Annotated in this window: 47 protein-coding genes and 1 pseudogene; 26 read left to right on the plus strand and 22 right to left on the minus strand. The window is 71.8% G+C overall.

The genetic code is table 11. The features are described from left to right. Positions 1 to 366 precede the first annotated feature (366 nt). On the minus strand, positions 367 to 2952 hold the full coding sequence (gene leuS, locus H288_RS0119630; RefSeq protein WP_020094279.1) for a leucine--tRNA ligase: 2586 nt from the start codon (positions 2950 to 2952) through the stop codon (positions 367 to 369). A gap of 268 nt (positions 2953 to 3220) precedes the next feature. Here leuS and H288_RS0119635 point away from each other — a divergent pair, with 268 nt between their 5' ends. Continuing rightward, positions 3221 to 3928, plus strand: coding sequence for a YggS family pyridoxal phosphate-dependent enzyme (locus tag H288_RS0119635; protein WP_199778775.1), 708 nt, complete (start codon positions 3221 to 3223; stop codon positions 3926 to 3928). Between the two features lie 51 nt (positions 3929 to 3979). Here H288_RS0119635 and H288_RS0119640 read toward each other — a convergent pair whose 3' ends face one another. Beyond that, positions 3980 to 4537: a L,D-transpeptidase family protein gene (locus H288_RS0119640; RefSeq protein ID WP_020094281.1), complete on the minus strand. Its 558-nt coding sequence runs from the start codon at positions 4535 to 4537 to the stop codon at positions 3980 to 3982. Between the two features lie 377 nt (positions 4538 to 4914). On the opposite strand from H288_RS0119640, the gene H288_RS0119645 reads away from it, so the two are divergent. The 4 genes from H288_RS0119645 (at position 4915) to H288_RS0119660 (ending at position 7951) form a co-directional block, all read left to right on the plus strand. Beyond that, positions 4915 to 5601: a response regulator transcription factor gene (locus H288_RS0119645; RefSeq protein WP_020094282.1), complete on the plus strand. Its 687-nt coding sequence runs from the start codon at positions 4915 to 4917 to the stop codon at positions 5599 to 5601. A gap of 65 nt (positions 5602 to 5666) precedes the next feature. Then, positions 5667 to 6158, plus strand: coding sequence for a Crp/Fnr family transcriptional regulator (locus H288_RS0119650; RefSeq protein ID WP_020094283.1), 492 nt, complete (start codon positions 5667 to 5669; stop codon positions 6156 to 6158). A 36-nt stretch (positions 6159 to 6194) separates the two neighbouring features. After that, complete coding sequence (gene dapD / locus H288_RS0119655) at positions 6195 to 7070, plus strand: 2,3,4,5-tetrahydropyridine-2,6-dicarboxylate N-succinyltransferase (protein WP_020094284.1); 876 nt, start codon at positions 6195 to 6197, stop codon at positions 7068 to 7070. Between the two features lie 26 nt (positions 7071 to 7096). Continuing rightward, positions 7097 to 7951 carry an alpha/beta hydrolase gene (locus H288_RS0119660; RefSeq protein ID WP_020094285.1) on the plus strand — a complete coding sequence of 285 codons (855 nt, stop codon included), beginning with the start codon at positions 7097 to 7099 and terminating at the stop codon, positions 7949 to 7951. 35 nt (positions 7952 to 7986) lie between these two features. On the opposite strand, the gene H288_RS0119665 is transcribed toward H288_RS0119660, so the two are convergent. Beyond that, the gene (locus H288_RS0119665; RefSeq protein ID WP_020094286.1) at positions 7987 to 8850 is read right to left on the minus strand and encodes a hypothetical protein; all 864 of its coding nucleotides are present in this window, start codon (positions 8848 to 8850) and stop codon (positions 7987 to 7989) included. Between the two features lie 307 nt (positions 8851 to 9157). On the opposite strand from H288_RS0119665, the gene H288_RS0119675 reads away from it, so the two are divergent. The 5 genes from H288_RS0119675 to holA all read left to right on the plus strand — a co-directional run bounded on the left by H288_RS0119675 (position 9158) and on the right by holA (position 15233). Continuing rightward, positions 9158 to 10045: a phosphatase PAP2 family protein gene (locus tag H288_RS0119675; RefSeq protein WP_020094287.1), complete on the plus strand. Its 888-nt coding sequence runs from the start codon at positions 9158 to 9160 to the stop codon at positions 10043 to 10045. A 130-nt stretch (positions 10046 to 10175) separates the two neighbouring features. After that, positions 10176 to 12407 (plus strand): TonB-dependent siderophore receptor, encoded by a 2232-nt coding sequence (locus H288_RS0119680; protein WP_020094288.1) that lies wholly within the window; start codon positions 10176 to 10178, stop codon positions 12405 to 12407. 107 nt (positions 12408 to 12514) lie between these two features. Further along, positions 12515 to 13474 (plus strand): AEC family transporter, encoded by a 960-nt coding sequence (locus H288_RS0119685; protein ID WP_020094289.1) that lies wholly within the window; start codon positions 12515 to 12517, stop codon positions 13472 to 13474. A 169-nt stretch (positions 13475 to 13643) separates the two neighbouring features. Further along, positions 13644 to 14189 carry an LPS assembly lipoprotein LptE gene (gene lptE, locus H288_RS0119690; protein WP_020094290.1) on the plus strand — a complete coding sequence of 182 codons (546 nt, stop codon included), beginning with the start codon at positions 13644 to 13646 and terminating at the stop codon, positions 14187 to 14189. Positions 14190 to 14195: 6 nt separating this feature from the next. Next, positions 14196 to 15233 carry a DNA polymerase III subunit delta gene (gene holA / locus H288_RS0119695; protein WP_020094291.1) on the plus strand — a complete coding sequence of 346 codons (1038 nt, stop codon included), beginning with the start codon at positions 14196 to 14198 and terminating at the stop codon, positions 15231 to 15233. 280 nt (positions 15234 to 15513) lie between these two features. Here holA and H288_RS0119700 read toward each other — a convergent pair whose 3' ends face one another. The 4 genes from H288_RS0119700 to mnmG form a co-directional block, all read right to left on the minus strand. Continuing rightward, entirely contained in the window at positions 15514 to 16407 is an 894-nt protein-coding gene (locus H288_RS0119700) for a ParB/RepB/Spo0J family partition protein (protein WP_026605106.1), read from the minus strand. A gap of 61 nt (positions 16408 to 16468) precedes the next feature. Next, the gene (locus H288_RS0119705) at positions 16469 to 17326 is read right to left on the minus strand and encodes an AAA family ATPase (protein WP_020094293.1); all 858 of its coding nucleotides are present in this window, start codon (positions 17324 to 17326) and stop codon (positions 16469 to 16471) included. After that, positions 17323 to 17958 (minus strand): 16S rRNA (guanine(527)-N(7))-methyltransferase RsmG, encoded by a 636-nt coding sequence (gene rsmG / locus H288_RS0119710; RefSeq protein WP_020094294.1) that lies wholly within the window; start codon positions 17956 to 17958, stop codon positions 17323 to 17325. The genes H288_RS0119705 and rsmG overlap by 4 nt, the downstream gene beginning before the upstream one ends. Continuing rightward, positions 17955 to 19856: a tRNA uridine-5-carboxymethylaminomethyl(34) synthesis enzyme MnmG gene (gene mnmG, locus H288_RS0119715; RefSeq protein ID WP_020094295.1), complete on the minus strand. Its 1902-nt coding sequence runs from the start codon at positions 19854 to 19856 to the stop codon at positions 17955 to 17957. Before mnmG ends, rsmG begins: the two co-directional genes overlap by 4 nt. Positions 19857 to 20262: 406 nt before the next feature. Between mnmG and H288_RS35685 the strand changes: the two genes are divergently transcribed. Further along, on the plus strand, positions 20263 to 20412 hold the full coding sequence (locus H288_RS35685; RefSeq protein WP_020094296.1) for a hypothetical protein: 150 nt from the start codon (positions 20263 to 20265) through the stop codon (positions 20410 to 20412). Positions 20413 to 20545: 133 nt separating this feature from the next. On the opposite strand, the gene H288_RS0119725 is transcribed toward H288_RS35685, so the two are convergent. Further along, a complete protein-coding gene (locus H288_RS0119725) occupies positions 20546 to 20767 on the minus strand; it encodes a heavy-metal-associated domain-containing protein (protein WP_026605107.1) in 222 nt (73 codons plus the stop codon). Positions 20768 to 20835: 68 nt separating this feature from the next. Next, positions 20836 to 21708 (minus strand): MipA/OmpV family protein, encoded by an 873-nt coding sequence (locus H288_RS0119730; protein WP_020094298.1) that lies wholly within the window; start codon positions 21706 to 21708, stop codon positions 20836 to 20838. A 240-nt stretch (positions 21709 to 21948) separates the two neighbouring features. On the opposite strand from H288_RS0119730, the gene H288_RS0119735 reads away from it, so the two are divergent. Then, on the plus strand, positions 21949 to 23484 hold the full coding sequence (locus H288_RS0119735) for an EAL domain-containing protein (RefSeq protein WP_020094299.1): 1536 nt from the start codon (positions 21949 to 21951) through the stop codon (positions 23482 to 23484). 52 nt (positions 23485 to 23536) lie between these two features. On the opposite strand, the gene H288_RS32515 is transcribed toward H288_RS0119735, so the two are convergent. The 5 genes from H288_RS32515 to bla form a co-directional block, all read right to left on the minus strand. Further along, entirely contained in the window at positions 23537 to 24826 is a 1290-nt protein-coding gene (locus H288_RS32515) for a porin (protein ID WP_020094300.1), read from the minus strand. A gap of 117 nt (positions 24827 to 24943) precedes the next feature. Next, positions 24944 to 25792 carry a pantoate--beta-alanine ligase gene (gene panC, locus H288_RS0119745; protein WP_020094301.1) on the minus strand — a complete coding sequence of 283 codons (849 nt, stop codon included), beginning with the start codon at positions 25790 to 25792 and terminating at the stop codon, positions 24944 to 24946. A gap of 96 nt (positions 25793 to 25888) precedes the next feature. Then, positions 25889 to 26245 carry a hypothetical protein gene (locus H288_RS0119750; RefSeq protein WP_020094302.1) on the minus strand — a complete coding sequence of 119 codons (357 nt, stop codon included), beginning with the start codon at positions 26243 to 26245 and terminating at the stop codon, positions 25889 to 25891. A gap of 78 nt (positions 26246 to 26323) precedes the next feature. Further along, entirely contained in the window at positions 26324 to 26833 is a 510-nt protein-coding gene (locus tag H288_RS0119755) for an aminoacyl-tRNA deacylase (RefSeq protein WP_020094303.1), read from the minus strand. An 11-nt stretch (positions 26834 to 26844) separates the two neighbouring features. After that, positions 26845 to 27747, minus strand: coding sequence for a class A beta-lactamase (gene bla, locus H288_RS0119760; RefSeq protein WP_020094304.1), 903 nt, complete (start codon positions 27745 to 27747; stop codon positions 26845 to 26847). Between the two features lie 122 nt (positions 27748 to 27869). On the opposite strand from bla, the gene mnmE reads away from it, so the two are divergent. Continuing rightward, entirely contained in the window at positions 27870 to 29195 is a 1326-nt protein-coding gene (gene mnmE / locus H288_RS0119765) for a tRNA uridine-5-carboxymethylaminomethyl(34) synthesis GTPase MnmE (protein ID WP_020094305.1), read from the plus strand. Positions 29196 to 29245: 50 nt separating this feature from the next. Here mnmE and H288_RS0119770 read toward each other — a convergent pair whose 3' ends face one another. Then, positions 29246 to 29725 (minus strand): hypothetical protein, encoded by a 480-nt coding sequence (locus H288_RS0119770; protein WP_026605110.1) that lies wholly within the window; start codon positions 29723 to 29725, stop codon positions 29246 to 29248. A 197-nt stretch (positions 29726 to 29922) separates the two neighbouring features. Further along, positions 29923 to 31545 (minus strand): ABC-F family ATP-binding cassette domain-containing protein, encoded by a 1623-nt coding sequence (locus H288_RS0119775; RefSeq protein ID WP_020094307.1) that lies wholly within the window; start codon positions 31543 to 31545, stop codon positions 29923 to 29925. Positions 31546 to 31740: 195 nt separating this feature from the next. Here H288_RS0119775 and H288_RS0119780 point away from each other — a divergent pair, with 195 nt between their 5' ends. Continuing rightward, on the plus strand, positions 31741 to 32001 hold the full coding sequence (locus H288_RS0119780; RefSeq protein WP_020094308.1) for a hypothetical protein: 261 nt from the start codon (positions 31741 to 31743) through the stop codon (positions 31999 to 32001). A 147-nt stretch (positions 32002 to 32148) separates the two neighbouring features. Here H288_RS0119780 and H288_RS0119785 read toward each other — a convergent pair whose 3' ends face one another. Further along, positions 32149 to 33060: a neutral zinc metallopeptidase gene (locus H288_RS0119785; RefSeq protein ID WP_020094309.1), complete on the minus strand. Its 912-nt coding sequence runs from the start codon at positions 33058 to 33060 to the stop codon at positions 32149 to 32151. A gap of 155 nt (positions 33061 to 33215) precedes the next feature. Beyond that, a complete protein-coding gene (locus tag H288_RS0119790) occupies positions 33216 to 34121 on the minus strand; it encodes a uracil-DNA glycosylase (protein WP_020094310.1) in 906 nt (301 codons plus the stop codon). A 237-nt stretch (positions 34122 to 34358) separates the two neighbouring features. Between H288_RS0119790 and H288_RS0119795 the strand changes: the two genes are divergently transcribed. From H288_RS0119795 to H288_RS0119810, 4 genes are all read left to right on the plus strand, one after another. Beyond that, positions 34359 to 36032: an electron transfer flavoprotein-ubiquinone oxidoreductase gene (locus H288_RS0119795; protein ID WP_020094311.1), complete on the plus strand. Its 1674-nt coding sequence runs from the start codon at positions 34359 to 34361 to the stop codon at positions 36030 to 36032. Positions 36033 to 36310: 278 nt separating this feature from the next. After that, the gene (locus H288_RS0119800; RefSeq protein ID WP_020094312.1) at positions 36311 to 38179 is read left to right on the plus strand and encodes a tetratricopeptide repeat protein; all 1869 of its coding nucleotides are present in this window, start codon (positions 36311 to 36313) and stop codon (positions 38177 to 38179) included. A gap of 223 nt (positions 38180 to 38402) precedes the next feature. After that, on the plus strand, positions 38403 to 39362 hold the full coding sequence (locus H288_RS0119805; protein WP_020094313.1) for an OmpA family protein: 960 nt from the start codon (positions 38403 to 38405) through the stop codon (positions 39360 to 39362). A 260-nt stretch (positions 39363 to 39622) separates the two neighbouring features. Continuing rightward, positions 39623 to 41296 (plus strand): formate--tetrahydrofolate ligase, encoded by a 1674-nt coding sequence (locus tag H288_RS0119810; RefSeq protein ID WP_020094314.1) that lies wholly within the window; start codon positions 39623 to 39625, stop codon positions 41294 to 41296. Between the two features lie 153 nt (positions 41297 to 41449). Here H288_RS0119810 and H288_RS32520 read toward each other — a convergent pair. Beyond that, positions 41450 to 42817: pseudogene (locus H288_RS32520) on the minus strand (8-oxoguanine deaminase). A 215-nt stretch (positions 42818 to 43032) separates the two neighbouring features. Here H288_RS32520 and H288_RS32525 point away from each other — a divergent pair. Together H288_RS32525 and H288_RS0119825 are read left to right on the plus strand one after the other, a co-directional pair. Next, positions 43033 to 43560 (plus strand): MarR family transcriptional regulator, encoded by a 528-nt coding sequence (locus H288_RS32525; protein ID WP_020094317.1) that lies wholly within the window; start codon positions 43033 to 43035, stop codon positions 43558 to 43560. Then, entirely contained in the window at positions 43557 to 44264 is a 708-nt protein-coding gene (locus H288_RS0119825) for a response regulator (RefSeq protein ID WP_020094318.1), read from the plus strand. The genes H288_RS32525 and H288_RS0119825 overlap by 4 nt, the downstream gene beginning before the upstream one ends. A gap of 24 nt (positions 44265 to 44288) precedes the next feature. Here the strand turns inward: H288_RS0119825 and H288_RS0119830 are convergent, their stop codons facing one another. Both H288_RS0119830 and H288_RS0119835 read right to left on the minus strand, forming a co-directional pair. Next, complete coding sequence (locus tag H288_RS0119830) at positions 44289 to 44525, minus strand: hypothetical protein (protein ID WP_020094319.1); 237 nt, start codon at positions 44523 to 44525, stop codon at positions 44289 to 44291. Between the two features lie 101 nt (positions 44526 to 44626). Next, a complete protein-coding gene (locus H288_RS0119835; RefSeq protein WP_020094320.1) occupies positions 44627 to 45451 on the minus strand; it encodes a hydratase in 825 nt (274 codons plus the stop codon). Between the two features lie 324 nt (positions 45452 to 45775). Between H288_RS0119835 and H288_RS0119840 the strand changes: the two genes are divergently transcribed. The 4 genes from H288_RS0119840 to H288_RS0119855 all read left to right on the plus strand — a co-directional run bounded on the left by H288_RS0119840 (position 45776) and on the right by H288_RS0119855 (position 52906). Further along, positions 45776 to 48118 carry a TonB-dependent siderophore receptor gene (locus tag H288_RS0119840; protein WP_026605112.1) on the plus strand — a complete coding sequence of 781 codons (2343 nt, stop codon included), beginning with the start codon at positions 45776 to 45778 and terminating at the stop codon, positions 48116 to 48118. Positions 48119 to 48128: 10 nt separating this feature from the next. Continuing rightward, complete coding sequence (locus tag H288_RS0119845; protein ID WP_020094322.1) at positions 48129 to 49748, plus strand: PepSY-associated TM helix domain-containing protein; 1620 nt, start codon at positions 48129 to 48131, stop codon at positions 49746 to 49748. 350 nt (positions 49749 to 50098) lie between these two features. Beyond that, positions 50099 to 50545, plus strand: coding sequence for a nickel-responsive transcriptional regulator NikR (nikR, locus tag H288_RS0119850; protein ID WP_020094323.1), 447 nt, complete (start codon positions 50099 to 50101; stop codon positions 50543 to 50545). A 336-nt stretch (positions 50546 to 50881) separates the two neighbouring features. Further along, entirely contained in the window at positions 50882 to 52906 is a 2025-nt protein-coding gene (locus tag H288_RS0119855; RefSeq protein ID WP_043712855.1) for a TonB-dependent receptor, read from the plus strand. Positions 52907 to 52993: 87 nt separating this feature from the next. On the opposite strand, the gene H288_RS0119860 is transcribed toward H288_RS0119855, so the two are convergent. Continuing rightward, entirely contained in the window at positions 52994 to 53929 is a 936-nt protein-coding gene (locus tag H288_RS0119860; RefSeq protein ID WP_020094325.1) for a helix-turn-helix domain-containing protein, read from the minus strand. Positions 53930 to 54155: 226 nt separating this feature from the next. Between H288_RS0119860 and H288_RS0119865 the strand changes: the two genes are divergently transcribed. Beyond that, positions 54156 to 55127, plus strand: a complete 972-nt coding sequence (locus H288_RS0119865) for a bifunctional helix-turn-helix transcriptional regulator/GNAT family N-acetyltransferase (RefSeq protein ID WP_020094326.1) — start codon at positions 54156 to 54158, stop codon at positions 55125 to 55127. Between the two features lie 322 nt (positions 55128 to 55449). After that, positions 55450 to 57141 (plus strand): methyl-accepting chemotaxis protein, encoded by a 1692-nt coding sequence (locus H288_RS0119870; protein ID WP_020094327.1) that lies wholly within the window; start codon positions 55450 to 55452, stop codon positions 57139 to 57141. The last annotated feature ends 95 nt before the right edge of the window (positions 57142 to 57236 follow it).

Raw genomic sequence — 57236 nt, forward strand, 5'->3', positions numbered from 1 at the left:
GAAGGAGCCTCGAAGGAGCCTCGAAGGAGCCTCGAAGGAGCCTCGAAGGAGCCTCGAAGGAGCCTCGAAGGAGCCTCGAAGGAGCCCTTTCAGGGCTCGTGCGGCCGACTGGATCCCTCATTCGAGGCCTGCCGGGGCAGGCACCTCACGATCGGATCTACGGACGGACAGAGGATCGAGCGGAACGTCACGATCCGGGGTTCTCTCCATGTCCCGAGGAGGCTCTCGGCCGGCGTCACGCGCTCCGTCATCACGAGCGAAGCGAAGTGACCCAGGGTAGCGCGACCTCGGTGGGCGTCGTGCCGCTGGGTTGCTTCGCTCCGCTCGCAAAGACGGTCAGATCGATGCCATCAACCGGACGCCGGATCACACCACCAGGTTCACGATCCGCCCCGGCACCACGATCACCTTCCGCGGCGCCTTGCCCTCCAGCACCTTCTGGACGGCCTCCAGCGCCAGGGTCGCGGCCTCCACGGCCTTGGCGTCGGCGTCCCGCGGCACGGTCACGTCCGCGCGCTTCTTGCCGTTGATCTGGACCGGCAGGGTGATCTCGTCCTCGACCAGGAGCCCCGCCTCGGTCTCGGGCCAGGGCGCCTGGGCGACGAGGCCACCGCGGCCGAGGACGGACCAGCACTCCTCGGCGAGGTGCGGCATCATCGGGGCGATGAGCTGCACCAGGATGCCGGCCGCCTCCTGGGCGGCACCGGCCGAGACCGGCCCGCGCAGGCCGTCCTCCAGGGCGTTGGCCAGGGTGTAGATGTGGGCGACGCAGCGGTTGAAGCGCAGGCGCTCGATATCGTCCTGCACGGAGGCGAGCGCCCGGTGGGCGGCCTTGCGCAGGGTCAGGTCCGCGGCGCCGTCGCCCGCCGCCTGCCCGGCCGCGTTCACCAGCCGCCAGACCTTCTGGACGAACCGGGCCGCGCCCTGCACGCCCTCCTCGGTCCAGATCACGTCGCGCTCGGGCGGCGAGTCGGACAGCATGAACCAGCGCGCCGTGTCGGCCCCGTAGCTCGCGATGATGTCGTCGGGGTCGACCACGTTCTTCTTCGACTTCGACATCTTCTCGATCGGGCCGATCGCGATCGGCGCCTGAGTTTTCACGTGAAACGCGCGGCGCTCGCCCTCCTCGGTGGCGAAGCGGATCTCGGCCGGCGGCACCCAGGCGCCGGCCGCGTCCTTGTAGGTCTCGTGGACGACCATGCCCTGCGTGAACAGGCCGGCGAACGGCTCGGCCACGCCGGCCCAGCCGGTCTCGCGCATCGCCCGCATGAAGAACCGGGCGTAGAGCAGGTGCAGGATCGCGTGCTCGATGCCGCCGATATACTGGTCCACCGCCAGCCAGCGGTCGACCACGGCCCGGTCGGTGGGCGCGTCCGCCAGCCAGGGCGCGGTGAAGCGCGCGTAGTACCAGGACGAGTCGACGAACGTGTCCATCGTGTCGGTCTCGCGCCGGGCCGGCGCGCCGCAATGCGGGCAGGGCACGTTCCGCCACGCCGCGTCGCGCTCCAGCGGGTTGCCGGGCTGATCGAACGACACCTCCTCGGGGAGCTTCACCGGCAGGTCGGCCACCGGCACCGGGACCGGGCCGCAGCTGTCGCAGTGGATGATCGGGATCGGGCAGCCCCAGTAGCGCTGCCGGGAGACGCCCCAGTCGCGCAGGCGGAACTGGACCTTGCGCCGGGCGACCCCCTCCCCTTCGAGGCGCCGGGCCACGGCCTCGAAGGCCTCGTCCGTGCGCATCCCGTCGAGGAAGCGCGAGTTGATCATCCGCCCGTCCTCGACATAGGCGGTGTCGGTGATCACGAAGCTCGCCGGATCCTGCCCTTCCGGGCAGACCACGGGCGTGTTGCCGAGCCCGTACTTGTTGGCGAAATCGAGGTCGCGCTGGTCGTGCGCCGGGCAGCCGAACACCGCGCCGGTGCCGTACTCCATGAGCACGAAGTTCGCCACGTAGACCGGCAGCTCCCAGGACGGGTCCAGGGGATGGCGGACGGTCAGGCCGGTGTCGAAGCCGTGCTTCTCGGCGGTGTCGATGGCGGCCTGGGCGGTGCCGGTGCGACGGCACTCCTCGATGAAGGTCTGCAGCTCCGGCCGTCCCTCGGCCAGCGCGGCGGCCAGGGGATGGTCGGCGGCGATCGCCAGGAACTTGGCGCCGAACAGGGTGTCGGGCCGGGTCGTGTAGACGGTCACCGGATCGGCCGCGCCGGCCACCGGCCGGGCCAGGGCGAACTGAACCTCCAGGCCCTCCGAGCGGCCGATCCAGTTCTTCTGCATCAGCCGGACCTTCTCGGGCCAGCGGTCCAGCCCGTCCAGGGCGGTCAGCAGGTCCTCGGCGAAGTCGGTGATCTTGAAGAACCACTGGGTCAGCTCGCGCTGCTCCACCAGCGCGCCGGAGCGCCAGCCGCGGCCGTCGATCACCTGCTCGTTGGCCAGCACCGTGTGGTCCACCGGGTCCCAGTTCACCTTCGCGGTGCGGCGGGTGACGAGGCCCTTGGCCAGGAAGTCCAGGAACATGCGCTGCTGGTGCTTGTAGTAGTCGGGATCGCAGGTCGCGATCTCCCGGCTCCAGTCGAGCGACAGGCCCATGGCCTTCAGCTGGTCGCGCATCGACGCGATGTTGGCGTAGGTCCAGTCCCGTGGGTTGACCTTGCGCTCCATGGCGGCGTTCTCGGCCGGCAGGCCGAAGGCGTCCCAGCCCATCGGGTGCAGCACGTTGAAGCCGCGGGCGCGCTTGTAGCGGGCGACCACGTCGCCCATCGCGTAGTTGCGGACGTGGCCCATGTGGATGCGCCCCGACGGGTAGGGGAACATCTCGAGCACGTAGTATTTCGGGCGGCCGTCGGCATTGTCGGTCTCGAACAGCCGCTTCTCGGCCCAGGCCTCCTGCCAGCGCGGCTCGGCATCCTTGGCGTTGTAGCGCTCGACGGGCTGGGGGGCGGTGCTGGCGGTCATGGATCCGGCTGCGTCAGGGGCTCGTCGGTCATTCCGAAGGATGACCACGGCACGGTCGCGCCGCGATAGCATATCTGCGCCGCAGCCGGTCAACGCGGCGCGCGATTCGGGCTTGCGCGGGGCGCGCGAACGCATAGGTCGGCGGGGATCAGGCGCGACGACGACGCGCGCCGAGGCTCATACCACGCAGACCGACGCCCGGCAGCGACAGGACAGGCACGCCATGGACGACGCGACGACCGGCACGAACGCCCCTCCGACCGACGGGATGGGACAGAGGACCGACAAGCTCCCCGTCGGTCAGGCCGATGTCGCGGCCGGGCTCGCCGAGGTGCGCGCCGCCATCGCCCGCGCGGCCGAGGATTCGGAGCGCGACCCGGCCGAAGTGCAACTCGTGGCGGTCTCCAAGACCGTACCGGCCGAGGGCATCCTGCCGGCGCTGAAGGCCGGCCATCGCGTCTTCGGCGAGAACTACGTCCAGGAATCCACCGCGAAGTGGCCGGCCCTCCGCCACCGCTTCCCGGACGTGGAGCTGCACCTCGTTGGGCCGCTGCAATCCAACAAGGCCCGGGAGGCGGTGGCGCTGTTCGACGTGATCCACTCCCTCGACCGGCTGTCGCTCGCGGCGGCCCTGGCCAAGGAGATCGAGCGGTCCGGCCGGACCCCGAAGCTGCTCATCCAGGTCAACACCGGCGCGGAGCCGCAGAAGGGCGGCGTGCTCCCGGACCAGCTCGCCACCCTCCTCTCGGAGTGCCAGGAGACCCACGGGCTGGCGATCCAGGGCCTGATGTGCATCCCGCCCGCGGACGACCCGCCCTCGGCCCATTTCGCCCTGCTGGCCCGGCTCGCCCACGAGCACAACCTGCCGATCCTCTCCATGGGCATGAGCGCGGACTTCCCAGCGGCGATCCAGATCGGCGCCACCCATGTCCGGGTCGGGACCGCGATCTTCGGGGCCCGGACCCGGAAGGCCTGACGCTGGGCCCGGGCCTCAACCTGGGCCCGGGCCTCAACCTGGGCCCGGGCCTCAGCCGATCCGCAGGTGCGTCCGCGGCCCGAGGCGCCCGAGCAGGCGCAGGAGATCGGCCCGGGCCAGGGCGACGCAGCCCTCCGTGGGGCGGTAGCCGTCCCGGGCGATGTGCAGGAAGATCGCCGAGCCCCGCCCCTTCCGGATCGGGGCGCGGTTGTAGTCGAGGTCGATCACCACATCGTAGAGCCCGTCGCCCCGCCACATCGATTCGGCGCTGACCCCCGGGGCCGGCAGGCGGATCGGCCGGTTGTAGCGGCGGTCCCGGCTCTCGTCGCACCAGCCGTCGTCGGGGCGGGTCGCCCGCAGGGGCAGCAGCGTGCGCGGCCGGACCGCGAGGTGGTCGGGCCGGTACGCGCCGCCGCGCAGGCGGAAGCGCCCGCGCGGCGAGCCGCCGTCGCCCTCGCGCTTGTCGCCGACGATCCCGCCCGCCCCGAGGGCGCAGGGAATCACCGCCGGGCCGACGAGGAGCTGCCCGCGCCGCCGGTCCCCGACGAGGGCGCGGACGCGGATCTCCCCCAGGGTCAGGCGGATGGGTCCCCTGCTCGGCCGCCGCATCTCCGTCCTCCCGAATCCGCCCGGTCCCGGGGCCTTATGCCCGGGATCGGTACTTCGAACCGGTGAAAAATTGCGCACAAGGCAACTTCCGGCCACAAAGGATGCTCTATCTCTCGGTTGAACCCGGGCCGCCGAGCCGGGATTCGGGAGCGCGCCAGCCCCCCGCCGCGCCGCGGGGACCGCCGCCGTGATCCCGGAGCGGCGCGCCCCCGATCCCGCAGCCCGTTCGCCGGGGCGCTTGTCACGGCGGCGAAAGGATGCGGAAACACAAGCCTGGGTAGGGTCGTCGCGCGATCCTGCCGAGATCTGACATCATCGCATGCTGCACCCGGCAGGCGGCCCTCGCCCCTCCCGCAGCACGCATTGGGGCCCGGACGATGCCGAATGTCTACCGCCTGCTGATCTGCGACGACGACGCGGTCCTGCGCGATACCCTGACCGAGCAGCTCGATCTCTGCGACGAGTTCACGGTCTTCACCGAGGCCAACGCCACCGACGCGATCCGGCGGGTCGCCGCGGAGCGGATCGACCTCGCCGTCATGGATGTCGGCCTGCCCGACCTCGACGGGCGCGAGGCCGTGCGCCGGATGCGCGCCGCCGGCTTCCGCGGCCCGGTGATCATGCTGACCGCCCAGGATTCCGAGGCGGATCACGTCGAGGGGCTGGAGGCCGGCGCCAACGACTACGTCACCAAGCCGTTCAAGTTCGGCATCCTGCTGGCCCGGATCCGCGCCCACCTGCGCAGCCACGAGGCCTCCGAGGACGCGGTCTTCCAGATCGGCCCGTACACGTTCCGCCCGGGCGCCAAGCTCCTCGTCGGCGAGCGCGGCTCCAAGCTGAAGCTCACCGAGAAGGAGACCGCGATCCTGCGCTTCCTCTACCGGGCGGGCCGGGCCGTGGTGAACCGCGACACCCTGCTGGCCGAGGTCTGGGGCTACAACGCCCAGGTGACCACGCACACGCTGGAGACGCATATCTACCGGCTGCGCCAGAAGATCGAGCCGAACCCCGCCACCGCCGCGATCCTCGTGACCGAGGGCGGCGGATACAAGTTGCTGCCCTGACGAATTGAAGCTTTACGTGTAGGCGATCCGGCGGGTTCGCGTATGCGCAGGGTGGTGAGGCGTTCTTGGGGCTCGACGACGATATCGCGATCCTCGCGGCCGCGCCGCTGTTCGGCTTCCTCGACCGGGACGCCCTGCGCCTGCTGACCTTCGCGGCCGAGCGGCGCGACCTCGCGGACGGCGACCTGCTCTTCGCCCGCGGCGATCCGGCCGATGGCGGCTTCGTGGTGATGGCGGGCACGATCCGCCTGGAGCCCCGGGTTCCGACGGCCGAGCCGGTGCGGGCCGGGCGCTCGGCCCTGATCGGCCAGCTCGCCCTGTTCGTGCGCGGGACGCGCCCGACCGAGGCCCGGGCCGAGGGGAGCGCCGCGGTGATGCGGATCACCCCGATGCTGATGCGCCGCGTGCTGGAGGAGTTCCCCGCCGCCGCGCGGGCCGTCCACGACACCCTGGCGGACGACCTCGCCGGCCTGGTGACCGATCTCGATCAGGTGCGCGAACTGCTCGAGGTCATCGACGGCATCTCCTCAGGTGACAGCTCCGGTGGCCGCTTGTAAGCACGGGCTCCCGCCGCAAGAGTTCTGACCCGTCCCATGTCCCAGGCCGGCAAGCCCCATTCCGATCTCGCCCATTCCGATCTCGCCCAGACCATCGAAGCCGCCTGGGACGACCGCGCCAACGTGTCGACCGCCACCAAGGGCGCGGTGCGCGAGGCGGTCGAGGCGGCCCTGGAGCTGCTCGATTCGGGTAAGGCCCGCGTCGCCGAGAAGTCGGGCAACCACGACTGGGTGGTGAACCAGTGGCTGAAGAAGGCGGTGCTGCTCTCCTTCCGCCTCAACGACATGGCGACGATCGAGGGCGGCCCCGGCGGCGCGCCCTGGTGGGACAAGGTCGCGTCGAAATTCGCCGGCTGGGGCGAGGCCGAGTTCCGCGCCGCGGGCCTGCGCGCCGTGCCGGGCTGCTTCGTCCGCCGGGGCTCCTACATCGCCCCCGGCGCCGTGCTGATGCCGAGCTTCGTCAATCTCGGCGCCCATGTCGGCGAGGGCACGATGGTCGACACCTGGGTGACGATCGGCTCCTGCGCGCAGGTCGGGAAGAACTGCCACATCTCGGGCGGCGCCGGCATCGCCGGCGTCCTGGAGCCGCTCCAGGCCAACCCGGTGATCATCGAGGACGACTGCTTCATCGGCGCCCGCGCCGAGGTGGCGGAGGGCGTCATCGTCGGCCAGGGCAGCGTCCTGTCCATGGGCGTCTATATCGGCGCCTCCACCAAGATCGTCGACCGGACCACCGGCGAGGTCATGTACGGCCGGGTGCCGCCCTACTCGGTGGTCGTCTCGGGCACGATGCCCGGCAAGGCGCTGCCGGACGGCACGCCGGGCCCGGGCCTCTACTGCGCGGTGATCGTCAAGCGCGTCGATGCCGGCACGCGGTCCAAGACCGCCATCAACGAGCTGCTGCGCACCTGATTCATCCGGGACCTGGCTGGAGCGCGATGGAGACGTCCGAGCTGACCCTGACGGTGGCGGGCCGGACGGTGCCGACCCCCTGCGACCGGATCGGGGCGGGGCCGGACGCGCTCCTGCTCCCGGCCCTGTCGACCATCTCGACGCGGGCCGAGATGCGCGGCCTCGCCGGCCGCCTCGGGACGGAGTACCGCTGCCTCGTCCCCGACTGGCCGGGCTTCGGCGCCCGGCCGCGGGCGCGGGTCCCCCTCGCCCCGGCGACCTTCCACGCCTTCCTGGACGCCCTGCTGGCGGCCGCGCCCGGCCCCTACGCCCTCGGCGTCGCGGCCGGCCACGCCGCCGGCTACCTCGTGGCGGCGGCGCGGCGCCACCCGGGGGCCTTCGGGCGGCTGGTCCTGGTGGCCCCGACCTGGCGGGGACCGCTGCCCACCGCGATGCCGGGGCGGGCGCACTGGTTCCCGCGCATCCGCCGGGCCGTGGAGGCCCCGATCCTCGGCGAGGCGCTCTACCGGATCAACATCAGCCCGCCGATCATCGGCCGGATGATGCGCGCCCACGTCTACGCCGACGCGGCCCGGGTCACCCCGGCGGTGGTCCGCGACAAGCACGCCATCACCCGCCAGCGCAACGGCCGCTTCGGCACCGCCGCCTTCGTCACCGGCGGCCTCGACCCGGTGGGCAGCCGCGACGCCTTCCTGGCCCTGTTCGGCGACGGCCTGCCGCCGACCCTGGTGCTGCGCCCCGCGGGCGCCCCGCGGCGCTCGGGCGCCGAGATGGACGCCCTCGTCGCCGGCGGCCGCGTGACCGGCGCCGCGATCCCCGGCGCCCTGAGCCCGCACGAGGAGCATCCGGACGCCGTGGCCGCCGCGATCCGGGAAGGCTGAATCCGTTCGAGGGCTCCCGGAAAGGTTCTAGCCGGTCATCCCGCCTGATCCCACGTTATGATCGGCCTCATGATCGTTTCGCGCTCGTCGACTTCGTGAATGCCGTCGTAGCTGACGCCACAAAACCTCAGGTTATTCTTGTAGAAGAACAAATGGGACGCCATTTCCAGAAGGAAGGTGAATGGCTTCTCGTTCCGATACGTCCCTGTTCTGCGCACGTAGAATTCGGGCTGTCGAACGATGTTCCAGTCTGCGTCAAAAAATCTTCGTATCAATGGAAGGTAGAATTTGACGTACTCGATAAGATGTTCACGCGATTGGAAGCCGATATAGTTGCAGAAAAAATCGGAAATCATGCGGTACTGATCGACGAAGCGCACGCCGTACAGCCCGTCGAGAAAAGCGATTCCCTCATCCTTGATGCCGAGATAGCCAACTTCCTTGTAGAATTGGAGATCTTGGAAATTGGCCTTTCGATCGTACGAAGGTAAGTATCCCCATCCGTAACACTTCAGGCACGGGAAGGCGAACGCCAGCAACGTCTGAAGCTCCAGGGGTAGGGACAGATTCTTCTCGAAGAACCGTGACGACACGACGAAGAACGGATACTGTGCGAAAGGCTTATCGAATTCAGTGAGAAGGAACGACCATTCCGCGATAAATCTGCTCCCGGCGTCAATGATGCTGGGATTGAGGATGCGTTCCTCGATGTACGTGCTCCGAAAATCGCGTGGCGCGCCGGTTTTATCGACGAAATAGAATTTCGCGGGGAGGTCCCTGTCGAAAAATCTCCTGTCTATCGGCGTCGATCTCGCGACATGATTGAATTCATGCGCCGTGATGACGTAGAGGGACCCAAGTTCTTCGCGGCGGTGATCCTTCTTCTGGGTGTCAATCATCAGAGTGCCGCTTTGCGCTGCCCGCGATAGAACATCTACCGGTCAGTGTTGCCGAGCAAACTTGCCTCGGGCTTGCATCGGAGGTTGTCGACGTGCGTTTCCCCGGGCATCGCCATGCTCTGACGACGCTTCGCACCGCGCGCCGATCGGAATGCGCACCTACAACATGCAGCGGTTCATAAGGCGCCTCGGCCGCCGCACGCTGGACAGATCGGGCCGCCTGTGCAGGGACTGAACGGGCCGGCTGAGCCGTTCCTCCGGCAGCGGGCGCGCCCCGCAGATTCCATCCGAGAGAGTCCCGGATCCGATGCTGCGCACGCCGTCCCTGCCCCTCCTCGCCCCGGCCGCCCTCGCCCTCCTCCTGGCCGTCGCGGCCCGCGCCGAGGATTCCCCCCGCCCAGCCCCCTCGGCCCCCCCGGCAACACCGGCGGCCCCGTCCCTCGGTGCCGACACGCTGAAGCCCGGCAAGCCGGCCGTGAAGCCCTATCTGGCCGATGCGGCGGTGCCGGACGCCGTCCAGTTCCTGCCCTCCCCGCCGGCCCACGACGCGCCCCTCGACAAGGCCGACCGGGCGGCCTTCAACAGCACCCGCGCCCTCAAGGGGTCGCCGCGCTGGGAGCTGGCCGCCAACGACGTGTCCGAGGGCGCCGCCGCCGTCCTGGAGAACTTCGCCTGCGTGCTCGGCACCCGGATCGATCAGGCGCGGGTGCCGGCGGTGATCAACCTCCTGGAGCGCGCCCGCCTGGATCTCGCCCGGGCGACGCGGGGACCCAAGGTCCATTACCGGCGCCTCCGCCCGTTCGTCGGCAACGAGGCGCCGATCTGCGTGCAGCGCAGCCAGGCCCTGGCCGACAGCTTCAGCTACCCGTCGGGCCACGCCACGCAGGGCTGGGCCTACGCGCTGATCCTCGCCTCCCTGGTGCCCGAGAAGGCGACCCCGATCCTGGCCCGCGGCCGGGCCTACGGCGAGAGCCGGATCGTCTGCGGCGTGCACTGGCTCAGCGACGTGGCCGCGGGACGCCTGACCGGCACCGCGGTCTTCGCCGCCCTGATGGGCGACGCGGCCTTCCGCGCCGATCTCGACAAGGCCCGCGCCGAGCTTCGCGGCGCCCTCGCCAGCCCCGGGACGGTTCCCGATCAGGCCGCCTGCACCCGGGAGGCGACCGCCCTGCGGGAGCCCCCGCTCGAGTTCTAGGCGCGAACGATTGTAGATTTGAACGCTTCCAAGTGTGTGATTTACAACACGTTTTCGGCTTGATCGAGCGGCCGTGATCGATGGTACGGGAGCCCCGGGCGCCGTGTAGAGGCGCGTTCGTGGGTCCCCGATGTCGTTTCTTTCCGCTCCGTCCGGTCTGCTCCTCGCCACCACCGCGCTGACCACCGTCGCCCTCGTTCCGGCGGCCGCCGCGCAGGGCGCCGCCGTCCAGCTCGACGAGATCTCCGTGGAGGCCGCCCGCCCGGCCGCCGCGGCACCGACGGGCGTCGGCGGCGGCGGCGGCAATGTCAGCCGCGGCGACGGCGGCGGCGCGGCCACCAGCGGCGGCGGCGGCGGGCCCTCCGGCGTCACCGGCTACGTGGCGCGCGTGAGCCCCGCGGCGACCAAGACCAACACGCCCCTGCTCGAGACCCCGCAATCGGTCTCGGTGGTCACCCGCGAGCAGCTCAACGACCGCAACGTGCAGGATCTGGCCCAGGCGATCGCCTACACGCCGGGCGTGTCGAGCAGCGTGTTCGGCTTCGATCCCCGCTACGATGCCTTCTACATCCGCGGCTTCAGCGCGACCTACAACGGCATCTTCCGCGACGGCCTGCGCCTCAATGCCGTGGGCCTGACGATCCCGCGCAGCGAGCCCTACGGGCTGGACGCGGTCACCATCCTGAGGGGTCCGGCCTCGGGCCTCTACGGTCTCGGCTCGCCCGGAGGCATCGTCGACTCGACCTCGAAGCGCCCGGTCTTCGTACCCTTTGGCGAGGTGCAGTTTCAGGCCGGCAACTACGACCGCTTCCAGGGCAATTTCGACATCGGCGGCCCGGTGGCGGGCACCGACGGGACGGTGGCCTACCGCGTGACCGGCGTGAAGCGCCAGTCCAACACCTACCTGCCCGGCGGAGACGACGACCGCACCTTCATCGCCCCGTCCTTCACGTGGCGCCCGGATTCCGACACCAGCTTCACCTTCCTCAGCGAGTATTTCGAGTCGCGCTTGCCGGGAACGTCCTTCTTCTACAACGATCCGGGCTTCCGGGTGACCAATTTCTACTCCGGCGATCCGGCGCTCAACCAGTACAAGCAGCAGCAGTATCGCGTCGGCTACGCCTTCGAGCACAGGTTCTCGCCGGATCTGATCTTCCGTCAGAACTTTCGCTACTATGACGTTCGCGCGGATTACGATTACACGTCGATCACGGGGCTGAACCCGGCCCGGAGCCTGGGCGCGCGGACGGCCGGCGCCTATCTGGACACGCTGGGCCAGATCTCCCTCGACAACCAGCTCGAGGGCCGCTTCACCACCGGTCCGATCCAGCACACCCTGATCGGCGGGGTCGATTACGCCCATTACGACTACACGCGCGCCTTCGGTTTCGGGGCCGCGCCGGACCTCAACCTCCTGACCTTGAACTACGGGCAGCAGGTCATCGCCCGGCCGCGCTACACGAACTTCCAGAGCCAGGCGCAGGATCAGATCGGCGCCTACTTGCAGGATCAGGCCAAGCTCGGGCGCTTCGTGCTGACCCTCACCGGCCGGCACGACTGGGTCTTCCAGAACACGAGCGACCGGACGGCCGGCACGGTCGCCGACCAGACCGATCGGGCCTTCTCGGGCCGCATCGGCCTGAATTACCTGCTCACCGACTTCCTGGTGCCCTACGCCAGCTACGCCACGACCTTCACGCCGCAGGTCGGCGTCGACGTGAACGGGAACCCGTTCAAGGCCGCGACCGGCGACCAGATCGAGGCCGGCGTGAAGGCCGCCATCCCGAACACCAACATCACGACGTCGTTCTCAGGGTTCGACATCGTGCAATCGTCGCTCCTGCGGCAGGATCCGAACAACATCGCCAATCAGGTCGCGACCGGGTCGGTCGAGTCGAAAGGGTTCGAGGCCGAGCTGACGGCGAACTTCGCGCCGGGAACCAACCTGACGCTGTCCTACACCCACCTCAACCTTCGCTATCTGCGCCAGACCTCCCTGGTCACCGGGCGGCCGATCGACGGCAACGCCCTCTCGGGGATCCCGGGCGACAGCTTCACCGCCTTCGGGACCTATCAGTTCGCGCCCGGCTCGCCGCTGGCCGGCCTGCAACTGGGCGGCGGCATCCGCTACGCCGGGACGAGCTTCGCCGACGACGAGAACACCGTCCGCAACCCGACCGTGACCCTGTTCGACGCGCTGGTCGCCTACGATTTCGCGGCCCTCGACCCGAAGTACAGGGGCTTCCGCGCGCAGATCAACGCGTCCAACATCTTCGACCGCAGCTACACGACCTGCCAGGCCGGGTTCTGCTACCGCGGCGCGCCCGCGACAGTCATCGGCAGCCTGATCTACCGCTGGTAATGTCCGGGAGCGGGGGCCGCGGCATGGCAGGTCCCCGTCCCCGGCACTGGAGCCGGGATCGGAAACCGTCCTAAGGCCGGAGCATCGTCCTCCGACCCGGACCCGCCATGCTCTCGACCCTGCTGGTCGTGCTGCCGATCTTCGCGCTGATCTTCGCCGGCTGGCTGGCCCGGCGCGTCGGCGTGCTCGGGGCTGCCGCCACCACCGAACTCAACCGGTTCGTGGTCTTCCTGGCCCTGCCGGCGCTGCTGTTCGACGTGACGGCGCACGCCCACTGGAGCACCATCTGGAAGCCCGGCTTCATCGGCGCCTTCGGACTCAGCAGCCTCGCGATCTTCGCCCTCGCCGTGCTGATCCGCGGCGGGGCGGGGCGGCCGCTGGCGGACGCCGCCGTCGACGGGCTCAACGCCGGCTACGCCAATACCGGCTTCATGGGCTTCCCGCTGGCGCTCGTCGCCTTCGGGCCGGAGGCGCTCGCGCCCACCACGGTGGCGGCGATCCTCACGGTCTGCGGGGTCTTCGCGGTGGCGATCGTGCTCATCGAGACCGGTCTGCGGCGCGAGGCGGCCGCGTCGGGGAGGGGCGGCGGGGCGCGCCGGCCCGTGTGGTGGACGGTCAGCCGCTCGCTGGTGCGCAACCCGCTGCTGGTGGCACCGGCGCTGGGCGCGCTGGTGCCGAGCGCCGGCCTCGCCGTGCCGGACGCGGTGGCCACGTTCCTGAAGCTCCTCGGCGGCGCGGCGGCGCCCTGCGCCCTGGTGGCGCTCGGCCTGTTCCTGGCCCAGCCCCGACAGACCGGGGGCGGGCAGGGGCGCACCGCCGCGCTGCTCGTCGGCCTGAAGCTGGTGCTCCACCCGCTCCTGGCCTACGGCCTCGGCCGCTACCTGTTCGACCTGCCCCCGCTCCTGCTGCACACCGCGGTGCTCATGGCCGCCCTCCCCACCGGCACCGGGCCGTTCATGCTGGCGGAGTTCTACCGGCGCGAGGCCGACCTGACCGCCACCGTGGTGCTGGTCTCGACCGTGCTGGCCGTCGTGACGGTCTCGGCCTACCTCGCGGCGATCGCCTAGGCGGCCCGGTCGATCCCGGGCTCTCCGGACGGCCGCGGCCTCACATTCGGAAACCGGGCGACCACGCTCTTGCCGCAGAGGAATCGTAACGTTTGCCCCGTAGCGTCGTGGCGCGGAACGCCGTGTCCGCGCTAGAACGATCCGACAGGCAGGGGCGGAACGACGGCGGATGGTGGGTTCGGGAGTTTCCATCGCGGGGCGGATCGCCCGCCTCGCCTGCGCGACCGGCCTGGCGCTGAGCCTCTCGGCCTGCTTCCGGCCGCTCTACGGGCCGACCGCCTCGGGGGAATCCGTCCAGGCCCTGCTCGCCTCGGTCCAGGTCGACGACGTCGCGATGGCCCAAGGCCAGGAGCGCCTCGGCCACTACCTGCGCAGCGAGCTGGTCTTCGACCTCGACGGGTCCGGCCACCCGGCGACCAAGCGCTACCGGCTGAAGCTCTCGGGCTCCGAGATCGTGCAGACCCCGATCGTTTCCTCCACCACCGGCCGCGCCGAGGCCGGCACCCTGGTGGCCAACATCAAGTACAGCCTGGAGGATATGGGCGGCACCAAAATCTACACCGAGGGCGTCGCCACCTCGACCGCGACCTACGACCGCTCGGTGCAGCGCTTCGCCAGCCAGCGGGCGGCGCGGGACGCCGAGATCCGTCTGGCCAGCGTGCTGTCCGACCAGATCAAGAGCCGCCTCGCCGCCGTCCTCTCGACGAAGCCGTAATCCGACGTGACGGCGGTCAAGGCCGGCGAGATCGAGGGGCTGATCCGGCGCGGGCCCGATCCGCGCATCCCCGTCATCCTGGTCTTCGGGCCGGATACCGGCCTGGTGACCGAGCGGGCCCGGAAGCTCGCCGAGGATTTCGTCGACGACCCGGCCGACCCGTTCGCGCTGGTGCGGATCGACGGCGACGCCCTCGCCTCCGATCCGGGCCGGCTGTGCGACGAGGCCGGGACCCTGGGGCTGTTCGGCGGCCGGCGGTCGATCTGGGTCCGGCCCGGCACCCGCAACTACGCGCCGGCCGTCGAGGCCGTGCTGGGCGCGACGGTCGCCGACGCCCGCATCGTGGTGGAGGCCGGTGACCTCGCCAAGAACAACCCGCTCCGCACCCTCTGCGAGCGCTCGCCGAAGGCGCTCGCGATTCCCTGCTACGCCGACGACGAGCGGACCCTCTCGGACTTGATCGAGCGCACCCTCCAGGAGCGCGGCCTGCGCATCGACCGCGCCGCACGGGAGGTCCTGGCCCGCAGCCTCGGCGGCGACCGCCGGGCGAGCCTGATGGAGATCGAGAAGCTCGCCCTCTACGCCGCGGGGGAGGGGGACCGGACCGTGACCCTCGAGCACGTGGAGGCCGTGACCAGCGACGTCGCGGCGAGCGTGCTCAACACCCTGATCGACGCCGCCTTCGACGGCCGCCGCGATGCGGTGGAGCGCGACTACCGCCGCTTCCGGCACGAGGGCCTCGACCCGGGCGTGGTGCTGGGCTCGGCGCTGCGGCACGCTCTGACGCTGCTCACCACCCGCCTCGACAATCCCGACAAGACGCCTGCCACGATGGTGGCGACGTGGCGGGGCCTGCATTTCAAGCGCAGGGCCAGCATCGAGGGCCAGCTCGGTGCGTGGCCGCCCGGGACCCTCCGGCAGGCCGTGGCGGCCCTGCAGGAGGCCGTCCTCGCCTGCCGGCGGGCCGAGCCCGACCTGGCCCACGCGCTGGCCTCGGCGGCCCTCCTGCGGGTCGCGGAGGCGGGTGCGCGGCGGCGGCGCTGAGGCCACGCCGTCGGCGGCGCGGATTGCCTTTCCCGCACCGGAGAGGGGGGTACCGCGCGACAGTCTCGGCCGGAGAGGCCCGCATGCGAGAGGGCTGCGACACGACCCGACGCGGACACTGACGCGCGATGTCGGTGCTCCATCGCCCGGCCCGGACCGCCTGACCTGAGCGAGACACCACGCCCTCTACCACCGCGCGCCGCGGCCTGCTGACCGCTCTCGTGCCGGGCCCGCGCCGGGCTCGCTGAGCCCGGGTCCTCAGGCTGGCCCGGACGGTTCCTCAGGCGTCCGAGACCTTGAACCGGTTGAGCAGGGCCTGCAGCTCGTCCTGGGTCTCGTAGCGGATGCGGATCTCGCCCGAATCGGCGTCCTTGGGCTTGTAGGAGACCGGGACGCCGAGGGCCCGGTGGATCCGCAGTTCCAGGTCGCGCACCGTCGCGGGACGCTCGGCCGAGAGGCGCGGGCGCCCGGGGCGGGGCGTCTCGGCCGGGGCGGCCTCCGCGGAGGCGATCGCCTCCACGTCCCGGACCGACAGGCTCTCGGCCACGACGCGCCGCGCCGTCGCCTCCGGATCGCGCACGGCCAGCAGCGCGCGCGCGTGGCCGGCGGTCAGCTCGCCCGCGGTGACCCGCTCCTGCACGGACAGCGGCAGGTTGAGCAGCCGGAGCGTGTTGGCGAGATGGCTGCGGCTCTTGCCGAGGATCTCGGCCAGCTCCTTCTGGGTGTACGAGAAATCCTTCATCAGGCGCTCGTAGCCGGACGCCTCCTCGATCGCGTTGAGGTCGGTGCGCTGGACGTTCTCCAGGATGGCGAATTCCAGGGAGCCGCGGTCGTCGATCTCGACCACCACCACCGGCACCTCGTCGAGGCCGGCGCGCTGGGCGGCCCGCCAGCGCCGCTCGCCGGCCACGATCTCGAAGGTCCCGGGCACGTCGCCGATCGGGCGGACCACGATCGGCTGGATGATGCCCCGCTGGCCGATCGAGGCCGCCAGCTCGGACAGCTCCGTCTCGGCGAAGCTCCGGCGCGGGTTGCGCGGGTTGGCGCGCAGGAACTCGATCGGGACCCGGCGCTGCTCCTCGGCCTTGGCCGAAGCTTTGCCGGCCTCGTTGAAGTCACCGATCAGCGCCGCGAGCCCGCGCCCCAGTCGAGGCTTCGCCCCCTCCTCCGCCATGATCGCCACCCGTGTCACGCTCCACACTCGCCCCTCGAACCGGGAGGGGGACTCAAACCCGTCAGGCCGCGGCCGGAACCCGGCCCTCGCGCTGGATCACCTCCGAGGCGAGGCGCAGGTAGGCCTGACTGCCGGCGCATTTCAGGTCGTACAGCAGCGCCGGCTTCCCGTGCGAGGGCGCCTCGGAGATCCGGACGTTGCGGGGGATCACGGTCTCGTAGACCTTGTCGCCCATGAAGCCGCGCACGTCCGCCACGACCTGGGCGGAGAGGTTGTTGCGCGGGTCGAACATCGTCAGCACGATGCCCTGGATCGTCAGCTTCGGGTTCAGGGCGCCGCGGACCTGCTCGACGGTGCGCAGCAGCTGGCTGAGGCCCTCCAGGGCGAAGAACTCGCACTGCAGCGGCACCAGCACCGCGTCGGCGGCCGCCAGCGCGTTGATGGTCAGCAGGTTGAGCGAGGGCGGGCAGTCGATCAGCACGTAGCTGATCCGGCTGAGGCTCGGTGCCTGCGTCAGGCTCTTCAGCACGCCGCGCAGCCGGTGCGCCCGGTCGGGGAGGGTGGCCAGCTCCAGCTCCAGGCCGAGGAGGTCCATGGTCGAGGGCGCCAGCGACAGCCGCGGCACGGCGGTGGGGACCACCGCCTGCGCCAGCGAGGCCTCGCCGGCCATGACCTCGTAGGTCGAGACCCGGCGCTTGGCGCGGTCGATCCCGAGACCCGTGGAGGCGTTGCCCTGCGGGTCGAGATCGACGACCAGCACGTCCTCGCCGATCGCCGCCAGGGCGGTGCCGAGGTTGATCGCCGTCGTGGTCTTGCCGACGCCGCCCTTCTGGTTGGCGAGCGCCAGAACGCGCAGAGGGCGTCGCATGGATGAATCCATGGACCTGTCGGCGGGGTCGCCGAGGATCGCTTCGCTCATCGGTGGCTCGGGGCGGCGAGGGCAGTGACGCGCACGATCCGGGCTTCGGAATCGGTCCGGCTCGGCACGAGGTCGTTAACGACTCTCCACTGCGCGCCGGCCTGGGTCAATTCTGCTTGTACGTCCCGCCCCTTCGGAAACAGGCCGGTGGTGCCCGTTTTCAACAGAGGCTCCGTCCAGGCGAGGAGCTGCGCCATCGGGGCGAGGGCGCGGGCGCAGACCACGTCGGTCCCGACGTACTCGCCGATCACCGCCTCGACGCGGGCGTTGCGCACCCGGGCCGGCGCCCCGGTGAGCCGGGCGGTCTCGGTGAGGAACGCGCACTTGCGCGCGTTGCTCTCCACGAGATCGACCCGGACGCCGCGCTCCCGGCCGGCGATGGCGAGGATCAGGCCCGGGATGCCCGCCCCGGAGCCGAGATCGAGCCACGTGCGGGCCTCCGGCGCGAGGTCGAGGAGCTGCAGCGCGTCGTCGATGTGGCGGCTCCAGACCTCCGCCAGCGTCGCGGGGCCGACAAGGTTCTTGATCGGCTGCCAGCGCCGCAGCTGCGCCACGTAGAGGTCGAGCCGCTCGGCTGTTTCACGTGAAACACCGGCCGCCGCGAGAACCCGGGCGCGATCCGGATCGCTCATGCCGGGAGCCGGTCCGCGGGGGCCGACGCCGCGCGCGCGCCGCGCCGCGCGTGGGCGGCCAGCAGGGTGAGGGCGGCCGGGGTCACGCCCTCGATCCGCGCCGCCTGTCCGAGGGTCCCGGGGCGCACCGTCTCGAGCTTCACCCGCATCTCATTCGAGAGGCCGCTGATCGCCGCGTAGTCCAGCCCCGCCGGCAGGCGCACGGCCTCGTCACGGCGGAAGGCCGCGATGTCGGCGTCCTGCCGGTCGAGATAGACCGCGTAGGTCGCGTCGGTCTTCATCCGGTCGGCGATCCGCGGGGCGACCTCGGCGAGGTCCGGCCACACCGCCGCCAGGTCGGACCAGCCGATCTCCGGGTAGGCGAGGAGCTGGAAGCCGGTGCGGCGGATGCCGTCGCGGTTCAGGACGATCCCGTGGGCCGCGGCCTGGCTCGGCGTCAGGCTCACCGCGTCGAGGCGGGCGCGCGCCGCGTCGAGCGCCGCCTGCCCGGCCGCGAAATGGGCCGCCCTGTGTCCTCCGACGCAGCCCAGCGCGATCCCGCGCGGCGTCAGCCGGGCGTCGGCGTTGTCGACCCGCAGGGACAGCCGGTACTCCGAGCGCGAGGTGAACATCCGGTAGGGCTCGCTGACTCCCTGGGTCACGAGGTCGTCGATCATCACGCCGAGATAGGACTCGGCCCGGTCGAAGCCCGCGATGCCGAGGCCGCCCGCGTGCCGGGCGGCGTTGAGGCCGGCCACCAGCCCCTGGCCGGCGGCCTCCTCGTAGCCCGTCGTGCCGTTGATCTGGCCGGCCAGGAACAGGCCCGGCAGGCTCTTCACCTGGAGGCCGACGTCGAGTTCCCGGGGGTCCACGTAATCGTACTCGATGGCGTAGCCCGGCCGCAGGATCGCGGCCCGCTCCAGCCCGGGGATCAGGCGGACGAGGTCGTGCTGCACCTCTTCGGGCAGCGCCGTGGAGATGCCGTTCGGGTAGATCGTCGGGTCGTCGAGACCTTCGGGCTCCAGGAAGATCTGGTGCCCCTCCCGGTCGCCGAAGCGCACGACCTTGTCCTCGATCGACGGGCAGTAGCGCGGGCCCCGACTGGCGATGCCGCCGGAATACATCGGCGAGCGGTGCAGGTTGGCGCGGATCAGGTCGTGGACCGCCCGGCTCGTCCGGGTGATGCCGCAGCGGATCTGCGGCGTCGTGATCCGCTCGGTCAGCGTCGAGAACGGCACCGGCTCGGCGTCGGCCTCCTGCATCTCCAGGCCGGACCAGTCGATGGTCCGCCCGTCGAGGCGCGGGGGCGTGCCGGTCTTCAGGCGCCCGAGGCGCAGGCCGAGCCGGTCGAGAGTCCGCGCCAGCCCGACCGCCGGCGCCTCGCCGACGCGGCCCGCCGGGATCTGCCGCCCGCCGATATGGATCAGGCCGCGCAGGAACGTGCCGGTGGTCAGTACAACCGCGCCGCAGGCGAGGGTCCGGCCGTCGGCCAGGACGAGGCCGCGGAGGCGGCCCTCGGCGTCGAAGGCCAAGTCCTCGCAGGCGCCGGCGATGACCGTCAGCCCCTCGGTCCCGGCCACGGCCGACTGCATGGCGGCCGCGTAGAGCTTGCGGTCGGCTTGGGTCCGGGGGCCGCGCACCGCCGGTCCCTTGCGGCGGTTGAGCAGGCGGAACTGGATGCCGGCCGCGTCGGCGACCCGGCCCATCAGCCCGTCCAGGGCATCGACCTCGCGGACAAGGTGCCCCTTGCCGAGGCCGCCGATCGCCGGGTTGCAGGACATCACCCCGATCGTCGCCGGATCGTGGGTGACCAGCGCGGTGCGCGCGCCGCAGCGCGCCGCGGCGGCGGCGGCCTCGACGCCGGCATGGCCGCCGCCGACGACCGCGACGTCGAACCGGGCGGAGGAGGGGGTGAGCATCGGGTACCGAGCAGCCTTTCGCGGACATCCCGCCGCGGGTGCGAGGAGCGCCCCGGGCCGTGCACGGCGGGTGGGCGCGGGACCGGCGGATCTGCCGGGAGGTCTAAGCGCGCGAAGGCGCGCGGGTCAACGCGTCCCGCCCGCCGCAACGACGCCCCCTTCGCCGGCGCCGGCGGCTCCTCTGAATGCGGTATTCAGAACGCCCGCCGCGCGAAGATCTGTCGTTCCCGCGCGCATTGCTGTCGCGGATCCCGCGAGGACTTGGGCGTCGCGCCTTGTCAGCAGCTGCGGGCCGTGCAAATCTTGCGCCGTGACGCGATCCTGTGCGGACAACGCCGTCCGGCAGGCCCACGAGAGGGACCGTTTTCGCCGCGCCGCCGAGCGACGCGCGAGGAGGAGACTCGAGATGTCGTCGCTGACAATCGGCCTGGGCGCCGCCTGTTGCGCGGCCGGCGCCGCCGCCCATTTCCTCGACCGCACCCGGCGCAAGGAAGGCCTGTTCGGCCTCGCGGGCTTCGCCCTGCTCCTGACCGGGATGTTCCTGAGCCGCTCCTGAGGGGGGGCGGGGGCGCGTCGTCTCGGGCCAGGCTTCACGGCCGAGCGTCGCGCCGGCCGGGAGGACCGCACCGTGCGCGCGGACGGCCGCACGGTGCCACCCGCGGCCCGCGAACGCGGGACGCCGAGCCGGCTCAGCCGGTCATGGCCGTCGCGGTGTAGCCGGCCTTGGTCAGGGCCTCGGCGATGGTCAGCGCCTGCGCGTCGGTGCGGATCGCCACGCGCGCGGCGTCCCGGTCGACCTGCACGTCGGCCGCGGGATCGATTCGTTTCACCGTGCGGGTCACCGCGGCGGCGCAGCCGTCGCAGGTCATGCCCTCGACCCGCATCAGCAGGTCGGCGCGCGTCTCGTCCATCGGGGCCTCCATAACCGCTTCCCCGGGATGTCGGGGCCCGGCGGGGCCGGCGCAAGCCGGGTGTCGGCTCAGAACAGCGCCGGCATGCGGAAGGCGTAATCGATGCGCAGGCCGAACTGATACTGGTTGGGGTTGCCGAACGGGCGCCGCACCAGCGGGCTGTCGCCGGAGGCGCCCAGGATCCGGGTGTAGCCGGCATAGGCCGTGTAGGCCCAGGTCTCGCTCTGCGTGTAGGTCATGCCGCCGAGCACGCCGGCCGAGTAGAAGCTGCGCGGATCGTAGGGGGTGACGCGCCCGTTCAGCGCCGCCTCGATCGGCGAGACACCGAAGTACTTCCGGGCGTAGCTGGCATCGCCGACATTGAGGCGCGGCCCGATGGAGAACAGGAACTTCTCCGCCGGGATCAGGTAGTCGGCCGCCACCGAGCCGACCGTTCCGTGGTGCCCGTAGACGCCCTGGCGCAGCTCGACGCGGGTCCGGATGAACGAGACCGGGTAGAACTCCGCGAACACGCCGGGCTCCACGGCGAAGCGGGCGTCGCGGAAACCGTACAGGTGGCGCCGGTCGTCGCCGTAGTAGCGCCCCGGCACGAAGCGCGCGGTCGGGCCAACGCGGAACGACTCGGTGTCGAAGAGCGAGAAGCTGAACCCGTCATCCGGCGTCGAGAAGCGGCGCGGCTCGCCGACCCGGCGGATGTCGATCGACGGGTAACCGACGGCCGTGTAGTCGCTCGCGCCCGGATAGCGCGGGACGGCCTGGATCGAGCCGCTCAGCGTGACGATCCAAGTGTTGGGATCGACCATCGCGAAGGTCGGCGTGGTGCGCGGAAGATCCGCGCCGAGATCCGCGGCCCGCGGCGCCGTCGTGCCGAGGGTCGCGAGGAGCGCGCCGGCGCCGAGAACGGCGCGAAATCGGGGAGTACGCGGGGGGGCGGGCGTCATGGCCACGCTTTATGATCCTTTTTCATCCCGTCCGCATTCGCAAGCCGCGCAACCCTCCCCGGATCGCCCCGCAATCGGGTCCGCCGTGATGAATCCGCAACGTTCCAGCGGGCGCGGGCGTCACACCGCCCGGAATTAACAGGTGGCGACGCGCCATCGCGGTCCCTGAGCCTTGCCGGGCGGGGTGCGGGCGGCCAATGATCCTGCGATTCGGTTCGCGCCCGGTGGGGATCGCTCGGGATGTCCCCCGGCGACCGGCGCGCGTTCCTGGCAGGTGTTCAGACGATGGTCCCGGTCCTCGGCCGGTACGCGGGGCTGCTGACGGTCGGCCTTCTCGGGCTCGTCGTTCTCGGGCCGCTCGCGGTGTTCCTGCCGCTCTGGAGTGCCCTGACGCTCGGCGCCGCGGCCGCCCTGGCGGGTGGTCTCGCCCTGACCCGTATCGCCACCCTCAAAGCGCGCTGCGAGAAGCTGTCCGGCGAGGTCGGTCTGCTGTCCCGGCGCCTGCTCAAGGTCGAGACGGCGGCCGCGACCGCGGCGGCCCAGCCGCGGCCCGAGACCGCCGAGGCCGCCCTGCGCGCCCAGATCGAGGAACTGACCGTCGAGTTCGGGCTCCTCAGCGGGATCGTCCGCGACCTCACCACGGTCGTGAGCGCCCAGGATGCCGAGATCGCGGGCCTCAAGGCGAGGCCGGAGATCGCGCCCGAGATCAGGCCCGCGATCGCACCCGCCGAGGCGCCCCGGCCCCTGCCCGCGGTGCCCGGCGCAGCCCTTCCGGATGCCGCAGCGGCCCCGTCGCCGCAGCCCGTGCCGGTACCGCCTCCGCAGGTTCAGGCCGCCCCGCTCGAGCAAGTCCCGCCCCGGTCTCAGCTCGCCCCGGCCTCGGCCCCGTCCGTCCCGGCGCGGCCGATTCCGCCGCGGCCGATCCCGCCCTGGCCCGCAATCCCCCCCGCGGACGAGGGCGCGATCGTCGCGGCCTTCGAGGGGGACGGTCTGGAGATCCACCTGCAGCCGGTGGTCACCCTGCCGCAGCGCAAGGTGGTGGCTTACGAGGCGCTGGCCCGGCTGCGGATCGGCGGCCCCGGCGCGCCGCCGGCCGAGCCCGAGATCTTCCTGCCGGTGCTGGAGCGCTACGGGCGCACCACCGAACTCGACCGCCGCATGCTGCAGCGGGCCACCATCGTGGCGCGCCACCTCGCCCGGCGCGGCAGCGAGACCCTGCTGACCTACGGGCTGTCGCCGCTGTCGCTGTTCGAGCCCGGCCTCCTGCGCGAGCTGGCCCGCACGGCCGCCGACGACCCGGCCCTGGCCGGCCTGACCATCGCGCTGCCGCAGGAGAGCTGGCGCCGTCTCGATGCCGGCCAGCGGGGCCTGCTCGCGCCCCTGCAGGGCCGGATCGGGTTCAGCCTCGACCGCCCGGACGACCTCCGCTTCGACGCGGCCGAACTCGCGGCGCTCGGCATCGGGCAGGTCAAGGTGCCGGCGGAGATGCTGCTCCGGCCCGGCGCGGGCCGCAACAGCCTGTCGGACATCGCCCTGGAGGACACCGCGCCGGCCCTGGCCCGGGCCGGGATCCGCGTCGTCGCCACGGGCGTCGCCGACGAGGCCGACGTCCCGGACCTGATCGACCTCGACGTGCCGTTCGCGCAGGGGACGGCCTTCGCGGCCCCGCGCCCGGTGCGCGCGGAGGTCCTGGCGACCCCGCCCGCCGAGGAGCCGACGCCCCCGCCGGAGCCGGAGCGGCGCCCGTTCCGGTCGGTCCTGCGCAGGGCCGTGTGAGAGCCCGTGTGAGGGGCCGTGCCCGGGCACGCTGCCGGCCCGGTGGTCCCCGTCACCAGTAGATCTGCAGGCGCGCGATCACCGTGTCGACCGTGAACGGGCGGGTGCCCAGCGTCTCGGCCTGGGCCACCCCCGGCTGCACGCGCCCGTGCACGACGTTCCCGATCAACCGGAGGTTAGGCTCGGGATACCAGCTCAGACCGAGGGTCACGTCCTGCTCCATGCCCCCGCGGAAGCCCCGGGCGTCCAGGTCGACGGCGCTGTAGCGCACCGCAAGCTCGAACACCCCGATCCCGCCCCGGGAGAGTCGCTGCGCCTCCGGAACCGTCACGCCCCGGAAGGTCGCGTAGGTGGTGCCGCTCTGCGGCGTCAGCGCGTAGGCGCGGCCCTCGCCGTTGAGCACCAGGGCCGCCTCGACGTAGCCGCCCTGGAAATCGAGCGCGGTGCCGGGCTGGCCGGGACCGCGGAACGGCTGCAACGCGGCCCGGATGTACTCGGCCTGCAGCAGGAACGGGCCGCGGCGATAGGCCAGCTCGGCGCCGAGGCGCGACACGCTGGCGGCGTCGGGGAGGTCGCCCGTATCCACCAGGGGGCGCTCGAACAGGAAGGCGCCGGCGGGGCTGGAGAAGCTGAAGGCCCCGTCCGACCGGGACCGGCTGCGGAAGACCCCGGCGAGACCGAGATGCAGGGTCTCGTCCCCTTCCATGATCGGCGCGACGGTGGCGCGGGCCGCCACCGCGACACCGTCCCCGTCGATGCCGCTGCTGGCGGCGTTGCCGAAGACGCCGGCCACCGCGGTCCAGGCCGCCCTGTGGTGCCCGGCGGCGAAGCCGAACCGGCGCTCCGGCACGAGGGCGTTGGCCACCGAGCGCTCGGCGAACAGCGTGTCGTTGTTGCTCTGCAGCCATTCCAGGCTGAAGGGCTCCTTCATGTTGCCGAGCGTCAGGATCGTGTCCGGCAGCCCCTTCCAGGCGACCAGCGCGTCGTTGATCGGCAGCATCGGGTCGGCGAAATCGTACTGGAAGGCGATCACCCAGTCGCGGCCGATCGTGAGCGTCGGCTCGATCCAGGCCCGGCGCACGGCGACGTTGTCGGGGAAGGCCTCGGGCAGGTCCGGCCGGCTGAAACCCGCCGCGCCACCGTCGATGTGCAGCCGCCCGCCGATCCGGAGCTTCACGTCGGGCTCGGGGAAGGTGAGCGTCAACCCCTTCGCGTCGTAGCGCAGGCGCTCGCCGTAGGGGCCGGCCATCCCCTCGAACGCGTCCTCGCCGTAGGCGCCGGCGGGGCCCGCCAGGGCGAGGGACACGGCCAGGATGGCCGGTGCGGTGCGCGTTCCGATCACGCGACCAGCAGAGAGCAGGTCGGCAGGGCGGCGCCAATCACCTGGCGCAGTGAAACCCGGAAATCCGCGCGTCGTGGCCCGGCGGCCACGACCGTCGGCGGTCGGACCGGCGCCGGCCTAGACGGCGCGATTGTCGATCAGCCGGGTCCGGCCCAGGAAGGCCGCGGCGATGACGCGGGCCGGGCCGTCGACCCGCTCCACCGGCACCAGGGTCCGGGCGTCGCAGACCGCGAGGTACTGGACGCGGAACCCCGCCGCCTCCAGCGCCGCCCGCCCGGCGGCGATCCGGCCGGCCACTGGGGTGCCGTTGCGGGAGGCGGAGGCGATCTCGGCCAGGACGGCCTGGAGCTTCGGGGCGACGGCGCGCTCCTCGGCCGAGAGGTAGCGGTTGCGCGACGACAGCGCGAGGCCGTCGGGCTCGCGCACGGTCGGCACGCCGCGGATCTCCACCGCGAGGTCGAGATCCGCCGCTACCTGCTGGAGCACGCGGAGCTGCTGGAAGTCCTTCTCGCCGAACAGGGCGACGTCCGGCCGGACCTGGTTGAGGAGCTTGGTCACCACCGTGGCGACGCCGGCGAAATGGCCGGGCCGGAACGGCCCGCACAGCCCCTCGGTCAGGCCCGCGACCTCGATCCGGGTGGCGAAGCCCGGCGGGTACATGGTCTCGACGCCGGGCGTCCAGGCGGCGTCCGCGCCGGCCCCCGCCAGCAGGGCCAGATCCGCGTCGAGGTCGCGGGGGTAGCGGGCGAAATCCTCGTTCGGGCCGAACTGAGTGGGATTGACGAAGATGCTGGCGACGGTCCGGCGGCCGATCCGCCGCGCCTCGGCAACGAGGGCGAGGTGCCCGTCGTGCAGGGCGCCCATGGTCGGGATCAGGACGACGCGCTCGCCCGCCGCGCGCCACGCGGCCACGCATCCGCGCAGGGCTGCGAGGTCGCGGAAGGACTGGAAGGTCGACTCGGACACGGCACGGGCTCCGGGGGAGGGCAGGGCCGGTCTAGAGCATGATGGGGAGCGGTGGAATCCAGCAGTCGACGCCGGATCCCGTCGTCGCGGTCGGCGTCAGGGGCAGTAGGGCAGGAGGGAGCGCCCGAAGGGGTCGTCCACGCCCAGCGGCGGCGTGAAGCCGTAATAGCTCGGATGCCCCAGGCCGTACTCGGAGCCGACGTAGCTCGGATCGTCCGGGGCGTTGGTCGGCACGGGCACCCGCCGGGGCGTGCAGCCCACCGGCACGCGACGGGACCGGACCGCGTAGACCGGCCGACGGTCGAGGCCGTCGTTGCGCGGGAAGAAGCGGGGGCTGCCGCCCACGCCCGCCTCGGCGCCGTAGCGGACGTCGAGATCGGCCGCCCGGCCCGGTACCGCGAGCAGCAGGACGAGTCCGAGCGCCGTCACCGCCCTGCGTGCCGTCTCCCGCATGCCGCCCCTGCGCCGCCTTCGTCTCTGTCGGAAGGCGACACCGTGCGACGGCAGGGTAAACGAGTGATTACCGCGGGATCACGTCAGCGGCACGACGAGGGCGTCCAGGACGGCGGCCAGATCGCCCTCGGTCAGCCGGATCTGCAAGCCGCGGCCGCCGCCGTTGACGTGGATCTCGGCCGCCGGCTCGGTCAAGGATCCGGCGTCGATCGCGGTCGGGAAGGACCGCTTCTGTCCGAGCGGGCTGATCCCGCCGACATGGTAGCCGGTCAGCCGCTCGGCGTCGGCCGGCTTGAGCATGGACGCGGCCTTGCCCGAGAAGGCGGCGGCGACCCGCTTCATCGACACCTCCCTGTCGGAGGTCACGAGCAGGCAGACCGTCCGTCCGTCGACCGACGCCATCAGGGTCTTCAGCACGCGTCCCGGGTCCACCCCGAGCGCCTCCGCGGCCTGCAGGCCGATGCGCGGCGCGTCCGGATCGTACGCGTAGACGTGGAGGCTGTACCGGATGCCAGCCTTGTCGAGGGCGAGCGTCGCGCGGGTCGTCTTGGAAAGTGTCTTGTTGGGCGTCTTGGCGGCTGTCTTCATGGTTCGTCCGGTCAGGTCGAATGGGCGCGCGCGGCGATGAGGCGGCCGATCTCCGCGTAGGCCGCCGCGCAGGTGTCGGGGGAGGCGGTCGATTCCGTGACGTAGACCGCCGCGAGGATCGGCGCGCGCCCCGGCGGCCGGAGGATCGCCACGTCGTTGACGGTGCCGTTGTCGCCGCTCCCGGTCTTGTCGCCCGCGATCCAGCCGGGCGGGAGGCCGGCCCGCAGGCGCTTCCGGCCGGTCTCGCAGGCGACCATCCAGGCCTCCAGCCGGGCGCGCGAGGCCGGCGACAGGACGGTTCCGAGGAGGACACGGCCTAGGGTCGCCCGCATGGCGTCCGGCGTGGTCGTGTCGCGCGGGTCGCCGGGCAACGCGGTGTTAAGGGTCGGCTCGGTCCGGTCGAGGCGGGTGACGGGATCGCCGGTGGTCCGCAGCCACGCGGTCAGCGCCTCGGGCCCGCCGAGATCCGCTAGGAGCAGGTTGGCGGCCGTGTTGTCGCTCCAGATCAGCGTGGCCGCGCACAGGTCCGCGACGCTCATCCGCCCGGTCCCGGCGCAGGCCTCCAGCGCCTTCCGGGTCACGGGCGCGTAGCTCAGGAGGTCCCCGGCCCCGTAGCTGACGACCCGGTCGAGGGTCTCGCGGCCGGCATCGACCCGCGCCAGGACCGCCGCCACCGCCAGCGCCTTGAAGGTGCTGCACATCGGGAAGCGCGCGTCGGCGCGGTAGGCGGCGAGGACGCGGTCCGCCGAGGCGGCCGCGATCCCGAGGCGGCCGCCGAGCCGGCGCTCGATGGCGGCCCAGTCCGGCTCGGCCTCCGCGGCGCGCGCGGACAGGACCGGGGACGCGGGGAGGGCGGCGGCGAGGGGCGCGGCGAGCAGGCCGAGGCCGACGGCGCGGCGGGTCCAGACGATCATGGCGGATCCCCGTTCGAGATCGCGACGGCGCAAGCGGGCGCGGCGCGTCGGCGCCGGGATGGTATAGGGCGGCCGCGATTGTTTCACGTGAAACTCCGCCCCTCGCGCGGCCCTGTGGGAACATGATCGATACCGACACCCTCTTCGCGCCGGCCAGCGGCTTCGGCCGGGCCGCCGTCGCGGTGATCCGCATCAGCGGCCCGGCCGCGCGCGACGCGCTCGTCGCCCTGGGCGGACGCCTGCCGCCGCCCCGCCGGCTGTCGCTGCGGAGCCTCCGGGATCCCCACGACGGCACCGAGCTCGACCGGGCGCTGGTGGCGTGGTTTCCCGGGCCGAACACCTACAGCGGCGAGGATATGGGCGAGCTGCACCTGCACGGTGGCGCGGCCGTGCGGATGCGCGTCCTCGCCACCCTCGCCCGCCTCCCGGGCTGCCGGGCCGCCGAGCCCGGGGCTTTCACCCGGCGGGCCGTCCTCAACGGGCGGATGGATCTCGCCGAGGCGGAGGCCGTCGCCGACCTGATCGACGCGGAGACCGAGGGCCAGCGCCGGCAGGCCCTGCGCCAGCTCGACGGCGCGCTCAGCCGGCAGGTGGCCGCGTGGCGCGCGGAGGCGATCGACTGCCTCGCCGCCGCGGAGGCCGCGCTGGACTTCGCCGACGAGGGGGACGTGGACGATGCCGGGCTCGACGCGGCGCTGCTCGACCGCGCCGCCCGCCTGCGCGACGCGATCGCCGCGGCGCTGCGCGACGGCCAGCGCGGCGAGCGCCTGCGTGACGGGTTCACGGTGGTGCTGGCGGGGTCTCCCAACAGCGGGAAATCGACCCTGCTGAACGCGCTGAGCCGACGGGACGTAGCCATCGTGTCGGACAGCCCGGGGACGACCCGCGACGCCATCGAGGTGCGGCTCGACCTCGGCGGCCTCCCGGTCCTGCTGGTCGACACAGCCGGGCTCCGCGAGACCGCGGAGCCGATCGAGGCGGCGGGGATCGTGCGGACGCGGGCGCGGATCGACACGGCCGATCTCGTGGTCGCCCTCAAGCCCCCCGGCGGCGCGGTCCCGGATCTCGGGCCGGCGCGGGGCCCGGTCCTGACCGTGCGTACCAAAGCCGATCTTTTTGCCGGCTCAGAACAGGGGGGTGATCCGGCGGACGTGACGGTCTCGGCCCATACCGGCGCCGGCATGGACGCCCTACTCGATGCGATCCAGGCCGCGGCCGAAGACGGTCTCGGCACCGGCGACGCGCTGATCACCCGCGCCCGGCACAGGGCCGCGCTGGAGGCCTGCATCGGCCATCTCGATCGCGTCTCAGGGAGTGCCGGCGGTCTCCCGGAGCTGGCTGCGGAGGATCTGCGGCTCGCGGTGCGGGCGCTCGGCGCGGTCGCGGGCCATGTCGGCGTCGAGGACGTCCTCGACCGGCTGTTCAGCGGGTTCTGTATCGGGAAATAGATTTAAAGCCGGCAATCAATCGGGCTGGGATCGGGCCCGACGCGGCTTCGCTACTGGGGGATCCGCAGGATCCGCGGCCGCCAGATCCCGAGCGCCACGTTCGCGGTCGCGACCGCCAGCAGGACCCAGAGGGTGCCGCGCTCGCCGGTCAGCGAGACGGCCAGCACCGCGGGATCGACGAGGCCCGCCAGCGCGCGGGCGCTCTGCTCCGCCTCCTGCTTCATCGGGCCCTGGACGTAGACCAGCCCGCCCTCGAACATCAGGACGCCGGTGGCGAGCTTCACCCACGCCCAGCCGGCGTTGAGGAAGGCGCGGTTCAGCGCCATCGCCAGCAGGCCCGACATCAGCGTCACCGCCAGGGCGGGCAGGAAGATCCAGGTGGCGACCGCGCCCATCGCGCCCCGCGTCGCCGCGTAGCCCGCTAGGGCGGACGGCGCGGGCGACAGGCTCAGCATGACGACCAGGGACGCCATGGCCCCTAGCAGCCCCGCGGACCCCATCGTGTGGAGGAACTTCAGCAGGCGTCGCACGGCGTCTCACCCGGGCCGTTTCGGCGCAGCCTAGCGCGGGGCGCCGGGGGGCGATAGCGGCGCGCCGGTCGCAGGGCTTCCGGCCGGAACCCTCCGCCGTCCTCGGGAGCGCGGCGAAGCGATCCAGCAGCGCCGGGCCTCGCCGGGACGCGCTGTCCTCGGTCGCTTCGCTGCGCCCGCGAGGACGGAGCGGACCGTCAGCTCCGGAGGCCCGGCGCCTCCTGGCCGGTGCGGGCCACGTACTCGGTGTAGCCGCCGCCGTACTGGTGGATGCCCTCCGGCGTGACCTCGAGCACCCGGTTCGAGAGGGCGGCCAGGAAGTGCCGGTCGTGGGACACGAACAGCATCGTCCCCTCGTAATTGGCCAGCGCCTCGATCAGCATCTCCTTGGTGCCCATGTCGAGGTGGTTGGTCGGCTCGTCGAGCACCAGGAAATTCGGCGGGTCGTAGAGCATCAGCGCCATGACCAGCCGGGCCTTCTCGCCGCCCGAGAGCACCCGGCAGCGCTTCTCGACGTCGTCGCCCGAGAAGCCGAAGCAGCCGGCCAGCGCCCGCAGCGACCCCTGGCCGGCCTGCGGGAAGGAATCCTCCAGGGTCTGGAACACCGTGCGGTCGCCGTCGAGCAGGTCCATGGCGTGCTGGGCGAAGTAGCCGAGCTTGACGCTGCCGCCGACCGTGACCGAGCCGTCGTCGGGCGCGGTGGTGCCGGTGACGAGCTTGAGCAGCGTCGACTTGCCGGCGCCGTTGATGCCCATCACGCACCAGCGCTCCTTGCGCCGCACCGAGAAGTCGAGTCCCTCGTAGATCGTGCGGCTGCCGTAGCGCTTGTTCACGCCCTTGAGCATCACGACGTCGTCGCCCGAGCGCGGTGCCGGCTGGAACTCGAAGGCCACCGATTGCCGCCGCCGGGGCGGCTCGACGCGCTCGATCTTGTCGAGCTTCTTCACCCGGCTCTGCACCTGGGCGGCGTGGGAGGCCCGCGCCTTGAACCGCTCGATGAAGGCGATCTCCTTCGCCAGCATCGCCTGCTGGCGCTCGTACTGCGCCTGGGCCTGCGCCTCGTTGAGCTTCCGCTGGCCCTCGTAGAAGGCGTAGTCGCCCGAGTAGGTAGTGAGCGCGCCGGCGTCGATCTCGATGATCTTGGTGACGATGCGGTTCATGAACTCGCGGTCGTGCGAGGTCATCAGCAGGGCGCCGTCGTAGCCCTTCAGGAACGATTCGAGCCAGATCAGGCTCTCGATGTCGAGGTGGTTGGACGGCTCGTCGAGGAGCATCACGTCCGGGCGCATCAGCAGGATGCGGGCGAGCGCGACGCGCATCTTCCAGCCGCCCGAGAGGGCGCCGACGTCGCCGTCCATCATCTCCTGGCTGAAGCTCAGCCCGTCGAGCACCTCGCGGGCCCGGCCCTCCAGGGCGTAGCCGTCGAGCTCCTCGAACCGGGCCTGGACCTCGCCGTAGCGCTCGACCAGGGCGTCCATCTCGTCGGCGCGGTCCGGGTCGGCGAGCGCCGCGCCGAGCTCGGCGAGCTCGGCCGCGACCGCGCTCACCGGGCCGGCGCCGTCCATCACCTCGGTGACGACGCTGCGGCCGGACATCTCGCCGACGTCCTGGCTGAAATAGCCGATGGTGATGCCCCGGTCGGCCGCGACCTGGCCCTCGTCGGGCTGCTCCTGGCCGATGATCATCCGGAACAGGGTGGTCTTGCCGGCCCCGTTCGGGCCGACCAGGCCGACCTTCTCGCCCCGCTGGAGGGCGGCCGAGGCCTCGATGAAGACGAGCTGCCGCCCGTTCTGCTTGGTGATCTTGTCCAGGCGTATCATGGCGGCGGGCGCTGTCCGGGAGGTCGCTGTCCGGAAGGTGTCCGGGAGTATCCCGGCCGCTTACGGCATCGGCCGACGCGGCGCAAAGGCAGGGTGCCGCAGTGCGGGATAACGCTTGCGTCCGGCGCAGGCCTGGGCGCATCCCGGGACCCAGGATGAGGCTCGGCCGTTGCCCTGGGCAACATGAGGATCGCGATGCTGTTCGGTTGGTGGATGACGGGCATGGACATGGCCATGCTGGGGCTGGAGGCGCAGGGCGTCATCGCCCAGCGCATGGCGATGTTCGCCCTCGGCGGCCCCGCGGCCCAGGCCGAGGCGCAGCTCATGGTGACGGAGAAGATGCTGGCCGCCGGCGAGGCGGCCCTCATGCTCGCCGCAGGCGCCTCGAACGGCAAGGTGATCCGCAGCTACCGGCGGAAGGTCCAGGCGAACGCGCGGCGGCTGAGCCGGGGGTGAGGCCCGTGCCCGCCGGGTCTCGGCGCGCCGTCATCGCGGGCGCAGCGAAGCAATCCAGCGGCGCCACATCCGGCGACGTCACGTTACCCTGGGTCGCTTCGCTGCGCTCGCGATGACGGGGGCGGCTCGTGAAGCCGCGATCCGCCTTCAGTTATTGGCCGTCCGGAACGTGTCGCAGGACTTGGTCTGGCCGCTCTTGTAGCCGGCCATGAACCAGCGCTGGCGCTGGGCCGAGGAGCCGTGGGTGAAGGAATCCGGCACCACGTAGCCCCGCGAGCGCTGCTGGAGCGCGTCGTCGCCGATCTGCGCGGCGGCGTTCAGCGCTTCGTCGATGTCGCCCTGCTCGAGCTCGGCGTACTTGTCGTTGGAGTTCTTGGCCCAGACGCCGGCGAGGCAGTCGGCCATCAGCTCGATCCGCACCGAGAGGGCATTCGCCTCGGTCTTGCTGGAGGCCTGCTGCTGGCGCTGCTGGACCTTGCCGAGGATGCCGAGCACGTCCTGGACGTGGTGGCCGACCTCGTGGGCGATCACGTACGCGTAGGCGAAGTCGCCCTTCACGCCGAACTTCGAGGCCATCTCCTTGAAGAAGCCGGTGTCGAGATAGACCTTCTTGTCGAGCGGGCAGTAGAACGGGCCCATCGCGGCCTGGGCCGAGCCGCAGCCGGAGCGCGTGCCGCCGGTGTAGAGCACCAGCGTCGTCGGAGTGTACTGCTTGCCGGTCTGCTGCGGCAGGATCTGACTCCACACGTCCTCGGTGTTGCCGAGGATCTTGGAGGCGAACCGGCCGCTCTCGTCGGTCGGGGCCTGGCGCCGCTTGGCCTGGGTCTGCGGGTCGACCTGCTCCTGCTGGCTGCGGCCGCCGCCGCCGATCTGCTGAGCCCCGCCGATCAGGATCGCCGGGTTGATGCCCGTGAAGTAGCTGATGATCAGCAGCACCACGATGGTGCCGATGCCGAGCCCGCCGGCGCCGCCGCCGGGAAAGCCCATGCCGCCACCGCCGCCGCCCTCGCCCCGGCGATCCTCGACGTTGTCGGAGCTGCGTAGATCTTCCCAGCGCATGGTTGGGTCCCGCCATCAGTGCTGCGCCGGCCGCCTCGGGCGGGCCGGGATTGGCTGTGCGTCGTCGTGTCCGGCCGATGGCGCGCCAGCAGCGGGAACGAAGCTCTAATGGCGGGAGGGGAGAGCCGGTTCCGTCACTCCGGTCAAGCTCGCGGTCACGCTTTCCCGTCGAGGAGGGCGCGCAGGGACCGGAAGTCCCGCCACGCGAGGCGCTTCTGGACCGGCTGGCGCAGCAGGAAGGCTGGGTGGAGCGTGGCGAGCAGCTTCACCTCGCGGCTCGGCAACTTGTACGGGAAGAGGCGGCCTCGGGTCCGCAGGATGCCGTCCTTGGTGCCGGTCAGCGTCTGGGTCGCGGGCGCGCCGAGGCAGACGATGATGTCCGGGTCGACGAGTTCGATCTGGCGCTCCACGAAGGGCCGGCACACGGCCACCTCCTGGGGGGTCGGGTTGCGGTTGCCCGGCGGCCGCCAGGGCACGATGTTGCCGATATAGGCGCTCGTCCGGTCGAGCCCGACCGCCTTCATCATCTTGTCGAGGAGCTGGCCTGAGCGGCCCATGAACGGCTTGCCGATCCGGTCCTCGTCGGCGCCGGGCGCCTCGCCGAGAAACATCACCCGCGCCTCGGGATTGCCGTCGGCGAAGACGAGGTTCTTCGCCGTGAAGCGCAGCGGGCAGGCGTCGAAATCCGCGAGAATCCGTTCGAGCTCGTCGAGGGACTTGGCCTGCCGCGCCCTAGCGCGGGCGTCGCTCGCGGCCTCGTCGGGCTGGGCGCTGGCGGCGCGGCCGAAGGTGCGCGGCGCCGCGATGGGCGCGGCCGTGCCCGGGGGCGCCGATCCGGGGGGCGGCACGAGCGTGTTGGCGACCGGGCTGACCGGCTGCTCGGCGGCCCGGGGGGGCGCCCGGCGCGGCGTGCGCAGGGTAGGCGCGGGCGTGTCGGCCTCGTTGAAGCGGTCGTGCGGCTGCTCGTCGAGCGCCGCGTCGGCCCCGGCCTCCACGTGGAAGTCGAGATAGGCGATCAGGTCGGCTTGCGCGTCGGTGGGGCTCGGCATGGGACTCAGCATGTGGGATCGCCGGGGCCTGTGGACAACTCGCCGAATCGCTCCGGGTGGCAAGGACTTGCGTGACCGAACAGCGCGGCGCGGCGCAGCGCTGTGACGCCGTTCCCTGCGGCAAAGGGAACTTTGCCTTGAGCTTGAGCGTCGGCAACTTGCCTTTCTAGCTTGGAATCGCTTGAGACGGCATCAGGAAGGCCGGCCCGGCGACGAACCGGGCGCCGGAACAAGAAAAGGAACCCGAGGATGGCGCTGCCCGAACGCGAGAGCATGGATTTCGACGTGGTCGTGGTGGGCGCCGGCCCGGCCGGCCTCGCCACCGCGATCCGCCTGAAGCAGCGCGCCGCCGAGATCGGCGAGGAGATCTCGGTCGTCGTCGTCGAGAAGGGCTCGGAGGTCGGCGCCCACATCCTGTCGGGGGCGGTGATCGACCCGATCGGCCTGGATCGCCTGCTGCCGGAGTGGCGCACCGACCCGGAGCGGCCGCTCAAGACGGAGGTGCAGCGCGACGAGTTCATGATGCTCACCAAGAACAGCGGCATCACCCTGCCGAACGTGTTCTTCCCCAAGCTCATGTCGAACCACGGCAACTTCGTCGGCTCGCTCTCGAACGTCTGCAAGTACCTCGGCGCCCAGGCCGAGGCGCTCGGCGTCGAGATCTACCCGGGCTTCCCGGCCTCCGAGGTGCTGTTCGACGGCAACGGCGCCGTGGCGGGCGTCGCCACGGGCGATCTCGGCATCGGCCGGTCCGGCGAGCCGCGCGAGGACTACACCCGCGGTATGGAGCTGCGCGCCAAGTACACGGTGTTCGGCGAAGGCGCCCGCGGCAACCTGACCAAGGGTCTGATCCAGCGCTTCGAACTCAACCGGCACAGCGACCACTTCAAGTACGGGCTCGGCGTGAAGGAGCTCTGGCAGCTCGCGCCCGGCAAGTTCGAGCCCGGGCTGGTGCAGCACACGATGGGCTGGCCGCTGCCCAACAAGGCCGGCGGCGGCTCCTGGCTCTACCACTTCGATGACCACCTGCTCTCGGTCGGCTTCGTCACGCACCTGAACTACGAGAACCCGACCCTGTCGCCCTTCGAGGAGTTCCAGCGCTTCAAGACCCACCCGATGATCGCCGAGACCTTCGAGGGCGCCAAGCGCATCGGCTACGGCGCGCGCGCCATCATGGAGGGCGGCTGGCAGTCGGTGCCCAAGCTGGTCTTCCCCGGCGGGTGCCTCGTCGGATGCTCGGCCGGCTTCGTGAACGTGCCGCGGATCAAGGGCTCGCACAACGCGGTGCTGTCCGGCATGCAGGCGGCCGACGCCATCGCGGACGCCCTGAAGGCGGGCCGCGCCGGCGACGAGCTCACCGCCTACGAGGCCGGATGGCGCGACAGCCCGATCGGGCAGGACCTGAAGGCGGTGCGCAACGTCAAGCCGCTCTGGTCCAAGTACGGCACGCTGGTCGGCGTCGGGCTCGGCGGGATCGACATGTGGGCGACCAGCATCCTCGGCGCCTCGCCGTTCGGCACGCTGTCCCACGGCAAGCCGGATCACGCCTGCCTCAAGCCGCTCTCGGAGGTGACGCCGATCGTCTATCCGAAGCCGGACGGCAAGCTGACCTTCGACCGGCTCTCCTCGGTCTACCTGTCGAACACCAACCACGAGGAGGACCAGCCGCCCCACCTGAAGGTCCGCGATATGGAGCTGCAGAAGCGCTCCGAGCACGACGTCTACGGCGGCCCGTCCGGCCGCTACTGCCCGGCCGGCGTCTACGAGTGGGTGGAGGATTCTTCAGCCAGCGACGGCGTGCGCTACCAGATCAACGCGCAGAACTGCGTCCACTGCAAGACCTGCGACATCAAGGATCCGAACCAGAACATCGACTGGGTGACGCCGGAGGGTCCGGGCGGGCCGAACTACCCGAACATGTGAGGTCAGCCCTCGGCCGAGGGGCCGAGGCTCACGTCTTTGCGAGCGCAACGAAGCAATCCAGTGAACCGCTCCGTGGGCAGACGTCCCGCCGCCCTGGGTCGCTTCGCTGCGCTCGCGATGACGGGACGGCCGACCAACCCGGCTCAACCCCCGCGCCATCCTTTCGCCTTGCGGGGCTGGCGGGATGGGTTCAGTGTCCCCAACGTTTTTTCGGGGATGCCCCGCCATTCTCGCGCCCGGCCCCCGACGGGCCGGCGCCCAGGAGCCGCGATCGGTTCATGATGATGACACGCGCCCGCCGGAGCGTTTCGGCGCTCGCCCTGCTGCTCGCCGCCGGGCTCCCGCAGACCGTGCTCGCCGCGCAGCCGAAGGAATCGACCCCGGTGCTCGACTACGAGCCCGCGGACTCGCTCGAGGGCAACTTCCTCTCCGCCTACATCGCGGGCGCGTCGCGGGACACGGCGGCGGCGGCGACCTTCTACCGCGAGGCGGTGAAGGCCGACCCGCGCAACGCGGAACTCGTCGAGCGCGCCTTCATCTCACTGCTGGCCGACGGCGCCCTGCCGGACGCGTTCCGCACCGCCGAGAAGCTGATCGCCCGCGATCCGACCAACGGCCTCGCCAACCTCTCCCTCGGGGTGCGCCAGATCAAGGCCGGCCAGTGGGCCGCCGCCCGCCAGAACTTTTCCCGGAGCGGCCGGGGCGCCGCCACGGACCTGACCGCGACGCTGCTCACCGCCTGGTCCTACGCGGGCGCCGGCGACAGCAAGAAGGCGCTGGAGACGGTCAACAAGCTCCGCGGCGAGCGCTACTACAACACCTTCCGGGACTACCATGCCGGCCTGATCGCCTCGGTGACCGGCGACAACGCCGAGGCCGAGCGCCGCCTCAAGGCCGCCTACGACGCCGACCACAACACCCTGCGCATCGTCGACGCCTACGCCCGCATGGAGGCCAGCCTCGGCCGCACCGACCTGGCGATCCAGGCCTATTCCGACTTCGACCAGCTCTCGCCGCGCCACCCGCTGGTGCGCGACGCCCTCGAGAAGCTGAAGGACGGCAAGCCGCTCACGCGGCTGATCGGCACCGCCCAGGAGGGCGCCGCCGAGGTGCTGTACGGGCTGGGCTCCGCCGGCTCGACCCAGGGCGACGAGCTGCCCGCGGTGATCTACCTGCGGCTCGCCCTCTACCTCGCCCCCGACCACGCGCTGGCCCGGCTGACGCTCGCCGACACGCTCGACCGGATGAAGCAGCCCGAGCGCGCCAACGAGGCCTACGCGCAGATCCCGGCCAATTCCCCGCTCAAGCTCAACGCCGACATCCAGATCGGCCTGAACCTGGAGCAGATGGGCAAGGGCGACGAGGCGCTGGCCCATCTCGACGCGGCGATGAAGGCCCACCCGGACGACATCGACGTCATCACCGCGCTGGGCAACGTGCAGCGCGCCCGCAAGAAGTACGAGGAGGCGGCGGCCACCTACACCCGCGCCATCGACCTGATCGGGAACCGGCCGCAATCCAACTACTGGACGACCTACTATTTCCGCGGCACCGCCTACGAGCGCGCCAAGCAGTGGCCGAAGGCCGAGGCCGACCTGAAGAAGGCCCTGTCCCTGGTGCCGGCCAACCAGCCGGCCGCCAAGGCCCAGGTGATGAACTACCTCGGCTATTCCTGGGTCGACCAGAACATCAACATCGACGAGGCGTTCAAGCTGCTGCAGCAGGCCGCCGACGCGAGCCCGCGGGACGGCATGATCGTCGACAGCCTCGGCTGGGCCTATTACCGCCTCGGCCGCTGGGACGACGCGGTGCGCGAGCTGGAGAAGGCGGTCGAGCTGAAGCCCGGCGATCCGACCATCAACGACCACCTCGGCGACGCCTACTGGCGCTCGGGCCGGCGCCTCGAGGGCAAGTTCCAGTGGCAGCACGCCAAGGACCTGAACCCCGAGCCGGACGACCTCACCCAGATCAACGCGAAGTTGAAGGACGGGCTGCCCGACATCGAGAAGCCCACCGCCACCGCCGAGACGGTGCCGGCGCCGGTCGCCGCCCCGCACAATCCCGACAACCCGGAACTCCCGAAGGGCGCCCCCCAGCCGCACGAGGCGCCGGGCTCCGCCGACAAGGCCAAGAAGTCGGGGGGCTAGGCCTCCCGCCAAGTCCCGCCTCGGGGCGGTGCGGCTGCCGCGCCGTCCCGACGATGCGCGGGCCATTTCGGGACGCGAGGCCGCGAGATCCGGCCCGCGCCCGCCGCCCTGTCGCGGCTTCGGGCGCCCGCGCTGCGGCCCGGAGGCCGTAGGTCGAGCGACCTAATTGCCCACCGATCCGCGCCCGCTATCGTCGCGCCTCCGCAACGTTCCGGAGTGCGACGTGAGAGCGCTGAAGCCTGTCTGTGTCCTGCTGGCCCTCGCCTGCGCGGCGTCCGGGATCGGGGCCTATCCCGCGCGGGCGCAGGACGCGGCGGCGGCGCCGAAGTCCTTCGCGCTCGATTCCGTTCCCGTCTCGGACGCGCCGCTCGGTCGCTTTCCCTACTTCGCGCTGCCCGACGGCTACCAGCCGGTGAACCCGCCCGAGACGCGGGAATTCGGGCATTTCCTGTTCTGGACCGGCGCAGCGCTCCACGAGGTCGAAGGCAAGGTCTTCCAGTCCCTGATCGGTCCCAAGGACGGCAAGACCTACTCCGCCTACGAGCTGAAGAAGAACATCGAGGCCGTGCTGACGCAGGCCGGCGGCCGGAAGATCGCCGACGGCCGGATCCCCAACTCCGTGACGGAGACGCTGCCGGAGGAGATCCGGATCGGGATGTATGAGGGCCTGGGCGACGTCTACAACGTGCCCGCCCAGACCTGGGTGATCCGCCGGCCGGACCGGCAGATCTGGGTGCATTTCGTGCCCGACAGCTTCACCGCGGCCTGGACGATCCTCGAGACGAAGCCGTTCGTGCAGACCGCCGCCCTCCTGCCCGCCGAGCGGCTGAAGCAGGATCTCGACAAGACCGGGAAGGCGGTGATCCAGGTCAACTTCGCCACCGACAGGACCGAGATCCTGCCGGCCTCCGCCCCGCAGATCGACGCGGTGGCGGCCCTGCTGCGGACGGATTCCGGCCTGCGGCTCGCGATCAACGGCTACACGGACGGGACCGGGGCCGCTTCGCATAACCAGGCCCTGTCCGACGGCCGTGCCAGAGCGGTCATGGCGAGGCTCGTCGGCGCCGGCATCGCGAAGGACCGGTTGAGGGCCAAGGGCTTCGGCGCCGCCAGCCCGGTCGCCGCCGACGACAGCGAGGCGGGGCGGGCGCAGAACCGGCGCGTCGAGCTGGTCAAGTTCTGAGCGGCGCGGGCACGCGAAGACCCCCGGCGGCCGGGCTCGGACGGACCATCCGGGAGCGCGCCGGCGTCGGAGCAGGGGACAGCGCGATCGACAAGAGTATTTTGTCCGCCAGCTCATAAAAATCGACGCGCATTTTCGCGAGCTTTGACGCACAGTGCGTGGCCGTTCGCGGGCGGCCACGCCGCGTCCCGCCCGGCAGGAGATTCGCACGGCAAGAGCCGGCGGGCGGGCACGTGCCCGCGACCCAGGGAGGAAGGCCCATGCCGTCAGACATCGAGATCGCCCGCGCCGCGACCCTGAAGCCGATCGCGCAGGTCGCCGAGAAGCTCGGCATCCCGGATGACGCGCTCCACAATTACGGCAAGCACATCGCCAAGATCGACCACGGCTACATCGCCGGGCTGGAGAGCCGGAAGCCCGGCAAGCTCGTGCTGGTGACGGCGATCTCCCCGACGCCCGCGGGCGAGGGCAAGACCACCACCACGGTGGGCCTGGGCGACGCCCTGAACCGCATCGGCGAGAAGACCATGATCTGCCTGCGCGAGCCCTCGCTCGGGCCGTGCTTCGGCATGAAGGGCGGCGCGGCCGGCGGCGGCAAGGCGCAGGTCGTGCCGATGGAGCAGATCAACCTGCACTTCACCGGCGACTTCCACGCGATCACGTCGGCCCACAGCCTCGCGGCCGCGCTGATCGACAACCACGTCTACTGGGCGAACGAGCTCAACATCGACGTGCGCCGGATCCACTGGCGCCGGGTCGTCGACATGAACGACCGGGCCCTGCGCGCGATCAACCAGTCGCTCGGCGGCGTCGCCAACGGCTTCCCCCGCGAGGACGGGTTCGACATCACGGTGGCCTCCGAGGTGATGGCGGTGTTCTGCCTCGCCAAGGACCTCGCCGACCTGGAGGAGCGCCTCGGCCGGATCGTCATCGCCGAGACCCGCGACCGCAAGCTCGTCACCCTCAAGGACGTGAAGGCCACCGGCGCCATGACGGTGCTGCTCAAGGACGCCCTGCAGCCGAACCTCGTGCAGACCCTCGAGGGCAACCCGGCGCTGATCCACGGCGGCCCCTTCGCCAACATCGCCCACGGCTGCAACTCGGTGATTGCCACGCGGGCCGGCCTGCGGCTCGCCGACTACACGGTGACGGAGGCCGGCTTCGGCGCCGATCTCGGCGCCGAGAAGTTCCTGGACATCAAGTGCCGGCAGGCGGGCCTGACTCCCTCGGCCGTGGTGGTGGTGGCGACGGTCCGCGCCCTCAAGATGCACGGCGGCGTCGACAAGAAGAACCTCGGGTCCGAGAACATCGACGCCCTGGAGAAGGGTTTCGCCAATCTCGCCCGTCACGTCACCAACCTGCGCGGCTTCGGCCTGCCGGTGGTGGTCGGCGTCAACCACTTCCACGCCGACACCGACGCCGAGCACGCCAAGCTCAAGGACCTGTGCCGCGAGCGGCTCGACGTGGAGGCGATCACCTGCCGCCACTGGGCCGAGGGCGGTGCCGGGGCCGAGGAACTCGCCCGCGCGGTGGTCAAGCTCAGCCAGGCCGAGCCGGCGCCGATCCGCCACGCCTACGAGACCGAGAGCCGGCTCACCGACAAGATCCGGGCGATCGCCACCAAGCTGTACGGCGCCGCCGACATCCAGATCGAGACCAAGGCCGCCGGCAAGCTCGCCACCTTCGAGAAGGACGGCTACGGCCACCTGCCGATCTGCATGGCCAAGACCCAGTACTCCTTCTCCACCGACCCGACCCTGATGGGCGCCCCCGAGGGCCACATCGTCGGCGTGCGCGACGTCCGGCTCTCGGCCGGCGCGGGCTTCGTGGTGGCGATCTGCGGGGAGATCATGACCATGCCGGGCCTGCCCCGGGTGCCGGCCGCCGACACGATCCGGCTCGACGCCAACGGGCAGATCGACGGGCTGTTCTGAGAAACGTCGCGCGGGGCTCGCCCACGGGCGGGCCCCGCCGTTCGTCGTTGCGAGCGGAGCGAAGCAATCCAGGGACACACCGCATCCGGAGATCGCGCGCTGCCCTGGGTCGCTGCGCTCGCGATGACGGAGCGGGTCGGATCAGGGCCGCCCCTACGCGTCCCCGAACAAGTCCACCGCCAGCCGGGAATGCGCCTCGCGCAGCATCCCGGTATCGACCCCGAGCGGCTGCCCGTCGATCACCCGCCAGCGCCCCGCGACCATCACCCGGTCGGCCCGGGTGGCGCCGCACAGGACGAGCGCCGCCAGCGGGTCGTGGGCTCCGGAGAAGCGCAGCTCGTCCAGGGTGAACAGGGCGAGATCCGCCTCGCGGCCCGGCGCGATCCGGCCGATATCGGAGCGGCCGAGACAGGCGGCCGAGCCCTCGGTCGCCCAGCGCAGGGCGTCGAGATGCGTCACGGCCTCCGCCCCGTAGGTGAGCCGGTTGATCATGAGGGCGTGGCGCACTCCCTCCATCAGGTTCGAGCTGTCGTTCGAGGCCGAGCCGTCGACGCCGAGGCCGACGGGCGCGCCCGCCGCCTCCAGCTCGCAGGTGCGGCAGCGGCCCGAGGCCAGGGTCATGTTCGAGATCGGGCAGTGACAGACACCGACGCCGGCCGCGCCGAGCCGCGCGACCTCGGCATCGGTGAGGTGGATGCCGTGCGCGAGCCAGACCCGGTCGCTCAGCCAGCCGACCTCTTCGAGGTACTCCACCGGGCGGCAGCCGAACATCTGCTGGCAATAGGCCTCCTCGTCGCGCGTCTCGCCGAGATGGGTGTGCAGCCGGCACCCGCTGCGGGCGGCGAGCTCCGCGCTCGCGCGCATCAAGCGCTCGGTCACCGAGAAGGGCGAGCAGGGGGCGAGGGCGATCTGCACCATCGCCCCGGGGGCGGAATCGTGGAACAGGTTCAGCACCCGCTCGCAGTCCGAGAGGATCGCGTCGTCGTCCTGGGTCAGGGCCGCGGGCGACAGGCCGCCCGCCCGGTCGGACAAGCTCAGGGAGCCGCGGGTGAGCGCGGCCCGGATCCCGAGGTCGCGGGCCTCCGCGACCTGGATGTCCATCGACGCCTCGAGGCCCTTCGGGAACAGGTAGTGGTGGTCGCCCGCCGTGGTGCAGCCCGAGAGCAGCAGCTCGGTGAAGGCGACCCGCGTGGCGAGCCGGAACGCCTCCGGGGTGATCCGCCCTCAGACCGTGTAGAGCGCCTCCAGCCAGGGGAAGAGCGGCTTGTTGAGCGCCAGCGGATGGGCGCGGGTCAGCGTCTGGAAGGCGTGGTGGTGCGTGTTGATCAGCCCCGGGATGACCACGTGGCGCGACGCGTCGAAGGTCGCGTCCACGGGCGCGGCGGGGCGCGCGCCCGCCGCCACGCACTCGACGATCCGGGTGCCCGCCACCACGATCCCGCCGCCGGCGGCCTCGGCCAGGACGGCGCGCGGGTCGCGGATCCAGAGGCGTCCCGATCCCGGTTCCCCTGCCTCGGCCATGCGCGTCCGCTCCCGTCGCCCGAGAGCCTGCCTAGCGGAGGCGTCGGACCGGGGGCAATCCCGCGGGTACACGCTTGAGGATCCGGGGCGGTCGGCGCCCCGGCCGCCCCAGCCAGGGTTGACGGGCCTCGGCCGCCTTGAGAAACGTCATGGGGACTGACCTATCACCCGTTGGGAGCGGCCGCGCCGTGACACGGACAGCCCCGCGCGAGGAGATGTTCGCGCCGAAACCCGTCCCGGGCGCCGCGCCGGCCGCCCTCGGCAGCGACGACCTGATCGAGCTCCTGTTCTTCGCCTACCGGGATTTCGTCGGCGATCCGGACAGGATCCTGGCCGATTACGGGTTCGGCCGCGCCCACCACCGGGTGCTGCACTTCGTCGACCGGTACCCGGGCCTGACGATCGCCGAGCTCCTCGACATCCTGCGCATCACCAAGCAGAGCCTGAACCGGGTGCTCAAGGACCTGATCGGGCAGGGCTACGTCGCGCAGAAGCCCGGTTCCAGCGACCGGCGCCAGCGCCTCCTGTACTGCACCGAGGCCGGCGCCGGGCTCGCGGCCGACCTGACGCGGGTCCAGGCCCGCCGCCTCGCCCGGGCACTCGCGGCGCCGGATGCCCGGGGCTCCCCGGAGGACTTCCTGATGGCGATGATCGAGCCGGAGGACCGGCCGGCGGTCCAGCGCCTGATGGCGCGGCGCGGGGGCGGGGCCGAGGGGCAGGTCGACGCGGAGGAGCCCGCGTGAGCCACGCCGCCCGGTCCGACCTGCCCGACGAGGCGCCCCACGTCCTCGTGGTCGACGACGACCGCCGCCTGCGCGAATTGCTCGCCCGCTACCTCACCGACCAGGGCTTCCGGGTCACCGCGGCGGCGAGCGCCGCGGAGGCGCGCGCCCGGGCCCAGAGCGTCGTGTTCGACGCCATGGTGCTCGACGTGATGATGCCCGGCGAGAACGGCTTCGACTACGCGCGCAGCGTCCGCGAGACCTCGCGCGTGCCGATCCTGATGCTCACGGCCCGCTCCAACCCGAACGACCGGGTGATGGGGCTGGAGATCGGCGCGGACGATTACCTGCCGAAGCCGTTCGAGCCGCGGGAGCTGACGCTGCGGCTCAACAACATCATCAAGCGCAGCGTGCGGCCCCGCGCGGCCTCCGCCGAGGCCGTGACCTTCGGGCCCTTCGCGTTCCGGATCGACCGGGGCGAGCTGCGCCGGGACGACGAGCTGATCCGCATCACCGAGCGCGAGCGCGAGATCCTGACGATCCTGGCGACGGCGGGCGGCGCCAATGTCGAGCGCGAGCAGCTCGCCGGTCCGGGCGGCGCGGCGGCGGAGCGCACCGTCGACGTGCAGATCAACCGCCTGCGTCGCAAGACTGAGGTCGATCCCGCCAACCCGGTCTTCCTGCAGACTGTGCGGGGCGTCGGCTACCGGCTCGCGGTGGATTGAGCCGCCTGCGGGCCGCCGGGCGGCTCAGACCACCCGCGGCGTGTCGGGTTTCAGCTTGAGGGCCTTGGCGATCCGGGTGGACAGGCTCCCCACGATCGCGAGGCTGGCCGACGGGCCGGCGAGGGCGCGGACGGCCTCCACCGCCTCCTCGGCGCTGGGCTTCATCACTGCGTAGACCGTGGCGCCGGGCGCCGCGCCGGCGCCCTCCGCGGTCACGGAGACGAGGAAGGTCGTGTGGCGTCGCCGCAGGCGTCCAGGCATGGTCCAGCATTTGGCATGTCGGCTAACCATCACCAATGCCTGAGACCCGGAGCCGGCCGGGAAACCGCACGCACCCGGCACGATAACCCGTGCCGGGTCTCTCAGATCAGGGCAAGGTCGATGCCGGGAAGCCGCAGCCCGTCGAGGCGCGTGCGCCAGCGCTGCCCGGAGGCGACGGGCAGCGCGTCCGTCAGCGTGCCCGTCGTGACGACAGTCCCGGCGTCGAGCGGTGGGGCCACCGGATCGTTAGCCAGCGCATCGACGAGGTGGGCCAGGGCCGCGAGCGGCCCCGTCCCGAGCACGCAGCCGCCACCGCCCCGGTCCGCGACGGCCCCGTCCCGCAGTAGCTCGACGGTGAAGCCGGCGAGTTCGCCGAGCCAGGCCGATCGCGCGTCCGCGGTGATCCGCACCCGCTCGCCCACCACCAGCAGCCCGTGCAGCCCGAAGGCCGCGACGGTGTCGGGCGCCGCGAAGCGCCAGCCCGGATAGAGCGACTGCACGATCTCGAAGCCGCTCGCCGCCCAGTCGAGGCAGGCGATCAGCGCCGCGGCATCCATGCCGGGCTCGGGCGCGCGCGCCAGCCCGAACACGATCTCCGGCTCGATCCGCGGCTCGACGAAGGCGGCGAGCGGCACCGGCCCCGACAGGGCGGCCCGGTCGCGCAGGGTCGTGTCGTAGACGTGCCCCCAGATCGGCGCGCGGACGCCGTAGCGCTCCCACAGGGTCGTGTTGGTGAAGCCGATCTTGTAGCCGACCGGCCGCTCGCCGCGCTCCCCGCGCAGGACCCGGACCGCCTCGGCCACCCGGTAGGCCGCCGGCAGGTCGAGGGCCGGATCCCAGTCGGTCAGCGGCGCGATCGGGCGGCGATGCTCGTGCGCGGAGAGGATCGTGCGGGCATGGGCCGCGGCGGAGATCGGCTCGGTCATCGGCGCACGGCGTGAGGGCCGACGGGGCGGCACCCGCGCCGGGCCGCCTCCAGCGCGGCCGGCCGATCTTACCCGAGGTGACCGTCGCCGGGAACGCGCGCTCTGTCGCTGCGCCGCCGACGCTCGCCGGCCCGTCCCCCGCGCGGAGCGCGCTCCCGGGGCGTTCGCTCCCGGCCCCGCCGCCCGCAGCATATTTTCATTAGAGGAATACCAAAATACGTTTCTTAAAGATGTGTCATCGGAGGCACATACTGCTCACGGATCCGTGATAGCTGGGCATCGGCGCGTATCTTCGCCCAGTAATTCTTGTTTAGAGTCGGTACAATGTCGAGATATGTCAGTGACCGGGCCGGGTCGCGCGCGTTCGATCGTGCGGAGAGGCTGCTCCGAATCGGGTTTGTATCGTCGACATCTATACTCACGCTCGGGGCGGCCGCGCTCGCCCAGCCCGCGCCCGCCACGGACATCGAGCTGTCCGAACTCAGCGTGACGGGCGAGGCGCGCGGGCGCAGCCTGAACAGCGACCTGTACGGGCGCGGCGGGGCCACCGGGCCGGTGCCCGGCTACGTTGCCAGCCGCAGTACGGTCGGCACGAAGACCGACACGCCGATCCTGGAGACCGCGCAGTCGGTGTCGGTCATCGGGCGCCAGCAGATCGAGGATCAGAACGCCCTGACCATCAACCAGGCGCTGCGCTTCACGCCGAGCGTCACCACCGAGCAGCGGGGCGGCGCCGGCTCGACGCGCCTGGAGCAGTTCTACATCCGCGGCTTCACCGCGCCGATCTTCCTCGACAACATGGCGCTGCCCGGTAACCGCGACGCCTTCCCCAGCGTCGATCCCTACCGCCTGGAGCGGGTCGACATCATCAAGGGGCCGGCCTCGGTCCTCTACGGGCAGTCCGGTCCGGGCGGCCTCGTCAACCTCGTCTCGAAGGTCCCGCAATTCGTCCGCCACGGCGAGATCTTCGTCCAGGGCGGCGGCTTCAGCGAGGTCCGCGGCGGCTTCGACGTCGGCGGCCCGATCGCGTCCGACATCCCGGGTCTCGCCGACCAGTTCGCCTACCGGGTCATCGGCCTCGGCTGGAACGGCGACGGCCCGGCCGTGACCACCAAGGTCGAGCGCGCCTTCATCAACCCGAGCCTCACGTGGCGGCCCTCCGCCGACACCTCGCTCACGATCATCGCCAACTACCAGCGCGACCCGTTCTCGGGCTTCTACGGCGGCTTCCCGGCCGTCGGCACGGTGTTCCCGCGCAATTTCGGCAGCGGCGTCTTCGGCCGGCTGCCGGTGAACTTCTACGACGGCGACCGCACCATCGAGCGCTCCGACCGCACCCAGGCCTCCGTCGAGTACCTGTTCGACCACCGGATCACCGAGAACCTGCGCTTCCACTCGGCCGGCCGCTACCTGCGCTCGAACGGCGACTACCGCAGCGTGTTCACGACCTTCGGCGACGTCAACGGCCCGTACACGAGCGGGCCGACCATCGGTCGCTCGGTCGGCGGCACCCAGGTCGACATCGAAGCCTACACGATGGACAACAACTTCATCGCCGATTTCGACACCGGCCCGATCGCCCACACGGCGCTGCTCGGCGTCGACCACCGGACCTTCAGCACGCGGTCCGTCACCGGCCCGTTCCCGGCGACGACGAGCCTGAACGCCCTCGCCCCCGACCACGACCTGCCGATCCGGTTCCCCGCCTTCACGTCGACCTCGCGGATCGACGCGCAGCAGACCGGCGTGTACTTCCAGGATCAGGCGAAGTTCGACCGCTTCATCCTGACGCTCGGCGGCCGCTACGACACCGCCCGGCAGACCGGCCCGACCCGCACCTTCGCGCCGAACGGGCTGACCATCCAGGACGTCCCGGCCGAGGCCTTCACCGGCCGCGCCAGCCTGCTCTACCTGTTCGACAGCGGCGTCGCCCCGTACGTCTCCTACAGCGAGGCGTTCGAGCCGATCGTCAACGGGCGGATCTTCGACGCGGCCTTCGGCTCGGCCGGGCGCATCCCCGTCCCGATCGCCAGCAACCAGTACGAGGCCGGCATCAAGTACCAGCCGCCCGGCACCGACATCCTGCTGACCACCGCGTTCTTCGACATCCGCCGCTCGAACGCCACCACCACCGACCCGGTCAATCCCGGCTTCGTCGTGCAGACCGGCGAGGTCGGCGTGCAGGGTGTCGAGTTCGAGGCGCGGGCCACCTTCGCCGAGGGCCTCAGCCTGATCGGCGGCTTCTCGCTCCTCGACATCCGCAACGTCCGCGACACCGGCTTCACCACGAACGACCTGACCCGCCGGCAGGTGCCGCTCCAGGGGCTGCGGCCGGTGCAGGTGCCGGACACGACGGCCTCGCTGTTCGTCGACTACCGCTTCACCGACGGACCGCTCATCGGCCTCGGCCTCGGCGGCGGCGTGCGCTACCTCGGCCCGTCCTGGGGCGATCCGGCCAACACGTTCCAGGTGCCCGAGAGCGTGCTGGTCGACGCCGTCGCCTCCTACGACATGAAGCACCTCGACCCGCGGCTCGCCGGCCTCAGCGCGCAGATCAACGTGCAGAACCTGCTCGACGAGCGCTACGTGACCGGCTGCTTCACCTACTCGGGCTGCTATTACGGCCTGCCGCGCACGGTCTACGCGACCCTGCGCTACCGCTGGTGAGGCGGCCGCCGTGGGCAAGACCTTCCGGCAGTCGATGGCGTGGCTCCACGCCTGGTCGGGCCTCGTCGTCGGCTGGGTGCTGTTCGCCGTCTTCGTGACGGGCACGGCGAGCTACTACCGGCCCGAGATCTCGCAGTGGATGCGGCCCGAGCTCCGCACCGACCGGACCTTCGGGCCGGCGGAGCTCGCGGCGGCGGCCGAGCGCGGCGTCGCCCACCTGCAGGCCCATGCGGGCGGCGCGCGGACGTGGTTCCTCGCGCTGCCGCGGCCGGACCGGCCGGTGCTGGAGCTGTTCTGGCGGACCGGCCCGGGCCGCCCGCCCGGCCACGTCCTCCTGGATCCCGACAGCGGCGCGCCGGCGGCGGTGCGGGCGACGCGCGGCGGCGACTTCCTCTACCGCTTCCACTTCGAGCTGAACCTGCCGCCGCTCTGGGGCCGCTGGATCGTCGGCGCCTGCGCGATGATCATGCTGGTGGCGCTGATCTCGGGGATCGTCACCCACCGGCGCATCTTCGCCGACTTCTTCACCTTCCGCCGGGACAAGTCCGCCCAGCGGGGCTGGCTGGACGCGCACAACGTCACGGGCGTCCTCGCCCTGCCGTTCCACCTGATGATCACCTATACCGGGCTCGCCACCCTCATGGTGATGTACGTGCCCTGGGGCCTGAACACGGCCTATCGCGGCGACAGCCAGCGCTACTTCGCCGAGTCCGGCCAGATCACCGCGCCGCGCTCGCCCGCCGGCCAGCCCGGCACGCTCGTGCCGGTCGGGCCGCTGGTGGTCCGCGCCCTGGCGATGCGGCCGGAACCCCTGGAGCGGATCACGGTGGTCAACCCGGCGGACGCGCGCGCCACCGTGGTGGCGGTGTTCGAGGAGCCGCACGGCCTCTCCCACGAGCACCCGCAGATCGCCTTCGACGGCGTGACGGGCGCGGTCCTTGAGGTGCGCGCGGGCGGCCTGCGGCCGGCGACCAAGACGTTCACCGCGATGGTCGGCCTGCACGAGGCGCACTTCGCCGGCCCGGCCCTGCGGGTGCTGTTCTTCCTGTGCGGCCTCGCCGGCAGCGCCATGGTGGCGACCGGGCTGCTGCTCTGGGCGGTGGCGCGCCTGCCCAAGGGGGACGCGCCCCGAGGCTTCGGCCTGCGCCTCGTCCAGGGCCTGAACGTCGCGACGATCGCCGGCCTGCCCGCGGCCGTCGCCGCCTATTTCCTGGCCAACCGGCTGCTCCCCGCCGCGCTGCCCGCGCGGGCGGAGTGGGAGGTCGGGGCCTTCTTCGCCGTCTGGCTGCTCGTCGCCGTGGCGGCGCTCCTGCGCCCGGCCGGGCGGGTCTGGCCGGAGACGCTGACGGCGGCGGCCGCGTTGTACGGCGCCGTCGCGGCCGCGGATGTCGGGCGCCTCGTCGCGCTCCGGCTCGGCGGCGACGCGCCGGTCGAGCCGGTCCTCCTCGCCTTCGACGGCGCGATGCTGGCCCTCGCCGCCCTCTTCCTGCTCGCGGTCCGCACGATCGCGCGGCGCGGCGGAGCGTCCCGCGGCCCCGCGAAAGCCGCGGGGCTCTCGATCGCGGGGCACGCGCGGCGGGAGCAGGCCCGGCCCGGCATGCCGGTACCGGGAGATCGGGAGCCGATATGATAAAATTGAACTGGTATATTGAACCCAGTGCGGCGAATTAATTCAAAATAACTCCCGAAGCCTGACATATATCGGATGCGCGTCGACTGTATCTGTGCAGAATGGTTCGGCCGGCATGCCAGCCGGTCGCGCCTGTGTCGTCGATTTTCACGCCCTTGATCCTTCGGCCCAGGCGTTCCAGCGCGGTCCATCCCAAGCGCACGCTGGACATGTCCCCGAGACCCAGAACTTGAGCCTCGAGGCGCGGCCCTCGGGGCTCTTTTTCTGCCGCGCCGGGCAATGCGGGCCCGACGGCTGTTCACGGGCCCCGCGTCCCCGTACCAGAAGGCCCCGGGAGCGGCAGGACGGGCATGCAGCGCATCACCATCACCATCGACGACGCCCTGCTGACGGCGGTCGACGACCTCTGCGCGCGGCGCGGCTACGGCAGCCGCTCGGAGGCGGTGCGCGACATCGTCCGCGACGCCCTGGCGCCGGTCCGCGCCGCGGAGCCCGACGGATCGGCGGCCTGCTACGGGGCGCTGAGCTACGTCTACAGCCACGGCACCCGCGACCTGGCCCGTCGGCTGACCGGCGAGGGGCATGAGCACGGCGTCTCGATCGCCAGCCTGCACGTGCACCTGACCCACGACGCGTGCCTCGAGGTGGCGGTCCTGCGCGGGCCGGTGGCCCGGATGCAGAGCTACGCCGACGCCGTCGTCACGCAGCGCGGCGTCCGCTACGGTCACCTGCACCTCATCCCGGAGGGTGACGACGCCCGCACCCATCCGGGCCACGGCGACGACGGCCCGGGGTGAGGGCGCCCCCCGCCCGCGATCCAGCGCCCCATCGACTGCGCCCCACGCGCAACACGGCCGGCCTAATCCGCCCGTATGACTTTTTCGTATGTTTATCATACGGACGGCGTGCGAGAGTCCGGGGATCGCCACGCCTCGCCCGGTCTGCCGGTGTCCCGCCCGACTTCCCGCTCGACTTCCCGTCCTGTCTGCCGCCACCGGCCTGCCGCCCCCGGCCTCCGCGCCGTGACCCGGCTGCTCGCCGCGGGCGGCCTCGTCGTCGCGACCGCCGGGCGCGGCTGGGCGGCGCCTGAGGGCGCCCCGACACCGTCGGCCGTCACCCTGTCCGAGATCTCGGTGGTCCCCGCGGCGCCTCCGCTCATCCCCGCGACGGACGGGCCCGGCGCCAGCGCCGGCTATGTCGGCGGCGTCACCGGGATCGGCGGCGCCCTGCTGAGCGTCGACGCGGCCAGCGCCGGCGTCATCGGCGGGGCGGTCCTCAACGCCCGCCCGGTCACGCGGCCCGGCGAGGTGCTGGAGGCAGTGCCGGGCCTGATCGTCACCCAGCACAGCGGGGAGGGGAAGGCCAACCAGTACTTCCTGCGCGGCTTCAACCTCGACCACGGGACCGACATCGCCATCAGCGTCGACGGCATGCCGGTCAACATGCGCACCCACGCCCACGGCCAGGGCTACGCCGACCTCAACTTCCTCATCCCCGAACTCGTCGGCGCGGTGGAGTACCACAAGGGGCCGTACTTCGTGCGCGACGGCGACTTCGCCTCCGCGGGCTCGGTGCGCATCGACTATCTCGACACCGTGTGGGAGAATCTCGCGCTGACCTCGATCGGCAGCTTCGGCTACAAGCGGGCCCTGTCGATCGCCTCGGCCCCGCTGGGCGAGGGCACCCTGCTGGTGGCCGGCGAGGCGCAGGTCTATGACGGGCCGTGGACCGTCCCGGACGCGCTGCGCAAGCTCAACGGCGTCGCCCGCTACAGCCAGGGCACGGCGCTGGACGGGTTCGCGGTCACCGGCATGGCCTACGCGTCCCGCTGGACGGCCACCAACCAGATCCCGGAGCGGGCCGTCGGCGCGGGCCTGATCGGCCGCTACGGCACCCTCAACCCCACGGATGGCGGCGACACCGCCCGCTTCTCCCTGTCGGGGCGGTTCAGCGCGACGGACGACACCGGCATCACCCGGGCCTCGGCCTACGTGATCCGCTACCAGATGAACCTGTTCAACGACTTCACCTACTTCCTCAACGATCCCGTCGGCGGCGACCAGTTCCACCAGCTCGACCAGCGCGTCCTCGGCGGCGGCGAGGTGCTGCACATCTTCCAGGGCGACCTGTTCGGCCGGCCGCTGGAGGTCGAGGTCGGCGCCCAGACGCGGACGGACTCGATCCGCGTCGGCCTGTTCAACACCGCCTTCCGCCAGTACCGCTCGACCGTGCTCGACGACCGCGTGCTGGAATCGAGCGGCGCCCTCTACCTCGACACGCGGGTGCGCTGGACCGAGTGGCTGCGCACGAGCGTCGGCGTGCGGGCGGACGGCTACTACGCCGACGTCCGCTCGGACACGCCGGCGAACTCGGGACGGGCCACCGACGGCATCGTCAACCCGAAGCTCGGCCTCGTGCTCGGACCGTGGTCCGACACCGAGATCTACGTGAATTACGGCGGCGGCTTCCACTCGAACGACGCGCGCGGCGTCACCGCCACGGTCGATCCCGCTAGCCCCCTGTTCAACATCACCCGGTCGCCCTTCCTGGTGCCCTCCACGGGCTACGAGCTCGGCCTGCGCAACCGGTCGATCGCCGGGCTGGAGACGAGCCTCGCGCTGTTCCGGCTCGACTTCGCCTCGGAGAACATCTTCCAGGGCGACACCGGCACCACGGAGCCGAGCCGCCCGACCCGCCGGTTCGGTGTCGAGTGGACGAACCGCTACGCGGTGACGCCGTGGCTGTCCCTGGACGGGGATCTGACGATCACCAACGCCCGGTTCTCCAGCTACGACCCGGCGGGCAACCGGGTGCCGGAGGCCCCCACGACCATCGCGTCGGCGGGCGTGACCTTCGGCGAGCCCCTCGGCTGGTTCGGGAGCCTGCGGGTCCGCTATTTCGGGCCGCGCCCGCTCATCGAGGACAACGCGATCCGCTCCCGGGCGACCGCCCTGCTCAACGGCCGCATCGGCTACCTGTTCGACACCGGGGTGAGCGTCTCGCTGGACGTGCTCAATCTGACGAACAGCAAGGCCGACCAGATCACCTACGCCTACGTCTCGCGCCTTCCGGGCGAGCCCGCCGAGGGGCTGATCGACCGCCTCTTCCACCCGGTGGAGCCCACGGCCGTGCGCCTGACGATCGCCGGGCGGTTCTGACCGCCGGCGCCACGACGACACGCGGATCCCGACCCCCTCGCGGCAGACCCATGCCGCGAGGGAATTCGTCCCGGCGTCCCGGTCGCGTCAGCCGCCGCTGCGCGAGACCCGGTAGTCGCGCGGGGTCAGGCCGTAGGTCTCCCGGAACGCGCGACTGAGCTGGGCGCCGCTCCCGAAGCCGTAGGCCTCCCCGATCGCGCCGATCGACCGCGGCTCCAGCGGATTGTCGAGGGCGGCCCGCACGGCCGCGAGGCGCTGCCGCGCGCGGTAACGCGCCACCCCACCTTCCGGCTCGAACAGGCGGTAGAGCTGGGAGCGCGATATGCCGAGCGCCCGCGCGATCGCGTCGATCCGGGGCGGCGTGTCGAGCTGGCCGCGGATGAGCCGCTTCGCGGCCCTGAGCCGGGCGGCCTCGAGCGGCGCGGCCGCGCGGGCCGCTCCCTCCAGGCTCGGGCGCGCGCAGGCCGCGACCATGTGGAGCGTGGCCTGCGCGATCGGGGCGGCGTCGGTCGCGGTGATCGCGCCGCTATGCGCGGCCAGGCTCCGGATATGGTCGGCGAGCAGGCGGCCCGCGCCGCCGGTCAGGATCAGCCCGTGCATCGCGTCCTCGTCCGGCAGCACGGTGGCGATGGAGGCGCGCGGGACGGCCAGGATCAGCGAGTCCGTCTCCGGCACCCGGCTGCGGCGGTACGGCTGCGACAGGTCGTTGAGGCTGACCGCGCCCGCCGGAACCTCCGCCACGCCCCGTTCGGTCTCGACGCTGTAGGCGTGCCGGCTGAGGTGCAGGACGAACCCGTCCTGACCGTCGCGCCGGATCCGGGAGCGGGATCGGGCCGGCGCCTGCGGTGCGGCGCTCATGACGCGCAGGGCCATCGGGCCGATCAGCGTCGTCTCGATCCGGCCCGAGAAGCCGTGCGGATCGGCATCGAGGTCGTGGGCTGCGAACAGCGCGCGCCACGCGGCGAAGCGGTCGCGCTCCGGCAGGGCATCCGTCGTGAAGAGGGAACGGGGTACGACGTTCACGGCGGGACCGATGAGCGAGGGTTGAGTGAGTTTACCTTACGTTGCGCGATCGACCAGTGCGCACGGGACACAATCTACGATCTGACGCGACCCGCTCCCACGGGGTGACAGTCTGTACCCCGGGGCCATCGTCCCATCGCGGCAGTGCCGCGATGGGACGACCTTCGGGCCACCAGGGCTTGCGAGAAACATAACGCGTTATATAATTGATGTCGGGAGAACCGACATGCCGGCAGACATCCTCGACGAACTCGGGCCGCTGTTCCTGGGCAGCCGCCTCAAGCGCCTCGCCGACCGCTTCCAGGCCGACGCCGCCCGGATCCTGCGGGACGAGGGGCTCGGCATCCAGCCGGCCCAGTTCCCGCTCCTCGCCGCCATCGACCGCTACGGGCCGCTGACCATCGGCGACGCCGCCGCCGCCCTCGGCGTCAGCCAGCCGGCGGCCACGCGCACGGCGGCGAGCCTCGTCGCGCTCGGCTTGCTCGAAGAGGCGCGGTCGGACGCGGACCTTCGCCAGAAGGCGCTGTCGCTCAGCGGTGCGGGCGAGGCCCTGATGGCGCGCGCCAGGGACGCGCTCTGGCCGCGCGTCGACAGGGCCGTCGCGAGCCTGTGTGCCGGCCTGTCGGGCCCCCTGCTGGACCAGATCGCCGCCCTGGAGCGCCGGCTCGACGCCGTCCCGTTCGCGGCCCGCATCCGCCAGGACGGCGCGGCCGGCGACGCCGCGACGGGCCTGACGATCCGGGACTACACGGACGCGCTGGCGGACCGCTTCCGCGACATCAACGCCGAGTGGATCGAGGCGATGTTCGCGCTGGAGGAGAACGACCGCCAGATCCTGTCCGATCCCCGCGGCGAGATCCTGGACCGCGGCGGGCTCATCCTGTTCGTTGAGTCGGCGGATCTCGGGATCGTCGGCACCTGCGCGCTGATGCGGACGGAGGCGGGCTGCTACGAGCTGACCAAGATGGCCGTGTCCGCGCGGGCCCGGGGCCGCAAGGCCGGCGAGCACCTGCTGCGGGCGGTGCTGGCCCGCGCCGCGGCCATGGAGATCGAGACGCTCTACCTGCTGACCAACACCAAGTGCGCGGCCGCCGTGCACCTGTACGAGAAGGTCGGGTTCCGGCACGACCCGGAGATCATGGACCGGTTCGGCCGGCGCTATGCCCGCTGCAATGTGGCCATGCGCTATCCCCTGTGACGCCGCGCGCCCGACGCGCCGAGGGCGACCCGTTCCCGGTCGTGCCGCCCGGCGCGGCGACGAAGCGCGGATCCCGGCCGTGCGCGGGCCCGCGTGGCGCCGCAGCGAGCCGCTCCCATCCGCGGAGGATAGCCGCGCGCTCTGCGTCAGATCTCGTTCAGCAGTGACGATGCGCGGACAGACAAAATGATGGGCGCGAAGAGTTCAACTGAAAATTGATTTGGGCGATCTGTTTGTGAGAGCATCAGCAACAGATCCCGTAACGGAATCTTATCGTCGCGCTTCCATCTTGGTGGCCCCGCTCTGGAGCTGCGCTCGGACAATGAAAGCTTGGTTCGCGAAACTTTCGATCCAGCACCGGCTGGTCGGAGCACTCGCGCTGCTCATCGTCTGTCTGCTCCTCGTCGGCGGCGTGGGCCTGCACGCCGTCGGCGATCTCGCCGAGGACCAGATCCGCCTCGGCAACGGCACGCTGCCCAGCGTGCGCTACGCCGGCGAGCTGCGCGGCAACGTGATCGACGTGCGCGTCAGCGTCGTGAACCACATCCTCTATCCCGAGGCCGCCCACATGCGGGCCGAGGAGGCGGCCCTGGCGAAGAAGACGGAGGCGGTGGCCGCCGCGATGCGCAACTACGCGCCGCTGATCGACGGTCCGAAGGAGCGCGCGCTCTTCGACGTGTTCGACCGGGAATGGAAGAGCTACCTCGCGGCGATCCCGGCCGTGCTGGAATACTCGCGGACGGGCCGCAAGGATCTGGCGCTGCGCGAGAGCTTGGTCGGCGTCCGCCCCCACATCAAGGCGGCCTCCCAGGCGCTCGAGGAGATCGTGGCGCTCAACAACGCCAGCGGCGAGACGGCGATCGCCCAGGGAGCGGCCGCCGCCTCCGGCGCGAAGCGGCTCATGCTGGCGATCGGCGCCATCGCCCTCGTGCTCGCGACCGCGCTCGGCGCGCTGATCGTGCGGAGCATCGCCGCCAGTGTCCGCGCCGTGCTGGAACCGATGCGGCGGCTGGCGGCCGGGGACCTCGCGGTCGCGATCCCGCACCAGGGGGAGCGGAACGAGATCGGCCAGATCGCCGACGCCGTGCAGGTCTTCAAGGATTCGGGGATCGAGGCGCGGCGGCTGGCCGCCCTTCAGGCCGAGGCCGACGCCGCCAAGATGCGCCGCGCCGAGCTGCTCGACCGCATCACCCGCGGTTTCGAGCGGGAGGCCGGGGCGCTCACGGACGAGCTGACCGCCGCCGCCACCGAGATGGAGGCGACCGCCGCCTCGATGACCGAGATCGCCGCGCAGACCAACACCCTCGCGGCGAGCGTCTCGGTCGCCGCCGAGCAGACCTCCGGTAACGTCCAGCAGGTCGCGAGCGCGACCGAGGAGATGGCGGCCTCCGTGCAGGAGATCAGCGGGCAGGTGACCCATTCGGTGGAGATCGCCGCCTCGGCCATCGCCCGCGCGCAGGAGACCGGCACCATCATCCGGGAGCTGTCCGACAGCGCCAACCGGATCGGCGCGGCCGCCGGCCTGATCTCGGGCGTGGCGAGCCAGACCAACCTCCTCGCCCTCAACGCCACCATCGAGGCGGCGCGCGCCGGCGAGGCCGGCCGCGGCTTCGCGGTGGTGGCCGCCGAGGTCAAGACGCTGGCCGAGCAGACGGCCCGGGCGACCCAGGAGATCTCCGCCCGGATCGGCGCGATCCAGTCCGCCACGCGGGGCGCGGTGGAGGCGGTCCACGGCGTGAGCCGCACGATCGACGACATGTCGGGCATCGCCACCCACATCGCCTCGGCGATCGAGGAGCAGGGCGCGGCCACGCGCGAGATCGCGCGGAACGTCCAGGCGGCCGCGCACGGGACCCGGCAGGTCACGGGCCATATCGGATCGGTGCGCGAGGGGGCCGGCGAGACCGGATCGGCCGCGACGCAGGTTCTTGACGCCGCGCGCACCCTCGCGGTCCGGTCCGACGGGCTCAGCCGGGCCGTCCGCAGCTTCCTGGACGAGGTCCGGGCCGCCTAGAGCTGCGCCCGATCGAGGCGCGACGGGGCGATCGCCGAGCCCGTGCCGTCCGCGGTGCGGGCCGCTCTCCCGCACGGCAGAGGGGGCATGGCGAG

The organism is Methylobacterium sp. 285MFTsu5.1, assembly GCF_000383455.1.
Taxonomy (GTDB): domain Bacteria; phylum Pseudomonadota; class Alphaproteobacteria; order Rhizobiales; family Beijerinckiaceae; genus Methylobacterium.

What these genes read in the sequence shown, in the direction of transcription:
- leuS (WP_020094279.1), bottom strand. Translation starts at nt 2,952, where the DNA reads ATGACCGCCAGCACCGCCCCCCAGCCCGTCGAGCGCTACAACGCCAAG.
- H288_RS0119635 (WP_199778775.1), top strand. Translation starts at nt 3,221, where the DNA reads ATGGGACAGAGGACCGACAAGCTCCCCGTCGGTCAGGCCGATGTCGCG.
- H288_RS0119640 (WP_020094281.1), bottom strand. Translation starts at nt 4,537, where the DNA reads ATGCGGCGGCCGAGCAGGGGACCCATCCGCCTGACCCTGGGGGAGATC.
- H288_RS0119645 (WP_020094282.1), top strand. Translation starts at nt 4,915, where the DNA reads ATGCCGAATGTCTACCGCCTGCTGATCTGCGACGACGACGCGGTCCTG.
- dapD (WP_020094284.1), top strand. Translation starts at nt 6,195, where the DNA reads ATGTCCCAGGCCGGCAAGCCCCATTCCGATCTCGCCCATTCCGATCTC.
- H288_RS0119660 (WP_020094285.1), top strand. Translation starts at nt 7,097, where the DNA reads ATGGAGACGTCCGAGCTGACCCTGACGGTGGCGGGCCGGACGGTGCCG.
- H288_RS0119665 (WP_020094286.1), bottom strand. Translation starts at nt 8,850, where the DNA reads ATGATTGACACCCAGAAGAAGGATCACCGCCGCGAAGAACTTGGGTCC.
- H288_RS0119675 (WP_020094287.1), top strand. Translation starts at nt 9,158, where the DNA reads ATGCTGCGCACGCCGTCCCTGCCCCTCCTCGCCCCGGCCGCCCTCGCC.
- H288_RS0119680 (WP_020094288.1), top strand. Translation starts at nt 10,176, where the DNA reads ATGTCGTTTCTTTCCGCTCCGTCCGGTCTGCTCCTCGCCACCACCGCG.
- H288_RS0119685 (WP_020094289.1), top strand. Translation starts at nt 12,515, where the DNA reads ATGCTCTCGACCCTGCTGGTCGTGCTGCCGATCTTCGCGCTGATCTTC.
- lptE (WP_020094290.1), top strand. Translation starts at nt 13,644, where the DNA reads ATGGTGGGTTCGGGAGTTTCCATCGCGGGGCGGATCGCCCGCCTCGCC.
- H288_RS0119700 (WP_026605106.1), bottom strand. Translation starts at nt 16,407, where the DNA reads ATGGCGGAGGAGGGGGCGAAGCCTCGACTGGGGCGCGGGCTCGCGGCG.
- H288_RS0119705 (WP_020094293.1), bottom strand. Translation starts at nt 17,326, where the DNA reads ATGAGCGAAGCGATCCTCGGCGACCCCGCCGACAGGTCCATGGATTCA.
- rsmG (WP_020094294.1), bottom strand. Translation starts at nt 17,958, where the DNA reads ATGAGCGATCCGGATCGCGCCCGGGTTCTCGCGGCGGCCGGTGTTTCA.
- mnmG (WP_020094295.1), bottom strand. Translation starts at nt 19,856, where the DNA reads ATGCTCACCCCCTCCTCCGCCCGGTTCGACGTCGCGGTCGTCGGCGGC.
- H288_RS35685 (WP_020094296.1), top strand. Translation starts at nt 20,263, where the DNA reads ATGTCGTCGCTGACAATCGGCCTGGGCGCCGCCTGTTGCGCGGCCGGC.
- H288_RS0119725 (WP_026605107.1), bottom strand. Translation starts at nt 20,767, where the DNA reads ATGGACGAGACGCGCGCCGACCTGCTGATGCGGGTCGAGGGCATGACC.
- H288_RS0119730 (WP_020094298.1), bottom strand. Translation starts at nt 21,708, where the DNA reads ATGACGCCCGCCCCCCCGCGTACTCCCCGATTTCGCGCCGTTCTCGGC.
- H288_RS0119735 (WP_020094299.1), top strand. Translation starts at nt 21,949, where the DNA reads ATGTCCCCCGGCGACCGGCGCGCGTTCCTGGCAGGTGTTCAGACGATG.
- H288_RS0119750 (WP_020094302.1), bottom strand. Translation starts at nt 26,245, where the DNA reads ATGCGGGAGACGGCACGCAGGGCGGTGACGGCGCTCGGACTCGTCCTG.
- H288_RS0119755 (WP_020094303.1), bottom strand. Translation starts at nt 26,833, where the DNA reads ATGAAGACAGCCGCCAAGACGCCCAACAAGACACTTTCCAAGACGACC.
- bla (WP_020094304.1), bottom strand. Translation starts at nt 27,747, where the DNA reads ATGATCGTCTGGACCCGCCGCGCCGTCGGCCTCGGCCTGCTCGCCGCG.
- mnmE (WP_020094305.1), top strand. Translation starts at nt 27,870, where the DNA reads ATGATCGATACCGACACCCTCTTCGCGCCGGCCAGCGGCTTCGGCCGG.
- H288_RS0119775 (WP_020094307.1), bottom strand. Translation starts at nt 31,545, where the DNA reads ATGATACGCCTGGACAAGATCACCAAGCAGAACGGGCGGCAGCTCGTC.
- H288_RS0119780 (WP_020094308.1), top strand. Translation starts at nt 31,741, where the DNA reads ATGCTGTTCGGTTGGTGGATGACGGGCATGGACATGGCCATGCTGGGG.
- H288_RS0119785 (WP_020094309.1), bottom strand. Translation starts at nt 33,060, where the DNA reads ATGCGCTGGGAAGATCTACGCAGCTCCGACAACGTCGAGGATCGCCGG.
- H288_RS0119790 (WP_020094310.1), bottom strand. Translation starts at nt 34,121, where the DNA reads ATGCTGAGTCCCATGCCGAGCCCCACCGACGCGCAAGCCGACCTGATC.
- H288_RS0119795 (WP_020094311.1), top strand. Translation starts at nt 34,359, where the DNA reads ATGGCGCTGCCCGAACGCGAGAGCATGGATTTCGACGTGGTCGTGGTG.
- H288_RS0119800 (WP_020094312.1), top strand. Translation starts at nt 36,311, where the DNA reads ATGATGATGACACGCGCCCGCCGGAGCGTTTCGGCGCTCGCCCTGCTG.
- H288_RS0119810 (WP_020094314.1), top strand. Translation starts at nt 39,623, where the DNA reads ATGCCGTCAGACATCGAGATCGCCCGCGCCGCGACCCTGAAGCCGATC.
- H288_RS32525 (WP_020094317.1), top strand. Translation starts at nt 43,033, where the DNA reads ATGTTCGCGCCGAAACCCGTCCCGGGCGCCGCGCCGGCCGCCCTCGGC.
- H288_RS0119830 (WP_020094319.1), bottom strand. Translation starts at nt 44,525, where the DNA reads ATGCCTGGACGCCTGCGGCGACGCCACACGACCTTCCTCGTCTCCGTG.
- H288_RS0119835 (WP_020094320.1), bottom strand. Translation starts at nt 45,451, where the DNA reads ATGACCGAGCCGATCTCCGCCGCGGCCCATGCCCGCACGATCCTCTCC.
- H288_RS0119840 (WP_026605112.1), top strand. Translation starts at nt 45,776, where the DNA reads ATGTCGAGATATGTCAGTGACCGGGCCGGGTCGCGCGCGTTCGATCGT.
- nikR (WP_020094323.1), top strand. Translation starts at nt 50,099, where the DNA reads ATGCAGCGCATCACCATCACCATCGACGACGCCCTGCTGACGGCGGTC.
- H288_RS0119865 (WP_020094326.1), top strand. Translation starts at nt 54,156, where the DNA reads ATGCCGGCAGACATCCTCGACGAACTCGGGCCGCTGTTCCTGGGCAGC.
- H288_RS0119870 (WP_020094327.1), top strand. Translation starts at nt 55,450, where the DNA reads ATGAAAGCTTGGTTCGCGAAACTTTCGATCCAGCACCGGCTGGTCGGA.